Origin of the sequence: Streptomyces sp. KL109B, assembly GCF_030766935.1 — a bacterium.
Taxonomy (GTDB): Bacteria; Actinomycetota; Actinomycetes; order Streptomycetales; family Streptomycetaceae; genus Streptomyces.
Genome location: NZ_JASERL010000003.1, coordinates 675588 through 728471 on the forward strand (window position 1 = coordinate 675588; position 52884 = coordinate 728471).

Sequence of the window (52884 nt, forward strand, 5' to 3'; positions counted from 1 at the left end):
GGACTTCGTGACGAGCGGCCTGACCGATGCCTGGCGGACGGTGCTGCTGGCGAGCGCGGTCCTGTGTGCGGGGCTCTCGGTGCTGATCTACGTACTCCTGGGCAGGAGTTCGGCCCCACGCCCGACACGCCCCGCGGCCGACAGCGCCTAGCGGATCGTGCCGTCCGTCGTGACCAGGGCGACCTGGAGGAGCACGGCGGCCACGCCGAGCGCCAGGCCCATCCAGGCGCGGGCCTGCCGGGAGGTGTCCTGGCGCAGGGCGGCCAGGGCGAGGACGGCGGCGGTCGGGCCGAGCAGTACGTTGCCCACCATCAGCCCCACCAGGCCGAGGAGGAAGGCGGCCGCGGCCATGCCGTCGGCGCCCCGGATGCCGACGTGTGCGACGTACCCGCCCGCCGCGGGCGCCGCCGTCCCGGTTTCGAGGATGCGCTCGCGCACCAGGAAGACGGCCAGCCAGAGGGCGACTCCGGCACCGGCCAGCGCGCCGGTCGAGGCCGGCAGGTGGGTGAGCGGACCCACGATGATCTCGATGAGCGCGAACTTCACGAAAAGTATCAGCATGGCTGCCTCGTCATTTCCTTCTCTGCCGGCACCGTCACGACCGTGGTCACGCCCCGAACTCCCCGTTGTGCGTGGCGAGTCGGCGCAGCGCGTGCCGCTCCCGAGGCCCCGCGACGAGATCGTCGACCCGCTCCGGCAGCGGCGCGTGCGCAGGTGCGTACGGTCGTGAATTCCATGCGGCGGGACTCCGTGGCCCCGGCCACCCAGGGCCGCTCCTGGGGGAGGAGTTCGGCGCGCGGGTCGTCCTCGAACGCCTCGGCCATGGCGGCCCGTTCGGGGAGGAGACCGGCGAGCGGGCTGCCCGCCGCCCTCATCGGGCGGTCACGCCGCATCGCTGACATCCGTGGGGAACCGCTCCCGTACGCGGCTCAGGACGCGGTCCAACTGCCGTACGAAGTAGAAGTGCCCGCCGTCGAAGGCGTGCTCGCGCACGGGGAAGGTGGTCAACCCGGCCCAGCCCCGCAGCCGGTCGCCCCCGGTGTGGTGGTCCTGGCGGCCCCGGAGCACGGTGAACGGGACGTTCAGCGGTGGCCGGTGGCGCGGGCGCCGCAGGCGCAGGGTGTCGACGAGGCGGTAGTCGTTGTGGAGCACCCGCAGGACGAGCGCCCGAATGTCGGGGTCGTCGAGCAGGCGCATCGGGGTGCCGCCGTCGCGCTCCAGGGCGGCGAGGAGGTCGGCGTCCGTACGAGGGGTCGCCGGGGTGGCGGTCCCCGGTGCCGGGCAGCCGGACACGATCAGCCCGGCGGGCGCGGTGCCGGCGCCTTCGGCGGTGAGCGCCGCGGCGGTCTCGTAGGCGAGGAGTGCGCCCATGCTGTGGCCGAGCAGGACCGTCGAGGTCCAGGGGCGACCGGTCGCGGCGGTGGCGGACAGCGCCGAACGCACCTCGTCGACGAGCGCGTCCGGGTCGCTGACCAGGGGGTCCCTGATGCGGTTCTCGCGGCCGGGGTACTGGACCGTCTGCACCTCGATCCGCGGGCCGAGGGCGCGGCCCCACGCGCGGTAGAAGGCCGCGCCGCTGCCCGCGTGGGGGAAGACGACGAGGCGGTGGTCCGCGGTGGGGCGCGGGTGGTGGATCGTCAGGGTGGGGGACGCCGTGGTCACTCGGTGCCGCCGGAGTCCGTCTTCTGGCCGTCGGCGGCGTTCTCGTCGGCAGCGGCGTTCTGGCTGTCGGCCGCGACGAGTTGGCGGGACTCGTCCCACAGCTCGCGCGCCAGCCGGTCGTCGTGGGAGAGACGGGAGCTCTCGCGCCTGCGGCGGCCCGAGTAGTAGGCGCCGCTGACCTCGGCGAGTTCGGGGGCCGTGACCATCCAGGCCAGGTCGGTCCCGGACCGCGTCACGGAGCGGGCGCCGGGCAGCACGCGGACCAGGAGCGGAGCCGTCGCGTGGTAGATCCGCTGGATGGCGCGCGGCCAGTCGCGGTCGAGTCCGGTCTGCGGCATCAGGCCGGGGTCGAAGGCGTTGACGGTGACGCCGCTGCCGCGTTCGGACAGGCGCCGGGACAGTTCGTACGTCATGTAGAGGTTGGCCAGCTTGGACGTGGCGTAGCGGACGCGGCCGGCGCGCGGGGACTCGTCGAGCGCGGACCGCTCGGGGTGTGCGAGGGCCTGCGGGTGCTCCCAGCGGGGGGCGGGGAAGCCCATGGACTTGCTGGGGCCCTGGTGCACTTCGCTGGAGACGAGCACGACGCGGCCCGGCTCCTCGATGTGGTCGAGGAGCAGGTCGACGAGGAGGAAGTGGCCCAAGTGGTTGGTGGCGAAGGTGAGTTCGTAGCCGTCGGCCGAGCGGCGTACGCCGTTGACGACCTGGATGCCCGCGTTGCAGACGAGGCCGCGCAGCGGCGGCCGGTCGGCGGCGTCGGACAGCAGGGACTTCACGGCGGTGCGCACCGACTCCAGGTCGGCCATGTCGATCTCCAGGACCTCCAGCGCGGCGTCCGGCGTCACGGCGCGGATCCGCTGGGCCGTGGCCTCGCCGCGTTCGACGCTGCGGCAGGCGAGCACCACGTGCAGGCCCGCTGCCGCGAGGGCACCGGCGGCGACCTCGCCGAGCCCGGCGGAGGCGCCGGTGACGACGACCGTGGAGGAGGGAGAGGGGGAGGGGGAGGGCATGGGAACTTCCTTAGCGTGGAGGGGGGATGACGTCATGATGCGGGAGCGTTCGGTGCCCGGTGCGACGTGTCGGCCGGCCCTTCACCGGTCGCCCCCTCACCATTCGGCGCCTCTTCACCGGTCCGCTCCCCGCGCGCGCTGACGTGCAGGTCCCGGGAGCGGATGCACAGGAATCCGATGACCGCGCCGATCGCGGCGAGCGTCCCGCTGGCGAGGAGCACGTCGTCGAGGCCGTCGACGAAGGCGGCGCGGACGGCGGCCGCGGCCTGGCCCGCCTGGCCGGGAGGCAGCGCGTGCGCGAGTTCGGCGGTCGCGCCGGAGGCGGCGGCGTGGCCCGCCTCCTCGGCGTGCGAGCCGAGTCGGTGGCCGAGCGGGGAGTCCGTGAACGAGGCGGTGACCCGGGACTGGAACAGGGCGCCGAACGCGGCGATGCCCACGGCGACGCCCACCTGCTGGAAGGTCTCGCCGATGCCGGAGGCCATCCCGGCCTTGGCGGGTTCCGCGACGCCGATGGAGAGCGAGGCGCGCGGCGGGTTGAACATCCCCATGCCGATGCCGCTGACGACCATGCTGGGCAGCAGCGCCGTCCAGTCGCTCCCGGCGTCGACCCGGGTCACGAGGAACAGTCCGGCGCTGATGAAGGTGAGGGAGAGGCCGACGAGCAGGCGCGGCGGCACCGACGTCGTGAGGAACCCGGTCACGGCCGCCGCGAGGAACAGCGTCAGCGTCAGCGGCAGGAACCGTACGCCCGTGGACCAGGGGGAGTGCCCGAGCACGTTCTGCATGTACGAGCCCTGGAGGAAGATCGCGGACAGCACCGTGGCGTTGGCGATGAACGCCGCGATGGACGTGCCGTTGAACGTGCTGATCCGCAGCAGCGACATGTCGAGCATCGCCGCGTCGCCGCGCCGGCGTTCGAGGAGGGAGAAGACCTCCAGGAGGACGACTCCGAGGACGAACATGCCGATGATGCGGGGGCTGGTCCAGCCGTCCGACTCGCCGCGCAGGAACGCCAGGATGATCAGGGTCAGCGCGGCGCTGAACGTCGCGAAGCCCGGCCAGTCGATCCCGTACGGCCGCGGGTCGCGGGACTCGCGCAGCCGCCACGCGCCGAGGAGCAGCGCCGCCACCCCGATCGGCACGTTGACCAGGAAGATCCAGCGCCAGCTGAACGCGCTGGTCAGGGCACCGCCGATGAGCGGTCCGAAGGCGACGGCAAGGCCGGTGACGCCGCCGAAGACGCCGAAGGCCATGCCGCGGTCGCGGCCCCGGTAGGCGTGGCCGATCATGGCCGGTCCGACGGCGAAGAGCACGGCGGCGCCCGCGCCCTGCACGCCCCGCGCGATGTTGAGGGCGAGCACGTCCTGGGCGAGTCCGCAGCCGAGCGAGGCCAGCGTGAAGACGGCGAAGCCCCACTGGAAGATCCGTTTGCGGCCGAGCCGGTCGGCCAGGGAGCCGCTGGTCAGCAGGAAGACGGCGAGGGTGAGGGCGTAGGCGTCCATCACCCACTGGAGTTCGGAGAAGTCCGCCGACAGTTCCGTACGGAGCTGGGGGAGCGCGACGTTCACGACCGTCAGGTCGAGCATCAGCATGAAGACCGCGATCGAGGCGATGGCCAGCGTCCATGCGCGGTCGCGGCCGGGCGGCGGCGGGTCGGGGTCGGGACCGGCCGTCGCGTCGGCATGGTCGCTGTTGTTCGCCTCGCTCAGGGCCGCCTCGTCCGAGCTGGCCGTCTGTACCGGTGACACCTGCACCCTCCGCTGGGGCTTCGTCGACTGTCGTGGGCGGCTGTAGTTACAGGGACCGCATCCGCCCGAGGGCGGTCGTCACGGTCCGGTCCGCGAGGGCGGTCGTGGTCAGGGCGGGCGGCACGGCGCCGCTGGAGCCGGGCAGCAGCGAACTGTCCACGACGAACAGGCCGGGGTGGCCCGCCAGTTGACCGGAGTCGTCGGCGGCCTCGCCGAGCACCACGCCGCCCATGGAGTGCGAGGTCATGATGGAGAGGGGCGCGTCGAGGCCCGGCCCGGTCGCCAGGTTCATGCGGCCCGCGGTCGACGCGACGGCGGCGGTGACGCGCAGCAGTCGCGGGTCGGCGGCGGGCCAGGTCAGTTCGGCGCTGTCGGTGGCCTTCCGGTAGCGGAAGCGGCCCAGTGGCGGCACGACCGACATGCCGAGGGCCGTGCTGCTGACGGGGCCGAGCGCCGGGTAGCCGAGCGGGAAGCTGAGCAGGCTCACCGGGGCCTTCGGGTTGTCCCAGTCGGTGGCCAGGATGTGCGAGGGGCCGCCCTGCGCCTTGCCGGTGAGCGGGAGCCCGGCGCGGACCACGACGTGGTCGCCGCCGCTGCCCCAGTTCTCGCCGATGCGCGGCGACAGCGCGGGGAGGCTGCCGCGTTCCCGGGCGCGTACGAGAAGCCGGGTCGTGCCCAGGGAGCCGGCCGCCAGGAAGACGTGGCGGGCGGCGAAGCTCGGCGTGGACAGCGGGCGGCCGTCCTCGTCGATGCGCCGGCACTCCACCAGGTACCGGTCCCCGACCCGCTTCAGGTCCTCGACCTGGTGCAGCGGCAGCACCTCGGCGCGCCCCGTCGCCTCGGCCGCGGCCAGGATCGTGCGGTCGACGCTGCGCTTGGCGCCGCTGTTGACGCCCCACATCGCCTCGCCGACGCTCGCCGACGGCACGGCGGTGCCCGCCAGTTCGGCGCGGACCGTGTCCCAGTTCATGGCCATGTCGACGCGGCGCGTGTGCAGCCCGGCGCGCTCGGCGGCGCGGCGGAAGTCACGGGCGTTGGCGTACGAGGGCGAGTCGAGTACGTCGTCGGGGATCGGGGCGACGCCGATGAGGCGGCGGGCCCGCGGGTACCAGGTCTCGGTCATCTCCCGGTGGTCGAGCCGGTCGCCGAAGCTGGCCCGGAACAACGCCTCCGAAGGCTCTTCCATGACCGCGTAGTTGACGAGGGAGCCGCCGCCGACGCCTGCGCCCGCGAGGCACAGCAGCCCGGCTCCCGCGTAGGCCTCAAGCACACCTGTGGACAGGTTGAGCCGCGCGTCGCTGAACGGTGAGCCGGTGGCGAGCCAGGCCGCGCGCCCGTCGGGGCGGGTCGGCGTGGCGAACGTGTCGCCTGCCGGGGTGATGGTCCACCGCCGCCCCCGTTCGAGGACCACGCAGCGCAGTCCGGCCGAGGCCAGGCGCAGCGCCGCGACCGAGCCCGCGTAGCCGCTGCCGACGACGACCGCGTCCACGGGCTCGGCCGCGCGTGCCGCCTCGCCGCTCAGCAGCGCGGTGGGCAGCGCCGACAGGCCCGCGACCGCCGCGCCGCGCTTGAGGATCGCTCGTCGTGTCTGCACTGGTCGTTTCACGGTCGCCCATGTTTCCGATCGCGACGATCAAGGGCAGCCCCCTACTCCCCCCTACTGGGGCCCTGACTTGGGCTCTAGGGGGCGTCCGACCCGCCGTCGGGGGCCGAACCCACAACCCGCATATGTGAGTTCCGCCCTTCACGGCTGCTCCACGAACCGTGGGCGGATCGGTGCAATTCCACTCCGCGCCGCCCGCGATGTCACGGCCACTCACCTTCCCCGTGGGCTACTCGGGAGTAGATGAGCGGTCCCGTTCCGATCGGTCCGGTTCCTTCTGGTCGGGGCGGCTTGCCGGAATTTCACGAGCGGGTGTGCGCCGCGAGTTTGCACCCGTGCGCCCCCCTGGACGTTCTGGCAATCTGGCGATCAAGCAGTCGACGCGACGAGGCGGCGACGCGCGCCAGGTGTGTGGGGCAGCTGCGTTGACCACCGTCGCAACTGCCCCTGTGCCAATTGGTCATGGGGGAACACTGCACATGGATCTGTGCGAACGACGGGCCGAACTGGATCAACTTTCGAGGATGTTGGCGGCGAGCGCGACGGGCCGCGGCCAGGTCGCCGTGGTGGACGCGGCTCCCGGAATGGGCAAGACCGCGTTACTCCACGCCTTCTGGGACTCGCTGAGCGACAGCGACGCGCTCGTCCTCAGCGCCGGCTGCGTACCGACGGACCACGACCTGCCGCTCGGCCTGCTGTGGGAGCTGCTGCAGAGCCCGGGCCTCGACCCGGCGGAGGTCGCCGACGGAAGGCGCCAACTCGACGCGTACGCCGCGACATTGGAGGACCCGTCCCCGGCGGGCGAACGGTCCGCGTGGGTCGAGCGCACCTTCGCGCGGATGGTGCGCCAGTGGTCGGAGCGGCGCCACGTCGTCATCTGCGTCGACGACGTGCACCACGCCGACCCGGCGTCGCTCGTGCAACTGTCGCACCTCATACGCAAGGTGCGACATTCCAGAATCCTGGTGGTGCTGACCAGCCGTACGCAGTCCACCAAGACGTTCTCGCCGCTGCACACGCTGCTCAGCCAGCCCCGGGTCAGCTTCGTCCGGCTGTGCCCGCTGTCCCCGCAGGGCGTACGGGAGTTGGCCGACGACCTCGACGCGGGCCCGCCCGGCGAGGAGGACCCCGCGGCCGACTGCCACGCGTCGACGGGCGGCAGCCCGCTGCTGGTCCAGGCGCTGCTCCAGGACCGCGCGCGGGCCCGGCAGACCGGCCGGCAGGGCATCGCGAGCGTCGCCTCGGCCCTCGGCTACGCCGTGCTCAGCCTGCTGCACTCCGCGGGCCCCGAGACGCTCGCCGTGGCCCGGGCCATGGTCCTCCTCGCGGAGCCGGCCGACATTTCCCTGATCAGCGTGCTGCTCGCGCTGCCGCAGGACACCGTCCGCGGGGCCGTCTCCGAGCTGTACGACATGGGTCTCGCGCGGGGCTGCCGACTGCGGTACGCCCCGGCGCGGCAGGTGGTCCTCGACGACATCCCGAGAGACGAACGGGGGTCCTGGCACCGGCGCTCCGCACGGCTGCTGTTCACCTCGGGCGCACCCGCCGTCGCCGTCGCCCCGCATCTGGCGCACACCGACGACGCGCCCGAGCCGTGGATGGCGAAGGTCCTGGTCGACGCGGCGGACACGGTGCTCGACCACGACCCGGCGCAGGCGAAGGCCTGGCTGGAGCTCGCCCGGCGGCTCGCCGCCACCGACCCGCACCAGCAGACCCGGATCACCGCGTCCCTGATCCTCGCCGAGATGCGTCTGTCGCCTTCGGCCGCCCTGCGGCTGCTGCCCCGGCTGTTCGACGCGCGCGGCGAGGACAGCATCGCCGGCCGGCTGCCCGCCGAACTCGCCTGGCGGCTCTGCCTGTTCGGCGGCGCCGCGTACAACCAGCGGCTCTACGACAACGTTGTGCGCCTCGCCGACACCGATGATCCGCGCGTGACCATCGAGCTGGGGGCGTGCAGGCTCGGCATGGTCGCCGCGTTCCCCCAGCTCGCCAAGACGCTGCGGGACCCGCTGGAGTCGACCGACGACGTGGCCCTCGCCATGGCGCCGTTCACGACGACGAGCCAACTGCAGCTCTACGCCGATCTGAACTCGCTGCTCTGGTTCGGCATCAGCGCCGACGCCATCGAGAACGCCGAGAAGGTGCTGAGCCTCACCCGGCTCACGGACGGCACCGTCCGGCTCCTCGCCGACGCGATACGCGTCCTGCTCGGCGCCGAACGCACGAATCTCGCGAAGGGCTGGGCCGACCGGCTCCTCCAGGAGGCATCCCGGCGCGGCGTCGCCGACTGGGAGGCGCCGATGGCCGCCCTGCGCGCCCAGGCTGCGCTGCTCCAGGGGAATCTGCCGGACGCGGAACGCTACGCGCGTTTCGCCCTCGACCGGCTGCCCGCCGAGACGTGGGGGGTGTCGATAGGGGCCCCGTACGCGACGCTGCTGCACGCCCTCACCGGCATGGGGAAGCACGCGGAGGCCGCGGACCTGCTGAGCCGTCCCGTCCCTGAAGCCCTCTTCGACTGCGTGTACGGCCTTGAGTACCTGTGCGCCAAGGGTCACCACTACCTGGCGACCCACCAGTACAAGGAGGGGCTGCGCACCTTCAGGGCCTGCGGTCAACTCATGGCGCAGTGGGGGCTGCGGCACAGCGTCGTCCTGCCGTGGCGCACCGGCGCCGCCGCGTGCCTGGTGGCGCTCGGCTCCCCGGGCGAGGCACGGAAGCTGGCGCGGGAGCAGCTCGCCCTCGTCGGCCGGCACTCCCCCTCGCGGCTGCGCGGCCAGGCGCTGAGGGCCCTCGCCGCGACCCAGACGTACAGGACCCGCCTGGCGCTGCTCGGCGAATCCGCCGAGATCTTCCAGCACAACGGCAACGACCTGGAGTTGGCGAGGACGCTCTTCCAGCTCAGCAGGGCGCGCCACCGCGTCGGCGACACGGCGAAGGCCCGTATGGCGGCGCGGCAGGCGCTGTTCAAGGCCACCGAGTGCCAGGCGTCTCCGCTGGCCCTGCGCGCGTCCACCATCGCGGGCGCGACGGCGGACCGGCAGCGGGAGACGGTTCCCGCGCAGGTGCAGCGGGAGCCGGAGCGGGAGCGGGAGCGGGACGGGGAGCGGGATCGGGAGCGGCTTCGCGGGCTCTCCGGCGCCGAACGCCGGGTCTTCGACCTGGTCGGCCAGCGGCTGACCAACCGGCAGATCGCCCACCGGCTGTTCATCACCTCCAGCACCGTGGAACAGCATCTGACCCGCATCTACCGCAAGTTGCACGTGAAGGGGCGCGAGGGACTGCTCGCCTGGCAGCGCTCGCCCGCGGTGGACCCCGCTCCCGGAACAACCGCAGGTCAGGCCGCTGTAGGAGCCCCCTAACTTCCGGCTAAGGGTTGTCCAAGGGCTCGTGGATCGAAAATTCTTCATGGGTACTTGATCGCACCCGGTGGCACGTCGCCGCGCGCACCAATGCGCGGTGACGTGCCTTTCTGCTGGAGGAAGCATGCCTGCGCATGGGGGAAACACCGAGCCGATCGCGGTGGTGGGGGTGGGCTGCCGGTTCCCGGGTGGTGGGGACGGTGCGGCTGCCTTTTGGGATGCGCTGGTCGAGGGCCGGTCAGGCATTGGTGAAGTGCCGTCGGGGCGTTGGTCGTTGGAGCGGTTCTTCGATGCGGATCCGGAGGTGCCGGGGGCGACGTACAGCCGGCATGGCGGGTTTGTGGAGGGGGTCGCGGAGTTTGATGCGGCGTTGTTCGGGATCGCGCCGCGGGAGGCGGCGGCGGTGGATCCGCAGCATCGGTTGGTGTTGGAGGTGGCGTGGGAGGCGTTGGAGCATGCGGGGATCGCGCCGGATTCGTTGCGGGGGTCGGCGACGGGTGTGTTCGTGGGGATGGGTGGCAGTGACTATGAGCGGTTGACGGCTGCGGGGAATGATCCGGCGTTGTTGGACGCGTATACGGCGGTGGGGGGTTCGCAGAATTTCGCGGCGAACCGGCTCTCGTACAGCTTGGGGTTGCAGGGTCCGAGTCTGGTGACGGACACGGCGTGTTCGTCGTCGCTGGTGGCGCTGCATTTGGCGGTGCAGGCGCTGCGTGGTGGTGAGTGCTCGTCCGCGTTGGTGGGCGGGGTGAATCTGCTGCTCGCGCCGGGGACGACGGTGGCGTTGTCGAAGGCGCGGATGTTGTCGCCGAGTGGTCAGTGCCGGACCTTCGACGCGGGTGCGGACGGGTATGTGCGGGGTGAGGGTTGCGGGGTTGTGGTGTTGCAGCCGTTGTCCCGGGCGCGGGCGGAGGGGCGTGAGGTCCTGGCCGTCATCCGGGGCACCGCCGTCAACCAGGACGGGCGCAGCAATGGCCTCACGGCGCCGCGCGGACCGGCCCAAACGGAGGTCATCCAGCGGGCGTTGGAGGTCGCCGGGGTCGACCCGACGGCGGTCGGTTACGTGGAGGCGCACGGGACGGGGACGCCGCTGGGGGATCCGATCGAGGTGCGGGCGCTTGCGCAGGTGCTTGCGGCAGGGCGGTCGGACGAGCAGCCGTTGCGGCTGGGGTCGGTGAAGACGAACATCGGGCATCTGGAGGCCGCGGCGGGCATCGCCGGGCTGATCAAGACGGTGCTCACGCTGCACCACGGCACGATCCCGCCGCACCTGAACCTGGATTCCCTCAACCCGCACATCGACTGGGACCGGCTTCCGGTGTCGATTCCTACGCAGGCCGTCGAGTGGGCGGATCCGGAGCGGGCGGCGGGGGTCTCGTCGTTCGGGTTCGGCGGCACCAACGCGCACGTGGTGCTGACCGCGCCCGAGCCTGCCGGCGAGCCGGACACCGCTCCCGCCTTCGAGGGGCCGGTCGTCGTGAAGGTCGCCGGGCACACCCCCGCCGCGCTGCGGGCCGGAGCCGAGCAACTGGCAGACGCGGCGCAGCGCCACACCCCGCACGAGATCGCCTACGCGGCCAACACCGCCCGCGCCGACCTCGCGCACCGGGCCACCGCCGTCGCCGCCACCCCCGGCCAACTCACGGAGCAGCTCGGTCGTATCGCGGCCGGCACCCCCGACACGCACGCGCCCACCCCGTCCAACCTGCCCCGCGTCGCCTTCCTCGTGCCGGGGCAGGGCGCCCAGCTCGCCGGGGCGCTCCGGGGGCTGTACCCGGAGGTGGAGGCGGTGGCCGCGGCCGTCGACGCGATCGTCGCGGAGACCGGTCAACACCCCGCCGTCACGCGGGCGTTGGGCGTGCTCACCGAGCCCGGGGCCGAGGCGGAGGAGGCGCTCGCCCACACCGGGACCGCGCAGCTCGCGACGTACCTCACCGCGATCGCGCTCGGCGCGTACTGGGAGTCCCTCGGGGTGCGGCCCGACATCGTGACCGGGCACAGCGTCGGCGCCTATGCGGCCGCCGCGCTCGCCGGTGTCTTCAGCCCCGCCGACGGCGCGCGCCTCGTCGCCGCCAGGGCCGAGCTGATGGCCACGCTGCCGGAGGGCGCCGGGGGCATGGCCGCCGTGCTGTGCGAGCCGGGCCGGCTGTCCGGGATCGCGGAGGTCGACGAGGGAACGGTCGAGATCGCCGCCCTCAACGGGCCCCGGGAGACCGTCCTTTCGGGGCCGAAGCCGGAGCTCACGCGGGTGCTGGAACAACTCTCCGGGAACGGCGTCCGCGCGATTCCGCTCCGGGTCTCGCACGCCTTCCACTCCGCGCAGCTGGAGCCGGTGCTCGCGCCGCTGGCGGAGGCACTGGGGCAGCTCCAACTGCGGGAGCCGGAGGTCGAGTTCGTATCCGACCGTACGGGGGCGCTCGCGGGGCCCGAAGTGACCACGGCCGAGTACTGGGTGCGGCACACCCGTGAGGCCGTGCGGTTCGCGGACGCGGCCCGCACCCTGCTGGAGGACGGCACCCGCGTCGTCGTGGAGCTGGGTCCCGGCGGGCTGCTGCGGCACGTCGGCTCCGCCGCGGGTAACCGGCCGGTGGTGGCTCTGCCGTCGGTGTCCCCGGGGGCCGACTCCTCGTACGGGCGTCTGCTGGAGTCCGTCGCGCGGCTGTGGCGCGAGGGCGTTCCGGTGGACTGGTCCCGGGTGAACGGGCCCCGCCCCGCCCGGCTGCCGAGCCTTCCCACGTACCCCTTCCAGCGCCAGACGTTCTGGCTGCCCGAGGGCGGTCCCGAGGCGGCGGCGCCCCTGCCGCGCGCGGCGACGCCCAAGGCCGCGCGCCCGGCCCCGGCCCCGGCGTCCCCGGCTCCCGTACGTGCCGCCCGCGCTGCGAGCAGCGGTGACCGGGACGCGCAGGTCGCCGAGCTGGTGGCCTGGTTGCGCCGTGAGCTGACCGCGCTGATGGCGAGCGAGCAGGTCGTCGCGGCCGGTGAACTCGACTCGGACACCGGCCTGTTCGAGCTCGGCCTCACCTCCGCCATGGTCGTCGACCTCCGGGTCCGGCTCGAACGCGAGCTGGGCCGCGAGGTCCCGACCACGGCCGTCTTCGAGCACCCCACGCTCCAGCGGCTCGCCACCTACCTCGCCGACCTGGAGCCGGGAGCGGCCCCCGCCGCCGAGGCGCCCACGGCACCGAGGGACGCCACGGAACCCCTCGCCATCGTCGGGATGGGCTGCCGGTTCCCCGGCGGCGCCGACGACCTGGACGCGTACTGGAAGCTGCTGAGCGAGGGCCGCGACGGCACGTCCGCCGTTCCCGAGGACCGGTGGGACCGCGAGGCGTTCTACGATCCGGACCCGGCCGCGCCCGGCAAGGCGTACACCTACCGGGGCGGCTTCCTGAACGGGCCCGTGGACGAGTTCGACGCCGACGCCTTCGGCATCTCGCACCGCGAGGCCCGCGCCATGGACCCGCAGCAGCGGCTGCTCCTCGAAGTCGCCTCCGAGGCCCTTGCGGACGCCGGCTGCACCAGCGCGCGGCTCTCCGGCTCCACCACCGCGGTGTACGTGGGCATCAACACCTCCGACTACATGCAGTTGTTGACGGCGGGCGGCACCGCCGCCATCGACCCCTACCAGGCCACCGGCAACACCTTCAGCGTCGCCGCGGGCCGGCTGTCCTACCTGCTCGGCGCCCAGGGCCCCAGCATGGCCGTGGACACCGCGTGCTCCTCCTCGCTCGTCGCCGCGCACCTCGCCGCCCGCAGCCTGCGGTCGGGGGAGTCGGACCTGGCGGTCGTCGCCGGGGTGAACCTGATGCTGGCGCCCGGCACCACCATCAGCCTCGCCAAGCTCGGCGCCCTGTCGCCCGACGGCCGCTGCAAGACCTTCGACGCCACCGCCGACGGCTACGGACGCGGCGAGGGCTGCGGCGCCGTCGTCCTCAAGCGGCTGTCCGACGCGCAGGCCGACGGTGACCGGATCTGGGCCGTGCTGCACGGCTCCGCCGTCAACCAGGACGGCCGCAGCGCGGGCCTGACCGTGCCCAACGGGCAGGCCCAGCAGGACGTCATCCGCGCGGCGCTGCGCGACGGCCTGATCGACGCCGGGTCCGTCGACTACGTCGAGGCGCACGGCACCGGTACTCCGCTCGGTGATCCGATGGAACTGCGGGCCCTGGCCGAGGTGTTCCGCCCGGAGAGCGGTGGCGGCGCGCAGGCCGCGGCCACGGCCCCGGCTCCGGCTCCGGCTCCGGCTCCGGCTCCGCTGAGCGTGGGCTCGGTCAAGACGAACATCGGGCACCTGGAGGCCGCCGCCGGCATCTCCGGCCTGATCAAGGTGGCGCTCTCCCTGCACCACCAGCAGATCCCCGCCCACCTGCACTTCAACGAGCCCAACCCGCACCTGAAGTGGGACACCCTCCCGGTCGAGGTCCCCACCGGGCTCACCGACTGGAAGCGGTCGGCCGACGACCGGCGGGTCGCGGGCGTCTCGTCCTTCGGGTTCAGTGGCACCAACGCCCATGTCGTCCTCGGCGAGGCGCCGGCCCCCGCCACGGGTCCGGCCCCCGCGGACACCCCGGCCCCGCGTGCCGAACTGCTCGTGCTCTCCGGCCGTACGCAACAGACCCGTGACGCCAACGACACGGCGTACCGCGCCTTCCTGAACGCGGCCACGGACGACGGCGACGGCCCGGTGGTGTGGGCCGGGATCGCCCGGAGCGCGGCGCTCGGCCGTGACCATCTGCCGTGGCGTACGGCCGTGGTCGCCCCGTCCGCGCGGGACGCGGCGCAGGCGTTGGGACGCGAGCGGGCCACCGGCCTGCACCGGGGCAGCGTGGTCCCCGCGGACCGCAGGCGGCTCGTCTTCGCGTACAGCGGGCAGGGCTGCCAGTGGTCGGGCATGGGGCGCGCGCTGCTCGCCGACCCGGTCGCCGAACCCGTGCTGCGGCACTGCGACGCGCTGGTGCGGCGGCTCGCCGGCTGGTCGCTCCTCGACCAGCTCACCGCCGACGACACCGACTCCCGGCTCTCGGACACCGCCGTCGCCCAGCCCGCCGTACTGGCCGTGCAGGCGGCGCTGACCGAGGTGTGGCGGACGTGGGGCGTGCGGCCGGACGCGGTGGTCGGGCACAGCGTCGGCGAGGTCGCCGCCGCGTACGCCGCGGGCGCCCTCGACCTGGACACCGCCGTCGAGATCGCGGTGCGCCGCGGCGAGGTGATGGCCGCGACCCGGGGGCGTGGCGCGATGGCCGCCGCGGGCCTCTCCGCCGAACAGGCCGCCGAGCTGATCGCCCCGTACGGGACCGACCTGTGCGTCGCCGCCGTCAACTCGCCGGTCGGCACGGTGCTCGCCGGGGACCGCGCGGCCCTGGACGAGGTCGGGGCGAAGGTCCGCGAGCGCCGGGCGCCGTGGGCGGTCATCCAGACCGAGTACGCCTTCCACAGCCCGTGGATGAATTCCGTACGGGACGACCTCGCGCGGGCCCTCGACCACCTGCCCGCGCCGCACCCCACGGCCGTGCCGGTCTACTCGACGGTCACCGGCGAACTCGCCGAGCCGGACGCGTTCGACGTCGACTACTGGTGCGCCAACCTGGTGCGGCCCGTACGGTTCCGCGACGCGATCCGCGCCGCCGCCCGCGCGGACGCGCACACCACCGTGGTCGAGATCGGCCCGCACGCCGTGCTGCGCTCCGCCGCCGCCCAGTCCCTGGACGGGCGCACGGAGGGCCTGACCGTGCTCGGTTCGATGCGCGCCGGAGCCGACAGCCGTACGACCCTCCTCGACGCGGCCGGCGCCCTGCACGTCCAGGGCTACGACCTCGTGCACGAGTCCGTGCAGCCGCAGTACGCGGCACACGCCGCGCTGCCCGGACCCGTGTGGCAGCGGCAGCGGCACTGGCTGCCCGCCGCGCCCACGGCGGAGCCGGTGGCGAAGGGCGCCGATGCGGCCGGGGCGAAGGGCGCCGACGACATGACGGCCGCGCTCGCCGAGAACACGTACGACATCGACTGGCATCCGGCCGAACTCCCGCCCGCCGCAGGGCAGTCCGCGGAGGGCGACTGGGTGCTCGTGGCGGACGGGCGCGGTGTCGCGGAGCGGGCGGCGGCCCAGCTGACGGCCGCCGGTGGCGACTGCCACCTGCTCACGCCCGAGCAGGCGAGCGATCCGGCCACGTTGGAGCGGCTGCTCGACGGCCGCGCCGTGCGGGGCCTCGTGCACTGCGGGACGCTCGACGCGCCCGACGTACGCACACCGGGTCCTGAACTGGACGCCGCGATCGCCCTCTCCACCGAACCGCTGCTGGCCGCCGCCCGCTCCCTCACCGCGCCCGATGGCGGGGCCGCCGCTCCCCAGCTGTGGCTGGTGACGCGCGGCGCGACCGGTGCGGCCGGGGCGCGCGTCGTGCCCACGCACACGCCCGTATGGGGACTCGGCCGCGTCGTCGCCCTGGAGCACCCGGAGGTGTGGGGCGGCATGATCGACCTCGACGCGGACGCACCTGACGACGCGGGCTCGGACGGCCTGGACGCGGAGGCCGCCGCCGTCGTCGCCGAGGTGCTGCGCGCCGACGGCGAGGACCAGATCGCCTGGCGGGCCGGAACCCGCCGGGTCGCCCGGCTGCGCGCGGCCGAGCGGCTGGAGCCGCGCGATTCGCTGCCGATCGGCGCGGACGGCACGTACGTCGTCACCGGCGGCCGGGGCGCGCTCGGCCTGCGGATCGCGCGGTGGCTCGTCGACCACGGCGCCCGGCACCTGGTCCTCACCGGGCGGCGCCCGCTCCCGGACGACCCCGACGACCCGGCGGTGACCGCCGTCGAGGCGCTGCGCGCGGCGGGCGCCACGGTGCACTGCCCGGCCGTCGACGTCGCGGACGCGGACGGCATGGCGGCCGTCTTCGACGCCCCCGACGTCGCCTGGCCGCAGGTGCGCGGCGTCGTGCACGCAGCCGGCGTCTTCGAACCGTGCGCCGTACGCGACATGGACCAGGAGCGGCTACGTGCCGTGCTGCGCGCCAAGGTCGAGGGCACGCTCGTCCTCGACGCGCTGACGAGCCTCGCGGAACTGGACTTCCTCCTGATGTTCTCCTCCGCGTCCTCGGTGTGGGGCTCGGCGCTCGCCGGGCACTACGCCGCCGCCAACTACTTCCTCGACGCGATGGCCCACGACCGGGCCCGCCGCGGACTGCCGGGCCTCGCGGTCAACTGGGGCTGGTGGTCGGGCAGCGACCTGGTCTCCGCCGAGCACGTCGGCTACTTCGAGTCGATGGGCCTGCACGTACTGCCCGACGACATCGCCTTCGCGGCACTCGACCGCCTCGTGGGCGGCGACCACCGCCAGATGACGGTCGCCCCCGTCGACTGGGGCAGGTTCCGGCCGGTGCTCGAGGCCAAGCGCCGCCGCCCGCTCCTGGAACTCCTGGACACGGCGGCGCGGACCTCGGCATCGGCCGGGGACGGAGTGGACCGGGCGTTCCTGGAGGAACTGGCCGGGGCACCCGGGCCGGTCCGCAGGCAGCTGGTCGAGGACCTCGTCCAGCGCGAGACGGCCGCGGCGCTCGGCCGCGACGACGGTGCCCAACTGGGCCGCGACTTCGGCTTCTTCGAGTCCGGCATGGACTCGATCACCAGCGTGGAACTGAAGGTCCGCCTGGAGTCGGTCCTCGGCGTCCGGCTGCCCGCCACGGCGGCGTTCGAGCACCCGACGGTCGCGGCGCTCGCGGGCTATCTGCTCGACGAGGTCGTTCCCGTGCCGGACGGCGGGGCGACAGAAGCCGAGGCCGAGGCCGAGGCCGACGGGATGGACGACGAGATGTCGGAGGAGGAGCTTCTTCGGCTCCTCGGCGAAGAGTTGGAGAAGTAGAGCCCGTGAGTGGTCCCAAGAGGTCAGCCACCAGTACGCCCCGCGCAGGAGAGAGCATGACGACCGCCACTTCGAGCAACTCCGATGACACCAACGATCGTTCCGGCATCCTCCGGCGCGCCCTGGTCGAGCTGAAGGCCGCCCGCGCCGAGGCCGCCGAGGCCAACGAGGCCAGGGAGGCGATGACCGAGCCGATCGCGGTGGTGGGGGTGGGCTGCCGGTTCCCGGGTGGTGGGGACGGTGCGGCTGCCTTTTGGGATGCGCTGGTCGAGGGCCGGTCAGGCATTGGTGAAGTGCCGTCGGGGCGTTGGTCGTTGGAGCGGTTCTTCGATGCGGATCCGGAGGTGCCGGGGGCGACGTACAGCCGGCATGGCGGGTTTGTGGAGGGGGTCGCGGAGTTTGATGCGGCGTTGTTCGGGATCGCGCCGCGGGAGGCGGCGGCGGTGGATCCGCAGCATCGGTTGGTGTTGGAGGTGGCGTGGGAGGCGTTGGAGCATGCGGGGATCGCGCCGGATTCGTTGCGGGGGTCGGCGACGGGTGTGTTCGTGGGGATGGGTGGCAGTGACTATGAGCGGTTGACGGCTGCGGGGAATGATCCGGCGTTGTTGGACGCGTATACGGCGGTGGGGGGTTCGCAGAATTTCGCGGCGAACCGGCTCTCGTACAGCTTGGGGTTGCAGGGTCCGAGTCTGGTGACGGACACGGCGTGTTCGTCGTCGCTGGTGGCGCTGCATTTGGCGGTGCAGGCGCTGCGTGGTGGTGAGTGCTCGTCTGCGTTGGTGGGTGGGGTGAATCTGCTGCTCGCGCCGGGGACGACGGTGGCGTTGTCGAAGGCGCGGATGTTGTCGCCGAGTGGTCAGTGCCGGACCTTCGACGCGGGTGCGGACGGGTATGTGCGGGGTGAGGGTTGCGGTGTTGTGGTGTTGCAGCCGCTGTCCCGGGCGCGGGCGGAGGGGCGTGAGGTCCTGGCCGTCATCCGGGGGACGGCGGTCAATCAGGACGGCAAGAGTTCAGGGCTGACCGTTCCTCATGCCGCTGCCCAACAGGACGTGATCCGGCGGGCGTTGGAGGCCGGGGGAGTCGACCCGGCGGCGGTCGGTTACGTCGAGGCGCACGGGACGGGGACTCCGCTGGGGGATCCGATCGAGGTGCGGGCGCTTGCGCAGGTGCTGGCCGCCGGGCGGTCGGAGGACCAGCCGTTGCGGCTGGGGTCGGTGAAGACGAACATCGGGCATCTGGAGGCGGCGGCGGGGATCGCCGGGCTGATCAAGACGGTGTTGACGCTGCACCACGGCACGATCCCGCCGCAACTGAACCTGGACTCGCCCAACCCGCACATCGACTGGGACGAGCTTCCGGTGTCGATTCCTACGCAGGCCGTCGAGTGGGCGGATCCGGAGCGGGCGGCAGGGGTGTCGTCGTTCGGGTTCGGCGGCACCAACGCGCACGTGGTGCTGACCGCGCCCGAACCTGCCGGCGAGCCGGACACCGCACCCGCTTCCGAGGGGCCGGTCGTCGTGAAGGTCGCCGGGCACACCCCCGCCGCGCTGCGGGCAGTTGCCGCGCAATTGGCCTCCGTAGCGAATGAAGGGGCGTGTTCTGTACGGGAGTTGGCCTACGTCGCGAACACCGCCCGCGCCGACCTGGCGCACCGGGCCACCGCCGTCGCCGCCACGCCGGGCGAACTCGCCGAGCAGCTCGCGCACATCGCCGCCACGGTCGCCGACACGCACGTTCCGGCCCCGTCCAATCCGCCCCGGCTCGCCTTCCTCGTGCCGGGGCAGGGCAGCCGGCTCGCCGGGGCGCTCCGGGGGCTGTACCCGGAGGTGGAGGCGGTGGCCGCCGCTGTGGATGCCGTCGTGCGGGAGACCGACGGTCACCCCGTGGTGGCGCGGGCCCTGATCGCGCTCACGGGGGCCGGCCCCGAGGCGGAGGAGGCGGAGGAGGCGGAGGCCGATGTCGCGGCCGCCGAGTTCGCGACGTATCTCGCCGCCGTCGGTCTCGGTGCCTACTGGGAGTCCCTCGGGGTGCGGCCCGACATCGTGACCGGCCACGGCGTCGGTGCCTGCGCCGCCGCCGCGCTCGCCGGTGTCTTCAGCCCCGCCGACGGCGCACGCCTCGCTCTCGCGGGAACCGACTCCGCAGCGCGCGCGAAGGTGCTGGACGGCATCGAACTGCGCCTGCCAAGCGCCGGGTTCATGCCGGACTCCGACGGCAGGCTCATCGCCAAGGAGCTGGCCACCGCCGACTACTGGTTGCGGGAGGACGGCGGGACCGCGCCCGTGCCCACGGCCGCTGCGATGCGCGCGGCGCTGAGTGAACGGGCGGACCTCGTAGTCGAGTTGGGGGCCGGTGCCGGTTCTGGTTACGGGAGGCCGCTCGCGACCGTGGCCCGACTCTGGCGTGCGGGCGCCCCCGTGGACTGGGCGCGCGTCAGCGGTCCGCGCCCCGCCCGGCTGCCCGCCCTGCCCGCCTACCCCTTCCAGCGCCGCACCCACTGGGCCCTCCCCGGCTCCGCCGACGGGACCGCGACGGCGGCGCGCCGCGCGGTCGTCGGTGACGACGGGGTCGCGCTGCGGCCCAGGATCCTGCGGTCGGCCACCGGCGACACCATCGGTGAGACCCGGCTGTCCCTCGCCGACCTGCCCTTCCTCGCGGAACACCGGGTGCACGGGCGGCTCGTCGTGCCCGGTGTCGTACATCTGGAACTGGTCCTGCGGTGTGCGGCGGAGGCGTTCGGCGGGCGGCCGGTCCGGATCGAGCGGCTGGCCCTGTCGCGGCCGTTGACGGTCGGCGACCACGACGAGGCGTCCGTCCAGGTCGTCATCGGGCCACCCACGTCCGAAGGCGCCGAGGCCCGCGTCTTCAGTGCCGACGCCGAGGGCGGGTGGCAGCTGCACCTCACCACGCGGGTCGTCGCCGAGACGGATACGGATACGGCACCGGGTGAAGGTGGCGGTGTCGACGTAGTTCGAGAGCAGTGCCAACAGCCCATCGCCGACGGTGACTTCTACCGGCAGGCCTGGCACCCGTCCTTCGAGCTCGGCCCCAGCTTCCGCCTCGTCACCGGCGCCCGCCGAGGGCCCGGCGCGGCCGTGGCGAGCCTCGTACCGCCCGCCGCCGACGCGGCCGGCGTCGTGGCGGGCGTACGGCCCGAACTGCTGCTGCTCGACGCCTGCGTACAGCTCGTCGCGGTAGCGGCCGGATACGGGGAGGCGGACGGCTGGGACGGCCGTCCGGTGCGGCTCGGCACCGGGTACGAGTCGATGACCGTGCACCGCCCCGACGCCCTGGAGACGCTGGAGAAACTGGAGTGCGCGGCCGTCCTGCGCGAGGCGCAGCGGGACACGTTGTCCGGTGACATCACGCTCGCCGCTGCCGACGGGACCGTGGTGGCGGAGCTGCGTGGCGTGTCGTTCCGGCCCGTGTCGCCGGAGCTGCTGGCCCGGCTCGGTACGCCGCCGCGGCCCGCGGGCGAGCGGTCGCCGAGCGGTGCGCCGGACGTTGCCGCCCTCGCGGCGGCTCCCGCCGAGGAGCGCGAGCGGGCCGTGCTCGCGCACCTCACGGGGTTGCTGGCCCGGGTTCTGGGGGCCGTGCCCGGCGAGGTGCGGCAGGACGTGCCCGTGATCGACCTCGCCGATTCTCTGATGATGGCGGAGTTGAAGACGGACGTGGAGCGGGACCTGGGGGTTTCCATTCCGCTGGAGGCACTGTTCGAGGCGGAGGGGCTGCGCGAGCTGGCGGGGTGGGTTGCGGACGAGGTCGTGGGCGGCGGGATCCCGGTGAAGCCCGAGCCGGGGTTGGCGACTCGGGGCTCCGCCCCGGACCCCGCTGCTCAATCGCCGCAGGGGCTTGAAATGCGGCCATCGGCGCCGGGGCTTGAAATGCGGTCATCGGCGTCGGGGCCTGAAATGCGGCCATCGCCGCAGGGGCTTGAAAGGCAGCGGCGGCCGAAGACCATGGCGGTCGGCGACATGGTGAGGCTGGCGGAGCTGGACGAGGGCATCAAGGCAACCGCCACACGCGAACCGGACGGTGCCGCGCCCGACGCCACCCTCCTCACCGGAGCCACCGGGTTCGTCGGGGCGTTCCTCCTCGCCGAACTGCTCGAACGCCGCACCGGAGACGTCCTGTGCCTGGTGCGCGCCGAGGACGAGGCGCACGGGCTGCGGCGGATCCTGGACAATCTCGCGGCGCACGGCCTCGACGTGGCGCGGCGGCACCACGACCGCGTCGTCCCGGTCGTCGGGGATCTGGTGAGCCCGAAGCTCGGGCTCGACGACGAGGACTTCGCCGCGCTGCACGCCCGCGTCGGCTCGATCCTGCACTGCGGCGGCATGGTCAAGTGGACGTATCCGTACGGGAAGTTGGCGCCCGCCAACGTCGACGGCACCCGTGAGGTGCTGCGGCTCGCGACCGTCGGAGCGGTGCGGCCCGTGCACTTCATCTCGACCGTCGGGGTGTTCTCCTCGACCGAGTACACCGCCGATCTCGTACGGGAGTCGGACGAGCTGCTCGACAGCGGGCCGCTCGCCGTCGGGTACGCGCAGAGCAAGTGGGTCGCGGAGCACATGATCCGCACCGCCCACGAGCGCGGCGTGCCCGTCACCATCCACCGGATCAACACCGGCGGGCACAGCCGCACCGGCACCTTCAACCGCCTCGACCACCTGTGCATGATGCTCAAGGGCTGCATAGAGGCGGGCATCGCGCCGGACGAGGTGCGGATGCCGGTGCAGCCGGCGCCGATCGACTACGTGGCGGCGGCCGTCGTGGAACTGTCGGCGCGCCCCGAACTCGACGGCCGGACCTTCCACCTGGTCAACGGCGCGCCGCTGGCCTGGTCCGAGTTCTTCGACCACGTCGAGGAGTTCGGCTACCCGCTGCGGCGGATGCCGTTCGAGGAGTGGAAGGCGCAGGTCACGGGGCGCAGCTCCGGGACCATGGCGCTGCTCGGCCTCGCCCCCTTCCTCAACGACACGGTCGACCATGTGCGGCTCCCGCTGTCCGACGCGGCCCGCACCGAGGAAGCCCTCGCCGGGACCGGAGTGCACTGCCCGCCGCTGGACGGCGAGCTGATCGCCACGTATCTGCGCGGATTCATCGCGGAGGGCTTCGTCGACCCACCCGCGGCACCCGCCGCCTGACGAACCGCCCCACCCCACACAGGAGTTCACCCATGACCACCGCCCCCCTCGACATCGACCTCACCAGCACCGAGTACCGGCTCAACCCGTGGCCGCTGTACGCGCAGCTGCGCGACGAGGCGCCCGTCCACCACGTCCGCCAGGGCAGCTGGGACGGCAGCGACTTCTACATGCTGAGCCGGTACGAGGACGTATCGCTCGCCCTGCGCGACAAGAAGCAGTTCTCCTCGCAGATCCGGCAGGAGGACTACCTCAACCTCCCGATGCTGGTGAACCGGGACGCCCCCGAGCACACCCGGCTGCGGCACATGGCCAACCGGGCGTTCAACGCCCGTCTGGTGCGCACGCTCGGCGACTGGGTGCAGAGCATCGTCGACGAGATCATGGACGACGTCCTCAAGCAGGACCGCGTGGAGTTCGTGGAGACGTTCACGACGGCCCTGCCGCTGCGCATCGTCGGAGGCATGCTCGGCATCCCCCTCGACCGCAAGGCGGACCTGCGCCGCTGGTCGCAGGCGGTGATGAACGCCTTCGCGGTCGCCGCCGGCATGGACCCGGAGGAGGCGCCCGGCTTCTTCGAGGACCTGATGGAGTTCGGCGGCTACATGGAGCAGCTGGCCCGCGCCCGCAAGGGGCAGCCCAACAAGGAGGACATCCTCGGCGAGCTGGTCGCCCAGCACGAGGAGGGCGACCTGACCCGTGACGAACTGGTCACCATGGCCTGGTCGTTCGTCGCCGCCGGGCACGAGACCACCATGAACCTGCTCGGCGGCGGCATGCACATGCTGCTGAGCGACCCGGACCTGGCGCGTCGGCTGCGCCAGGAGCCCGAGCTCACCGGCGCGTTCATCGAGGAGTACCTGCGCCTCTACAGCCCCACGCAGTGGCTGCTGCGCCGTGCGAAGACCGACGTCGAACTGCACGGAACCACCATCCCCGAGGGCGAGTTGGTGCACGTCCTGATCGGCTCCGCCAACCGCGACCCGCGCCAGTTCGAGAACCCCGACGTCTTCGACCTCGACAGGCCCAACAAGGGCAGCCACATGGGCTTCGGCGCGGGACCGCACTTCTGCCCGGGCGCCGCGCTGTCCCGGCTGCTCGCCGAGACCGCGTTCCGCACCTACTACACCCACCTCGACCGGTTCCGCCTCGACCCCGCCGAGGCGCCCCAGTTCCGCACCTGGCAGGGCTCGTACGGCATCGCGCGCATGCCCCTCCTCGTCTCGCACTGAGCCTTCGAGCCGAGTCCTCGCCCTGAGCCTTCGCGCCGACCACACCACTTGGGGGACCTTCATGACCACCACGACCTCTTCGCCCACGGTGCTGCTCGACCGGTTCGAGCGGCATGCCGAACGGCAGCCGTCCGCTCCCGCCTACACCTTCATCGCCGACGACGGCAGCAAGCAGGCCACCCTCTCGTACGGCGATGTGCACGCCGAGATCCACCGTGTCGCCACCGGGCTCCGCACCCGGCTGCGGCCGGGGCAGCGGGCGCTGCTGCTCCTGCCGGAGGGCGCCGACTTCATCCCCGCGTTCCTTGGCTGTCTGCGGGCCGGAGTCATCGCCGTACCCGCGTACCCGCCGATGCCCGGCGACTCCCAGCAGCGGATGCGGACGCTGCGGTCGATCGCCGCGGACTGCGAACCGGCCGCGGTGATCACCCCGCTCGGCCCCGACGAGGCGGCGGCCGTCCGCGGCATGGTGCCGGAGCTGGCGGACGCCTGGTGGACCTCGGTGGCCGGGCTGCGGGAGGCCGGAGACGGCGGCGGGCCGCTCGCGCACCGCCCGGAGGCCGACGACATCGCGTTCCTCCAGTACACCTCCGGCTCCACCTCGCTGCCGAAGGGCGTGACCGTCCCGCACCGGGCGCTCGCCCACAACGAGGAGTCGATCCGGGAGGCGTTCGGGCACGAGGAGGGGCTCGTCGGGGTCGGCTGGCTGCCGATGTTCCACGACATGGGCCTCATCGGGAACGTCCTCCAGCCGCTGTGGGTGGGCGGCCACTCCGTGATGATGTCGCCGATGACGTTCATCAAGCGGCCGGTGCGCTGGCTGCGCGCCATCTCCGACTTCCGCGCCGCGTCCAGCGGCGGCCCCAACTTCGGGTTCGAGATGTGCGTGAACCGGATCCGCGAGGCCGACTGCGAGGGCCTCGACCTGAGCAGCTGGCGGGTGGCGTACAACGGCGCGGAGCCCGTACGGGAGCGCACGCTGCGCGAGTTCGCCGACCGCTTCGCCCCCTACGGCTTCGACCCGGCCGCCGCCTACCCCTGCTACGGGCTCGCCGAGGCGACGCTCCTGGTGACCGGCGGCAGCCCCTGGGACACCCCGACGCGGCTCACCGTCGACGAGGAGGCGCTGCGCGCGGGCCGCGCCGAGCCGACGGAGTCGTCCGATACCGCTCGGACCCTCGTCAGCAGCGGGTTCACCTGGCAGGACCGCGAGGTCCTGATCGTGGACCCGGACACCGCCGAGCCCCTGGAGCAGGGCCGGGTCGGCGAGATCTGGATCGGCGGCCCCGACCTCCCCTCCGGCTACTGGAACAAGCCCGACCTGACGGCGGAGACCTTCGCCGCGAAGCCCGTCAGCGGAGGCGGCGGCCCCTACCTGCGCTCCGGCGACCTCGGCTTCCTGCACAACGGCGAGCTGTACGTCACCGGGCGCCGCAAGGACCTGATCATCGTCGGCGGCCGCAACCACTACCCGCAGGACCTGGAGCTGACGGCCGAGGAGGCGCACCCGGCGATGCGCTCCGGCTATGTCGCCGCCTTCGCCGTGGAGGACGCCGACGGCGGCGCCGAACGGCTCGTCGTCGTGGCCGCCGCCCGCAAGGCGACCGGCGACGCCGACGCGGTGGCCGCCAAGGAGGCCGAGGTCGGCCGCGCGGTGCGCTCCGCGATCGCGGCCGAGCACGGCATCACCGTGGACGACGTGGTCCTCGTCGGCCCGCACGCCGTGCCCAAGACCTCCAGCGGAAAGGTGCAGCGGCACGCCTGCCGCGCCGCGTACCTGCGCGGCGCGTACGCCACGGACACCCCCGCCCCGACCCTCGACACAAAGGACGCGCAGCGATGAGCACACCCACCACGACCCCCGCCGCCATCAAGCAGACCGAACGCCGGCTGCGTACCTTCATGACGACGCGGGTCGCCGAACTCCTCAAGGTCGCCCCCGACGAGGTGTCCCAGGACGCCGTCTTCCGCGACCTGGGCCTGTCCTCCGTCCAGGTCGTCGAACTGGCCGCGGAACTGGAGGACTTCAGCGGCCGGCAGATACCGGCGACCATGGTCTACGAGTACCCGACGATCGCGGACGCGGCGGCGTACGTCGCCCGCCAGTGACGCCCCCGACGCCGGACCCGGCCCCGGACATGGCCCCGGACATGGCCCCGGATCCGCGCCCCGCCCCCGGCAGCCGCATCGTCGCCCTCGGCCACCACCTGCCGGACACGGTGCTGACCAGCGAGGAAGTCGCCGAACGGCTCGCCGTGGACGCCGAGTGGATCGCCACCAGGACCGGCATCCGGGAGCGCAGGATCGCGGGCCCCGACGAGACGGTCGCCGACATGGCGACCGCCGCCGCCCGGCACGCGCTCGACCACCTGCGCGCGGACCCCCGCTACGAGGGCGCGGCCGGGGCCGTCGACACGGTGATCGTGGCGACCGCGAGCGCCGAGTCCACCATGCCGACCGTCGCCTCGCGGGTGGCGGCCCGGCTCGGACTCGACCGGCCCGCCGCCTTCGACCTCAACAACGCCTGCGCGGGCTTCTGTCACGCGCTGGCCGTGGCGGACGCCCTGATCCGCGCGGGCACCAGCGGCGGCGTGCTCGTCGTCGGCGCCGACAAGTCCAGCGACTGGCTCGACAGGACCGACCGGGACACCGCGGTGCTGTTCGCGGACGGCGCGGGCGCGGCCGTGGTGCTGCCGCACGAGCGCAGGGCCGTCGGCCCGGTGGTGTGGGGCAGCATCGGGGAGCGCGGCGACCTCATCACCATCGACCCGGAGCTGCGGGTGCTGCGCCAGGAGGGGCGCGCCGTCTACCGCTGGGCCGTGGGCCTCGGCGGCGTCGCCGCGGAGATCTGCGACAACGCGGGCGTCAAACCGGGGGACTTGGCGGCCTTCGTGCCGCACCAGGCCAACCTGCGGATCGTCACGGCGATCGCCGACCGGCTGCAACTCGACGCCGCCGCGCCCGTCGCCCGCGACGTCACGCACACCGGCAACACCATGGCCGCGTCCATCCCGCTGGCCCTCTCCCGCATGTCGGAACGCGGCGAACTACGAGAAGGCGGCGACGTCCTCCTCTTCGGCTTCGGCGCCGGACTCGCCTACGCCGGCCAGGTCGTGAACCTCGCCCCCACCCACCCCTAGGACCGGACCCCGCCCCGCCCCGCCTCCCGCGCGCTCGGGAGCCGGGGCCGGTCCGGCGGTGCCGGGGTCTCGCGGAGGCCCGGCCGCGCGCGGTGGCCCGTTCCCGACCGGCGCAACAGATCCTGCGCCACCGTCCCGTGGGCGTCAGGCTGCCAGTGATCCGACCGGAGGTGTGGGCATGGCAGGCGGCGCACGGACGCGACGTGTACTTCTGGGGGGCCTCGTCCCCCTGCTGATGGTGGCCGCGACCGCGTGCGGCGCCGCCACCCGGACCGACGCCGACGTCGGCGCCCACCCCGAACACCGCCCCTCCGGCGCCCCCTTCACCCACCCCGGCGTCCTCGTCGGCAAGGCCCAACTGGCCGCCGCCCGCGACCACGTGACCCGTAAACAGCAGCCGTGGCTCTCCGCGTACAAGGAGATGAGCGGCAGCAAGTACGCCGACCCCGACTACGAGGCCAAGCCGTACGCGACCGTGGAGTGCCCCTTCGACGCCAAGGCGGGCCAGGGCTGCGTGGAGGAGCGCGAGGACGCCATCGCCGCGTACACCCAGGCCCTCCTGTGGAACCTCACCCACGACAAGGCGCACGCCGCCAAGGCCGTCGAGATCATGGACGCCTGGGCCGACAAGGTCACAGGCCACACCGCCGACAACGCCGGACTCCAGGCCGCCTGGGCCGGCACCTCCTGGGCCAAGGCCGCCGAGCTGATGCAGTACACGTACAAGGACTGGCCCGACGGCCAGGAGCTGAAGTTCCAGCGGATGCTGCGCGAGGCGTACCTCCCCGAAGTGCGCGGCGGCTCCGCCGACTTCAACGGCAACTGGGACCTGGTGATGGCCGACGCCACCATGAGCATGGGCGTCTACCTCAACGACCAGTCCGCCTTCGACCAGGCCGTCCGGCACTTCCGCGCCCGCGTCCCCGCGTACTTCTACCTGTCGTCCGACGGGAAGCTGCCGGTGAAGCCGAAGGGCGGCGGCATCGACAGCCCGGAGGAACTGCGGACGTACTGGTTCGGGCAGAAGACCTTCAAGGACGGGCTCGCCCAGGAGACCTGCCGCAACTTCAAGCACGCCAGCTACTCCCTCGCCGCCACCTCCCACATGGCCGAGACCGCCTGGCACCAGGGCGTCGACCTGTACGGCGAGGTGAAGGACCGGCTCGCCGCCGCCCTCGAATTCCACTCCAAGTACCAGCTCGGCGCGAAGGCCCCGGCATGGCTGTGCGGCGGGAAGGTGCGAAGGGACATGGGGCCCGACACGGAGGTGGGGCTCCAGCACCTCCAGGGGCGGCTGAAGATGGACCTCCCGCAGACCGAGAAGCTCACGCGCGCGCAGCGTCCGGAGGGCACCGACGACCTCTTCGTGGCGTGGGAGACGCTCACGCACGCCACGTCCGCATGAGGCCCGTGGCAGGGGCCGCGTAAAGCGATTCGCGTTCACTCCCCCTGATGGCGTACAGTTGTGAACACAACGGCGCGGGGTGGAGCAGCTCGGTAGCTCGCTGGGCTCATAACCCAGAGGTCGCAGGTTCAAATCCTGTCCCCGCTACTAACGGCAGAGGCCGGAATCTCATCGAGATTCCGGCCTCTGCTTATTTGTGTGTCCACCCGTACGGCCCACCCCTGCTCGCCCCCGCGCCCCCGTGCGGGAACTCTTGGTGAGACGCCGGAAGCGGGCAGGGACGCGGCAGGAGACGAGTGGTGGGGCAGCGAGAAGGAGGAAGCAGGGGCAGACGGCGGCGGCAGCCGTCCGAGGCGCCGAGCACCCGGCTCTTCCTCCGGGCCCTGCCCCTGCTGCTCGTCGTCGGCGGCGCGATCTACGAGTACGCCACCCCGAGCGGCTTCCCCGGCGCCCCCCTGTTCAGCGCGGCGCCGCTGGTGGCCGCCCCCTTCTTCTCGCTCGGCGCGACGGTCCTGGTCGGCGTCGTGTCGATCGCCGCGATCGTCGCCGTGCACCTGCGCTTCACCAGCAGCCTCGACTCCGTGTTCGTCACCGAGATCGTCACCGTGGCCACCGTCTGCCTGCTGGCCTGCCTGCTCAACCGGATCGTGCGCCGCGGCTACGAGCAGCTGGCATCGGCCCGCGAGATCGCCCAGGCCGCGCAGTTGGCGGTGCTGCCGGTGCCGGCCGGGCGGCTCGGCGGATGCGTGATCGCGGCGCGCTACGAGGCCGCGCAGGCCGACGCGTTCATCGGGGGTGATCTGTACGCGGTGCAGGACACCCCGCACGGCGTCCGGATCATCGTCGGCGACGTACGCGGAAAGGGCATGGGCGCGGTCGCCGCGGTCGCCGTCGTCATCGGCGCGTTCCGGGAGGCCGCCGAGCAGGAGGGCTCCCTGGAGGCGGTCGCCCAGCGCCTGGAGCGGGCGCTGGCCCGTGAGGGCAACCGGCGCAGCGGCATCGACGACTTCGAGGGCTTCACCACCGCGGTGCTCGCCGAGATCCCGCACGGCGTCGAGCGCGTCCGCGTCCTCAACCGCGGCCACCCCGCGCCGCTGCTGCTGCTCGGCGACGGCACCGTACGCGAACTCGGCCCGTGCGAGGCGGCGCTGCCGCTCGGCATGGGCGAACTCGGCAGCTGGCCCGACCGGGCCACCGAGGCGGAGTTCCCGGCCGCGGCGACGCTGCTGCTCTACACCGACGGGCTCTCCGAGGCGCGCGACGCCGGTGGCCGTTTCTACGATCCGGCGGTCCGGCTCTCCGGGCGCGTCTTCCCGGGGCCCGAGGAACTCCTCGCGGCGCTCGCGGAAGAGGTGCGCGCGCACACCGGGGGCGGGTCGAGGGACGACATGGCGCTGCTCGCCGTACGACGGTCGTCACTCTCCGCATAACAATTGACGAACCGTCAGGGAGGGGGTCTCCTCCGGCCGTCAACCAAGTCGACCCGTTCTGCCCGTTCTTGGATGGTTAAGTCCAGGCCAAAGTCGTGAACGATCAGTGGGAAGCGCTTGGAATTACTGTCTGCTGTCTATTAACGTTCGATAACGCAGCGCGGTCGTCCCAGCCGTCACAAGAGTCGGCTCCGTGCGCACACGCTCAATCCCGCAAGGGAACCGGGGAACCACCAACTTGGGGTGAATCGGGCACTCTTCCTGTCTCAGGATTCCTGTCTCAGGATTCCTGTCTCAGGGGTGCTCGTAGGAGACCTTCCTGCTCCGAACCCGTCAGCTAACCCGGTCGGCGAAGGAAGGAAAGGAGAGCGCCCCAGTGGCGTCGAACCGGCCTGCCCCCGAGTTCTTCTACGGCCCCGAGGATCACATCGGAGCCGAGCAGGAGACCTGGGAGGAGTGGAACCCCACCGAGGAATCCGTCTCCCCCGTCCGCGGCAGGCACCGCGTCGCGCGTCAGCGCGGCGGACTCGCACGCAGCTCCACGGTTCTGGGCGTCGGCGTGATCGCCGCCGTCGGCGCGGGTGGCATCGCCACCGCGCAGGGCGGCAAGCCGCCGGTCCACATCTCCATGCCCGATCTGTCGGCGGTCAAGGACTCGCTGCCCGAGGCCAAGTCGCTGCCGGGCGTGGGCTCCCTGATATCCGACGGCTCGGACTCCGACTCTGGCTCCGGCGCCACGGCCTCCCCGCTGAGCGGCGCCGGTGTCACCCAGGCCGAGGCCGCCGAAGGGCAGTCCGGCGCCGGTGAGGCGCTGCGGGCCCGCATCATGCAGCAGGCCGAGACCCAGCAGGACGCGGCCGACGCCACCGCGAAGCAGGCCGCGGAGGAGGCAGCCGCGAAGGCCGCCGCCGAAGAGGCCGCCGCCAAGCAGGACGCCGCCAAGGCCAAGGCGCTCGCCGAGAAGAAGAAGGCCGAGGCGGAGGCCCGCCGCAAGGCGGAGGCCGAGCGGCTGCGCAAGCTCGCCGCCAGCTTCAAGCTCCCCGTCGCCTCGTACACGATTTCCGGCACCTTCGGTCAGCCCGGCTCCATGTGGTCCTCCGGCTACCACACGGGCCTCGACTTCGCGGCCTCCACCGGTACGCCGATCCGCGCCATCCACTCCGGCACGATCACGGAGGCCGGCTGGGCGGGCGCGTACGGGTACCGCACGGTGCTCACCCTCGACGACGGCACCGAGCTGTGGTTCTGCCACCAGTCCTCGCTCAATGTCAGCGCGGGCCAGAAGGTCACGACGGGTGACGTCATCGGCCGCGTGGGCGCCACCGGCAATGTCACCGGACCGCACCTGCACCTGGAGGTGCACCCCGACGGGCAGTCCACCGGCGTCGACCCGGCGTCCTGGCTGCGCGGCAAGGGGCTCTCGTTCTGAGTTCCGCGGGTTCCGCGGGTTCCGCGGGGTTCCGCGGGATTTCGCGAGGTTCCGCGTAGGGAGGCGGGGGACGGAATACCGTATTCCGTACGGGTGTTGAGGTGAAGCATGACTTCCTCCTCCCCCTCTCTGCGCAAGCTCGGCGGCTCCGACCTCGAGGTCTTCCCGCTCTCCCTCGGCGGCAACGTGTTCGGCTGGACCGCCGACGAGGCCACCTCCTTCGAGGTGCTCGACGCGTACGTCGCCGCGGGCGGCAACTTCATCGACACCGCCGATGTGTACTCGGCGTGGGTGGACGGCAACAAGGGCGGTGAGTCGGAGACCGTCATCGGCAAGTGGCTCGCGGGGCGCGGCCGCCGCGACGACGTCCTCATCGCCACCAAGGTCAGCCAGCACCCCGAGTACCAGGGCCTGTCCGCCGCCAACATCAAGGCCGCGGCCGACGCCTCCCTGAAGCGCCTCGGCACCGACCACATCGACCTGTACTACACGCACTACGACCACACAGAGACGCCGGTCGAGGAGATCATCGGCGCCCTCGACGAGCTGGTGAAGGCGGGCAAGGTGCGGCACATCGCCGCGTCCAACATCTCCGCCGCGCGCCTCCAGGAGTCCCTCGACCTCTCCGACCGCGAGGGCCTCGCCCGCTACGTCGCGCTGCAGCCGCACTACAACCTCGTCTCGCGCGACACGTACGAGGGCGAACTCCAGGACGTCGCCGCCCGCGCGGGCCTCGCCGCCGTGCCCTACTACGCGCTCGCCTCCGGCTTCCTGACCGGCAAGTACCGGGCCGGTCGGCGGGTGGACAGCGCCCGCGCCGAGAAGGCCGGCGCGTACGGGGAGACGGAGCGCGGCCGACGCGTCCTCACCGCCCTCGACGAGATCGCCCAGGCCCACGACGCCGAGATCGCCACGATCGCCCTCGCCTGGCTCGCCGCGCAGCCCACGGTGGCGGCGCCGATCGCGTCCGCGCGCGTGGTCGAGCAGCTTCCGGCGCTGCTCGCGGTGGCGGACGTGGAGCTGACGGAGGCGGAGCTGGACCGGCTGACGGCGGCGTCCCGGTAGCGGTGTCTTCAGTAGTGGCGTCTCAGTAGCGGTACGGGTTGTAGTGCGGGGCGTTGTACGGGGAGGTGCTGTACGGGGAGGTGCTGTACGAGGAGGTGCGGTACGACGAGGTGTTGTACGCGGGCCCCTGCGGCAGCGGGCCGGCGTACATCGGCAGCCCCCCGTACATCGGCGGCAGCCACATCGGCGCCGCGATCTGGGAGCCGTACGCGAGCGCGGGGCGCGCGTGGCCGCGGCGCGCCCACAGCGCGTCGAGCAGCTCCCGCTCCCGTACGACGAAGTCCGCGCCCGCCTTGCCCCTGCGGCCGCGGTGGCGGAGCAGCGCGAGGGACGTCGCGTACGCCTCGTACTCGGCGACCGCCGTCGCGGCCGGTCTGCCGCCGTAGTGCGCGGCGAACTCGCGGGCCAGGCGCCGCGCCTTCAGCGAGCCCAGCGCGAACGGGTCCGGCGGCGCGAGCCAGCCCGCGGCGACGTACGCGGGCAGCTCCCGGCGGACGGTGCGCAGCTCGCGCTGGCGGATGTACACCGCGAGCCAGGTGATGAGGCCGAACACCGGCACCATGAACGCGGCGTACACCGCGAAGAAGCCGTACTCGCCCAGCGACGACGAGCCGTTCCAGAACGCGTGCATGCCCATCGCGGCGAGCAGCCCGGCGAGCGGGAGCGGCATCCGCCGCAGCCGCCCGTGCCGGGGAGCCATCGCCGCGGCGATCCCGAAGCCGATGCCGGTGAGCACCGTGAACAGGGGATGCGCGAACGGCGACATCACGATGCGTACGAAGAAGGTGGCGGCGGTGACCGAGGTGAGCCCGGGTCCGGTCCCCGACAGCTGGTCGGTGCCGAAGGCATTGCCGAGGTAGAGGATGTTCTCGGTGAACGCGAAGCCGGTCGCGGTGATCCCGGCGATGACGACGCCGTCGACGATCCCCGTGAAGTCCCGTCTGCGGAACAGGAAGACGAGCAGCACGGCCGCCGCCTTCGCGGACTCCTCGACGATCGGGGCTATGACGGTGGCGCCGAGGGTGTCGGCGCTGGACGGATCGGCGGTCGCGGTCTCTATCCACCGGGTCGCGAAGCTGTTGGCGACGATCGCTATCAGCGCGGCGGCGCAGGCCCCCCACGCGAACGAGAAGATCAGATTCCGCCAGGGCCCCGGCTGCACGCGGTCCAGCCACCGGAACGCGGATATCAGCAGCGGCACCGGCAGCACGGCGAGCCCGAGCCCGACCAGGAACCCCTCGGTCCCGGTCTGCTCCCGCACCAGCGCGAGGATGACCGCTCCGGAGACCGCGAGCAGCATCGCCAACGCGGTCGCCCGCACCCCTTTCCGCTCCCACCACCGCGGATGCGGGACCGCGCCGCTCGGGTGTGCGCCGAGGACGTGGTCCTGCCGATGCGGATAGGCGGGAAACGAGGCCACGGATTGACCCTAACGAGGGACGCGGCCCGCCGCGACGGGGCGCCGGGGGCTCGATCAAGCCCCGCCGGCGATTGAGGCGCGGGGTCCGGGGCAGCGCCCCGAGTCCGCAACACCGATGCCGGTGCGGGGCCGGAGGCCTACCGGCGGCGGAACAGCAGGTCGTGCACCACGTGGCTCTTGTCGAGGCCCTTGCCCTCGAAGCGGGTGAGCGGCCGGAAGGCGGGCCGCGGCGCGAACCCGCCGCCCTCGACCGTGTTCTCGTAGTCGGGGTGCGCCGTGAGGACCTCGAGCATCTGCTCGGCGTAGTCCTCCCAGTCCGTCGCACAGTGCAGGACGGCCCCCGGCTTCAGCGGCCCGGCCGCGAGCGACAGGAACCCGGCCTGGATCAGCCGCCGCTTGTTGTGCCGCTTCTTCGGCCACGGATCGGGGAAGTACACGCGCAGCCCGTCGAGGCAGTCGGCCGGCAGCATGTCGCGCAGCAGCACGATCGCGTCGCCGTTCGCGACCCGTACGTTGTCGATCCCGGCGCGGTCCGCCAGGTTCAGCAGGTTGCCCTGGCCGGGCGTGTGCACGTCGATCGCGAGGATGCCCGTCGTCGGGTCGTCCTGCGCCATCTGCGCCGTGGCCTCGCCCATGCCGAAGCCGATCTCCAGGACGACGCGGTCGACCCCGGGGAACAGCTCCGCCAGGTCGAGCTCGCGCTTCCCGTCGATGTCCAGCCCCCACTTGGGCCACAGCCGCTGCAGCGCCTCCCCCTGCGCGGTGGTGACCCGGCTACGGCGCGGCGTGAACGTCCGGATCCGGTGATCGTTGTGCAGCCCTCCCGAGGGATCGGGCCGGGGCCCATCGGGAAACCGGGGCTCGCTCTTGGAGCCCGGGGAAGGGGCGGCGGGCGCGGGCACGGGCACGGATACGGGGTTCTCAGGCGACTCAGACACAGTGCCCCCGATTTTACGTTCGCCCGCGACCAGACCACCTCCGGCCGACCACACATCAAGCCTCGGCGGCGAATGACCACATTCAAGCTTCGGCGGCGATTGACCACATTCAAGCCTCGCCGGCGATTGAGGCGCGGGGTCCGGGGCAGAGCCCCGATCTTTCAAGCCTCGGCGGCGAATGACCACATTCAAGCCCCGCCGGCGATTGAGGCGCGGGGTCCGGGGCAGCGCCCCGCGACGCCACCGCCGGTCCGGGCCGAACTCACAGCAGGCCCAACACCCGCCCCGCAATCTCCCGCCCAATCGGCAAGGACGCCGTCGCCGCAGGCGAAGGCGCGTTCAACACGTGAACCGCCCGCTCACCCTCCCGTATCAAAAAGTCGTCCGCCAACGCCCCGTCCCGCAACACCGCCTGCGCCCGCACCCCGGCCGCCACCGGCACCAGGTCCCCCGACTCGACCCCCGGCACCAACCTCCGCACCGCCTTCGTGAACGCCGACCTCGACAGCGACCGGTGAATCTCACCCGCCCCGTACCGCCAGTGCCGCCGCGCCATCCGCCACGCCCCCGGCCACGCCACCGTCCCGCCCAGCTCCCTCGGCCGCACGACCCCCCACCCGTACCCCTCACGCGCGAGCGCCGGCACGGCATTGGGCCCCACATGCACCCCACCGTCGATCCCGCGCGTGAGATGCACCCCGAGGAACGGAAACGCCGGATCCGGCACGGGATACACCAGGCCGCGCACCAGGTCCGGCCGCCCGAGCTCGAAGTACTCGCCCCGGAACGGCACGATCCGTATCCCCGGGTCGTCCCCGGTCAGCCGCGCCACCTCGTCGCAGCGCAGCCCGGCGCAATTGACCAGCACCCGCCCGCGCACCACGTCCCCGCCGCGCGTCCGCACTGCGACGCCCCGGTCCGCGCGCCGGTCGATCCGCACGACGTCCGCCCCGTACCGGATCTCGGCCCCGGACTCCTCGCCGAGCCGCTCCGCGACGGCCCGGTAGTCGACGATCCCGGTGGTCCCCACGTGGATGGCGGCGAGCCCGCGCACGTGCGGCTCGTACTCCTGGATCTGGGCGGGCCCCAGCTCGCGCACCGGAATCCCGTTCTCCCGCCCGCGCTGTACGAGAGCGTGCAGCCGAGGCAGCTCGTCCCGCTCGGTCGCGACGATCAGCTTCCCGGTGACCTCGTGCGGAATCCCGTACTCCGCGCAGAACTTGACCATTTCCGCGGCGCCGCGCACCGCGAACCGCGCCTTGAGCGAGCCGGGCCGGTAGTAGACCCCGCTGTGGATGACCCCGCTGTTGCGCCCCGTCTGATGCCGGGCGGGCCCCGCCTCCTTCTCCAGCACGACAACGCGCGTCCCCGGCGCCGCGCGCGACACGGCATACGCGGTGGAAAGCCCAACAATCCCCCCACCGACCACCAATACGTCCCCGTCATACTCGGCCGCCCCCACGGGCCTCACCTCCACTCCCGACACATCCAGCATCCTGCCCGACCCCACTGACATCCGAACCGCCGTTACGGCCTCGGGGCTCCGCCCCGGCCCCCGCTGCTCAATCGCCGCAGGGGCTTGATCTTGCCCACCCGTGGCTGATGCGCCCAATCGCCGCAGGAGCTTGACGGGCCCGATCGCTGCCCGTCCCGACCCATCTCCCACCCACCCGCCCCCTCCGGGGACGCCGACCCCACGGGCCACCACACCCGCCTTGGGCACCTGCCGCCTGCCACGGCTCCCCTCCCATTGCGGCGGGCCGCACCCGCCTTGGGCAGTCTGCCGCCACCCCTGCTCCCCTCCCGTTGCGGTCGGCGCCCGCGCCTTGGGCAATCTGCCGCCTTGGGCGGCAGGGTGGGCAAGGCGGCCCCCGGTGCCGCGCAACGGAATCGACGGGGCCCGGCCACGGTTGCTGCACGGTGCCGCGCAACGGAAACGACGGGGCCCGGCCACGGCTGCTGCACGGTGCCGCGCAACGGAATCGAGGGCCCCCGGCCACGGTTGCCGCACGGTGCCGCGCAACGGAATCGACGGCCCCGGCCACGGCCGGTGCGGCACAGCGGCAGCGCCAGGCCACGCCTACGCCGGCGCCATCAACAACGGCCGCGCCCGCTCCCGCAGCTCCACCACCCGCGGCTCGTCCCCGTACGGCTCAAGCCGGTGCAACAGGTCCTTCACGTACTCCGTCGTCCGCGCCGACGAAATCCGCCCCGCCACCTCAAGCGCCCGCGTCCCCTGCTCACACGCCGCGTCCAAGTTCCCGGACTCCAGCTCGGCGACGGCCGACACCACGAGACGTAAGCCGTGCGACCGCACGAACTCCTCCGTCGGCTTCGACAGCGCCTGCTCCGTGAACCGCCGCACCTGCCGCGGCGCCTTCAAGTCCCGGTAGCACTCCGCCGCGTCCGCCGCGAACCTGTCGTACGAGTAGAAGCCGAGCCACGACGGATCGGTGTCCCCGTCCCGCGCCCGCTCCAGCCACCCCTCGGCGGCCCGCAACGCACCCCCCGCCGCATGCCCGTCACCGGCGCGCGCGTGCGCGCGTGCCTCGATGAGCCGGAAGAAGCTCATGGTGCGGGCCGTGGCAAGACCCCGGTTGCGCTCGATCGCCGCCTGGGCGAGATCGACGCCCTCGTCCCCGAACCCCCGGTACGTCGCCTGCAACGACATGGAGGCGAGCACGTACCCGCCCAGCGGCACGTCCGCTGCCGCCCGCGCCAGCCGCAACGCCTGGATGTAGTACCGCTGCGCCGCCTCCTGCTGCCCGGTGTCGAACGCCATCCACCCGGCAAGACGCGTCAGTTCGGCCGCCGCGCCGAACAGCGAACGCCCCACCTCGTCCGAGTACGAGCCGAGCAGCAGCGGCGCCGCGTCCACCCGCAGACACTCCGGCACCATCGACGAACGCCAGTCCCCGCCGCCGTACTTGGAGTCCCAGCGCCGCGCGTCCTCGGCGGCCTCCCGCAGCTTCTGTACGTCGCTGTGGCCGACCTTCTGCGGCGAGCCCTCCTCCACGTGATGGGCCTCGCGCGCCACCGAGGAGTCGGCCGGGGTTATCAGCCACCGCGAAGCGGGCGTCGCGTACGCGCTCACGGCGAAGGAGCCCGCCAGGGACTGCCAGATTCCGCCGCTGCCCGCCCGCCGCCCGGCGAGGTCGAGCCGGTACAGCTCCGTCGCCGATTTCACCGCCGCCCGTACGTCGCGCGGGAACGCGAGACCCACTTCGGGCGCGGGATCCGCGTCCGCCAGGCCGATCTCGTGCAGCGGCACGGGCCGGCCGAGCTTCTGGCCGATCGCGGCGGCGATGAGGTGCGGCGCGGCGCCCTGCGGCACCATGCCCTTCGACACCCAGCGCGCCACCGAGGTCTTGTCGTAGCGAAGCGTCAAACCCCGTTGTGAACCAAGGTCGTTGACGCGCCGCGCGAGTCCCGCGTTGCTGATTCCCGCGAGGGCGAGAACGGCGCCGAGCTTTTCGTTCGGCCCGCGTTGCTCCCTGGACATGAGCCACCCCTCGACACAGACGGCTGCCGCGCCGGGCACCGCCGACCGTTTCGGTCTGGCATAACCGCGCGGCATTCGTACACCCAGCGTAGTTCGCCGCATCCCAAGCGTTAAGGGTCGGCATTCCGGATGGCGGGATTGTTGTCCGTACTGAAGTACGGCGCAGGCCACGCCGTGTGACCGTGTGCTCCGGGCGTGGCGCTGTGCGCCCGTGTGTGCGCTCTTACTTGGGCGGTCGGCCGGGAGTTGCATGGGACCTGCGTGGGTCGGCCCGCTGTACTGGATCCAGTGGGCTGGGGGACACCGCCGCCTACATCCCCGCGGGCGGCGGACCGGTCCGGGAGGCGATGCGCGCCTCCCGGACTGTGCGCCCACGCGCTGTGGCCGAAGTGGGATGTTCAGCTCCGGCCATCAACGGCCGATTTGGCCGAATCTCGCCCCTGTCATCCGCACTGGTCTGGGTAGTGCCACGGTTCAACCACGGCTCAAATGGGGCGCATTAGGGGGAGCGTACGCCATTTCCCGCTCCTCACTTGCACCCTCTTCGGCGCCACCTTCGTGGCAGCATGGGGACCCCTTGTGTTGTCCACAGGCTGTGGAGGCGGCGATGCGCTGGTTGGTGGGGTGGAGCAGTGCCGCCACCGGTCCCGTTGCCCTCGGCTCCGCGGGCGCCATGGGAACGGAAGGCGAAACGGTACACCCGGTGGGCTCCCAACTCCTGTGGGGCGACCCGGATCCGCTGTGGGCGGTCGGCGACTGGCGCGCCGACGAAGTACGCATCGTGAAGGCCGACGACCAGACCCGGATCGCGGTCCTCGGAGTGTGCGGAGCCACCGACGAGCAACTACGGGTGGGCCTGTTCGCCGCGCGCGGCGGCGCCCTGCGCCATCTCACGGCCTGGCCCGGCAGCTACACCGCCGTCGTCCAAGTCGGCCGCCGCCTCACGGTGGTGGGCGATCTCGCGGGCGCGCGCCCGGTGTTCCACACCCCGTGGGCGGGCGGCACCGCGTACGCGACGGCGGCGCTCCCGCTCGCCGACCTCATCGAAGCCAACCTGGACGTGGGGCACTTGGCCGCGCTGCTCGCCGCGCCCGACGTCCCGGAGGCGCTGCACGACTCGACGCCGTACCAGGGCGTGCACCGCATACCGCCGGGCCACGCGCTGATCCTGCGCGCCGGATCCCGCGAGATCGCCGGCTACGAGCCCGTGGCCTCGCTCGCGGTGGGCGCGGGCCCCGTCGACCCGGACCGCGCCGTGGACGACGTCAGGGACGCCCTCGTGGACGCCGTACGCACCCGCCTCGCCGCGCCCCGGCACGTGCCCGGCACCGACCTGGACCCGGGACCCGTGCCCGGCATGGGCCCCGCCGAGCGGCGGGCCGCGCGCGGCATGCCCGTGCCCGGCATCGGCGCCGACGTCTCAGGTGGCCCGGCCTCCGGCACCCTCGCGCTCCTCGCGGCGGGCCTTCCCGGCATGCCCGGCACCGTCCTCGGCCACGGCACGGGCGCGGGCGAACGGCTTCTGGCGGTCACCTTCAACGACCGCTCGTCCAGGGCCGATCAGCACGAGGCGGAGCTGGAGAGAGCCGGGGCGCTCGCCGCCAACCCACGCCTCCACCACGTAGTGGTGGCGGCGGGCGAAGAGGCCCTCCCGTACGCCGAGTTGGACGGCCCGCTCACCGACGAGCCGAGCCCGTCCCTCGTCACCGCCGCCCGGCACCGCGCCCGCCTCGCCTCCGGCAGCGCCGACCACTTCACCGGCTACGGCGCCCGCCAGGTCCTCGACGCCCATCCGGCGCGCCTTGCCGACCTGTTGATGGACCGGCGCCGCCGCCACATGGTGCGCCCCGTGGCGGCGCTCACGAAGGCGGACGGTTCGCTGACGGTGCCCGCGCGCGTCTACGGAGCGGCCAGAAAACTCGCTCGTACGCCCTACAAGGCGGGCCTCGAAGGGCTCTCCAGCCGACTCCTGCAACAGAACTTCGAGGAGCCGGGCGGCGCCGTCGGGGCCTCGCTCGCCGCCCTCGCGTGGGCGAGACCGGGGCCCGCCGCGCGCTGGCTGACCGGGGAGGCGCTCGCTGAAGTATCGGTTCGCCTCCACGACGGCTCGACCCGTCCGGGCCCCGGCCCCGGCCAGCGCCCCGGAGAGTTCCGGGCCCGCGCGGGCCTCGCCCGGCACGCCGCGGACCTGCGGATCCTCGAACAGGCCGCGGAGGTCCGCTTCCAGCGGCTGCACGCCCCCTTCCTCGACAACCAGGTCGTCCGCGCCTGCCGCGCCCTGCCCGAAGCGCTGCGCGTCCAGCCCGGGGCCCGCGCCGACATCCTGCGCCGGGTCCTCGAAGGCGCGGGCGTCAGCGAACTCCCGACCGGCTGGGGCGCGCCCTCCCACGCCTCGTCGGCGGCGGCGACCCGCGCCGGGCTCCGCCTCGCCGCCGACCACCTCATCGGCCTCTTCGACACGCCCCTGCTCGCGCAGACCGGCCTGATCGAGGCCCGCGTCGTACGCAAGGCACTGCGCGCCGCCGCCGACGGCGAACCGCTGCCGCTCGACGGCCTCGCCGACCTCGTCGCCCTCGAACTGTGGCTGCGCCGCCTCCTCTCCCGCCGCGGCACCTGCTGGACCGGCACCCCGGCACGCGCGCGTGCGGTGCCGACGGGGAGCGTCGTCCCGGAGCGGGCCCTGGGAGCGGGGCCGAGGTAAGCGGGGCCGAGGCGAGCTGGGCCCGAGGCGAGCTGGGCCCGAGGCGAGCTGGGCCCGAGGCAGCGGCCGCGCCCGCGCCGGGAAAAGACTGGGCCCTCGCGGCGCCGGGCGGCGACAATGCATCAGTGCGGTACAAGATCCTGGGAACCACCCAGGCATACGACGACGAGGGCGCCCTCACCACCGTGGGCGGCCCGCGCCTGCGCGCCCTGCTGACGTCGCTGGCCCTGCACACCCCGCACACCGCGCCCACGGACGCGCTCATCGACGACGTCTGGGCCGCCGACCCGCCCGCCGACGCCCCGGCCGCCCTGCAAGCGCTGGTCGGGCGGCTGCGCCGGGCGCTCGGCAAGGAGACGGTCACCTCCCAGGCAGGCGGCTACCGCCTCACCGCGAGCCGCGAGGACATCGACCTGTACGTCTTCGAGCGCCTGGCCCGCGAGGGCGTCGCGGCCCTCGCGGCGGACGACCCGGAGACCGCGGCCCGCACCCTGCGCGAAGCGCTCGCCCTGTGGCGCGGCCCCGCCCTCGCCGACCTCCCCGACCACCCGGCCGCCACGCGCTACGAGGCCCGCCGCCAGGACGCCACCCGTGCGCGCGTGGAGGCGGACCTGCGCCTTGGCCGCGCCCCCGACCTCGTACCGGAACTCCGCGAACTCACCGCAGCGCATCCGTACGACGAGCCGCTGCACGGTCTTTTGATCCGTGCGTTGCGGGATGTGGGTCGGGGTGCGGATGCCCTCGCGGCGTACGAGGTGGCGCGCCGCACGCTCGCGGAGGGCCTCGGCACGGACCCGGGACCGGAACTCGCCGCCCTGTACGTGGAGTTGCTGGCACCTGCTGGTTCTGCCGGTCACCCGGGGGTGACGTCTCGGGGCTCTGCCCCGGGCCCCGCTGGCTCTCGTCCGACGGCGGGGCTTGAATTGGCCGCACCGGACATGGGCCCAGCGGTTTCGCGGCCCCCGGCCAGGGCCGGAAATATCCGGCCGCGGCTGGATTCGTTCGTTGGGCGGGAACCTGAACTCGACGCCATCCGTTCCCACTTGCGAGGAGCGCGGCTGGTCACCCTCACGGGGCCCGGTGGCTCCGGCAAGACCCGCCTGGCGGAGGAGGCCGCGGCGCCTCTCTCTCCCGCATGGCTGGTCGAGCTGGCGCCGCTCGACGACCCGAGAGCCGTCCCGGGCGCGGTCGTCAGCGCACTGGACCTGCGCGAGACGGTCCTGATGACGAACGAGTTGTCGGGCCCCCAGACCGACCCGACCAGCCTCCTCGTAGAGCACTGCGCACACCGCAGCCTGCTCCTGGTCCTTGACAACTGCGAACACGTCATCGGCGCCGCCGCCCAGCTCGCCGAGACCCTCCTCACGCGCTGCCCCGGCCTCACGATCCTCGCCACCAGCCGCGAACCCCTCGGCGTACCGGGGGAGTCCGTGCGCCCCGTCGAGCCGCTGCTCCCGGACCCCGCCCACCGCCTGTTCACCGAACGGGCCGCCGCGGTCCGCCCCGGCTTCGACCCCAGCCAGGATCCGGAGGCCATCGCCGAGATCTGCCGCCGCCTCGACGGGCTGCCGCTCGCCATCGAACTGGCCGCGGCCCGCCTCCGCCTGCTCACGCCCCGCCAGATCGCGGACCGCCTAGACGACCGCTTCCGCCTGCTCACCGGCGGCAGCCGCACCGTCCTGCCCCGCCAGCAGACCCTCCGCGCGGTCGTCGACTGGTCCTGGGACCTGCTCGACAAGAAGGAGCGCGGCACCCTGTGCGAGCTCTCGGTCTTCGCCGGCGGCTGGGACCTGGAGGCCGCCGAGGCGGTGTGCTCCGCCGACGGGGTCGCCGATGTCATCGGCTCCCTCCTGGACAAGTCCCTCCTCGTCGCCGCCCCACAACAGGAGCAGCGCGGCACCGGAATGCGCTACCGGATGCTGGAGACCATCCACGAGTACGCCACGGAGCGCGCCGCCGAGTCCCCTGACCTCCTCGCGTCGGCCGAGCACCGGCACATCGCGTACGTACGCGCGCTGGTCGAGAAGGCCGATCCCAAGCTGCGCTCCGCCGAGCAACTCCCGTGGATCCAGCGCCTGGAGGCGGACCTCGACAACATCCGGGCGGCGATGACCCGCGCCACCTCCGCCCCGGACACGGCCGACGAGGAGACGGCGATCGCGCTGGCCCTGCACATGGGCTGGTTCTGGTGGCTGCGCAACTACCGCGCGGAGGGCACGGGTTGGGTCGAAGAGACCGTGAAGCTGCTGCCGGACCGCACGGTCCCCGACGACCCGGACGACCCGCTGTACTGGCCCCGGATGAACCTGCGGCTGCTCGCCCTGTTCCTGTGCTCGGAGATCTACCCGCACAACACGGTCGCGTCCGAGGACGACCGCGCGTACGCGCGGCGGGTGCGGGCCGCCTTCGCGCCGCCCAGCCCCCAGGGCGCCCGCTTTCCCGGCATCATCTGGCCCTTCATGCTGTTCCACCTGGGCGACCAGGACGGCAGGGAGGTACGAGCCGCCCTGGACGCGGCCGTCGTCAACTGCCGCCGCTACGGCGGTGATTGGGAGCTGGGCGTCACCCTCATGTTCCGCGCCCACATGGCGGTCGACATGCCGGGCAACATGAGCGGCGTCGACGACGACCTGGCGGAGCTGCGCGGCCTGAGCCGTCGGGTGGGCGACCGCTGGATGCGGGCCCAGGTGTGCAGTGCGGCGGGCGAGGCCGCCATGGGGCGCGGTCAATTCGAGGAGGCGAAGGCCGAGTACGAGGAGGCGCTGCTGCTCGCCTACGAAGTGGGGGCGTATGCCGAGTCGCCGTTCCTCATGGCGCGGCTCGCCGAGATCGCCTTCCGCGCGGGCGACCGCGACACCGCCCACAAGACGCTCGACATGGCGACCGAGGAGGCGGAGCGGTACGGCGTCGTGGACACGGCCGCCTTCGCCCGGCTGCTGTGGGCCTACCTCACGCTCTCGGACGGGGACGTGGCGGGCGCGCGCGAGCACTGCGACGCCGCACGCGCGGTCGCGGAGGGCGGCACCCCGCCCCCGCAGTTCACGGCGGCCCTCGGCAATGTCGAGGCGCGCATCACGGCGGCCGAGTCGGGCCCCGAGGCGGCCCTCGCCCACCTGGTCGAGGTGTTGCGCGACGACGTCCTGGGGCAGACCGCCGAGTCGGTGACCGCGGGCCTCGTCGACGTGGGAGCCGAACTGCACGCGCGCATGGGCGACATGGCGCGCGCGGTGCGCCTGCTCGCAGCCGCCGACGCGATGCGCTCCGGCATGCCCAGGGCGATGTCGGAGCGCGAGGAGTACGAGGCCACGGATGCCCGCGCGCGGGCCGAGCTCGGCGACGTACGGTACGAGGCCGCCCGCGCGGCGGGCGGCACGCTCACGTACGAGCAGCTCCTGGCCGAGCTGGCGGACGGCGTCGACCACGGCTGACCGGCTGACCCACTGACCGGCTGACCCGCTGACCGGCGGCCCGCGCCGCCCCGGGGTCACTCGCAGGTGAAGCGGGACTCCGCCCAGTCGGCGAGCGCCACGGAGTCGACCGGGCTGTCCGGTTCGGCCACGAGCCGGATCGTCTTCGCCCCGGCCAGGTTCACATGCACCGGCACCGCCGGGGCATCGCCCTTGACCACGGGAGAGCGCCAGGCCTGCGCCCCGTCTACGTAGACGGAGAACCGGACGGCGCCGAGGCCGAGCGTCATGTCGTCGACGCCCACGGAGGCGTCGTACGCCGTGCAGCTTCGGTTGAGGTCGATGGTGACGGAGGAGCGGGCGTGCACCGTGACGCCGTGCCCGTACTTCTTGTCGTCGATCGACAGGCCGTAGCGCTGCCACACCCAACTGCTCTCGCCGAGCCGCATCTCCGGCTCCGTGCCGTCCCCGAGGGCGCCGTACTTCAGCTGGCTCCACTGGTAGACGGCCGGGGCGGGCGGGGGAGGCGGCTTCGGGGTCGGCTTGGGCGGTGTGGGCTTGGGGGCCGGCGGCTTCGGCTTCGGAGGCGTCGGCTTGGGCGTCGGGGTCGGTGTGGGGGAGGGCTTCGGCTTCGGCGGGGCCGGCTCGGGCGCCGGGGGCTTCGGCTTGGGCTTCGGCGGCTTGGGCTCGGGCTTCGGCTTCTTCGGCTCGATCGGCTGCGAGGCGGGCGGCGGCGACGTCTTGTGCGCCTCCGGCTTCGGCTTCGGGTCTCCGGCCAGCGCGATCGCCACCGCGACTGCGGTACCGGCCGCCACCACACCAGCCGCGATCCCGGCCTTCGCGGGCGCCCCGAGCCCCTCGGAGGCCGCGCCACCGGCGGCGCCGCCGCTCGTGGAGCCGCCGCCCGACGCGGCGGCCGCACCGGCCCCGGCCGCGCCCGCGGCTCCGGCCGCGCCCCCGCCGATGAACGCGGCGGCCTTCGCGTACCCGGCGGCGCCGAACCAGCCGATGACCGCGATCGGTACGACACCGGGGATGCCGCTGGCGACTTCCTTGAGCTGACCGGCCGCGAGCCGGCACTTGGCGCACTCCTCCATGTGCTTGCGCAGGCCGCGCTCCGCCCGCGTACGCAGGCTGCCGCGCGCGTACGCGCCGAGCCGGTCCGCGTAACGGGCGCACTCCTCGGACTCGGTGAGCGTGGCCGAGACGTGCGCCTGGAGGTAGGCCTCCTTCAGGCCCTCGCGGGCGCGCTTGGCGAGCACGCGCGTGCCGTTGGCGTCGAGCCCGAAGAGCGTCGCGACCTCGCTGGGCGACTCCTCCTCGACCTCCGTGTGCCACAGCACGGCCTGCCAGCGCTCGGGCAGCGAGCGGAAGGCGCGCATGGCCATCGTCTGCTCGGCCTCGTGCATCGCGCGGACGTCGGCGCCCAGGTCGAGGGTGTCGTCGTCACTGGCCTCCCGCGAGCGGGCGTCCTGCGTGGCGAACACGGCGAAGTCCTCGACGAGGTGCTCGCGCTTCGCCGACTTCGTCCAGCCCGCGGCGACCCGGCGCACCGTGGTCAGCAGGTAGGCGCGTACCGCGTGGTCGGGCCCGCTGCCGCTGCGTACGGCCTGGAGGGTGCGGGCGAAGACCTCGGCCGTCAGGTCGTCGGCGGTGTGCCCGTCGCGGCAGCAGGTGCGCGCGTAGCGGCGCACGGCGCCTGAGTGGCGCCGGTACAGCTCCTCGTAGGCACTGTCGTCGCCCCCGCGCATCCGGCCGATCAGGTCGGCGTCGGAGGCGGGCGGCGCGTCGTCGGTGCCGGTGAGGGAGCCGCTCTCGCGCTGGGACGGCACGGATGTCTGGAGTTCTGCCTGCTCGGCGGGCGCCCGGCCCGGACCGCCCTGGCTCGGCACCTGCCGCGCGGGAGGGTTCCCGGCGCTCGTCCCGCCGCCCTCCGGCCGCTGCTCGTCCCGCCCGTCAACGCTCATTGCGGAATGCCCCCGACCGCCCACTCTGACCCGATCACCGGGAAAGAGTGCCACACGGGAAGGCCCCCGCAGCGGTTGCTGCACGGCAACCACTCATCCGTGGAGATTTCGCGTGCGCGAACCCTATGGATCACCCATTCGGGGAAGCCTCAAGGGCCCTTCCGTGCCCCCGAGTTGACCGCGAGTGACGAAGCTGTCGACTCGCGGTCAACTCCCTCGGTTCGATGAGCTCGCGACGGTCTCGGACCGGCCGCTCACGCGGGCCGCGACCGCAGCCCCTCCAACAGGATGTCGAGCAGCCGTGCCGACGCCGCCGCCTGCTGCGCGGCGTCCGGAAGCGACGGGGCCGCCGTCGCGATGACCAGCAGCACGTCCGACACCGTCACGTCGGGGCGCAGTTCACCGGCCTCCCTGGCCCGGTCCACGAGCCGGCCCACGACGTCGAGGAGCGTGGCGGCGCCCGCGTCGTCCACGGGCCCGCTCTCCTCGGCGACCGCCGGCCGCTGCTCCACGAGCCGCAACTCCGGCGTCGCGGCGCGCTGCTCCGGGACGCGCGCCGTGTCGTGCGCGCCCTCCTCGGAGTCCGCGACCCCGACCCGCAGCACCTGCGGGGGCAGCAGCCGGCCCGCGCCGGAGGCGACCGAGGTCCGCAGGAAGCGCGAGAGCGCCGACCACGGCTCGTCCTCCTGACCGAGCGCCGTGCGCGCCTGGTCGGTGAGGCGCGCGGTCTCCTCCTCGGCTATCCGCCGCACCAGTACGTCCTTGCTGGGAAAGCGCCGGTACACCGTCCCCACCCCGACGCGGGCGCGCCGCGCCACGTCCTCCATGGGTGCCCCGTACCCCAGCTCGCCGAAGACCTCCCTGGCCGCGCGCAGCACATGCTCGAGATTGCGCTGTGCGTCCACACGCAGCGGTGTGGAGCGCGAACTGTCGCCCGCTCCGCGCCCGTTCGCCCCCGCCCCGGCGCCCGAGGGCGCTACGGCTGAGGCTGAGGTCCAATGAGAGTCCTGAATGTGCATATGTGATCCCCCGGTAATGACGTCTCCCCCCGGAGACACTCCCCGCCATTGTCTGTCGGACCCAGAGGAACAGACAGCGTTTTCCAGGACCGCTTCCCGATCCCGTCCGCGTATCCCCCCAGACACTCCGACAGGAGACGAACATAGTTGAGCCGGGGGCAATTCAGAAGAGGCAGGTTCCACACCGGATGCTGACCTGCGCGCCTCCCATGCACACGGGTTGACTCCTGGACCGGCAAAGGCACTTCGGCTCGTCATACAAATGGCCGGGACTGTGGACAAACGCATGCGCCCGATGCGTCATGGGAGGGTGAGGGAACCTGCGCGCATTCTTGTAGTCGGCGGCGGTTACGTCGGGTTGTACACGGCTCTGCGGCTCCAGAAGAAGCTCAAACCGGAGCTCAAGAGCGGCGCCGTGGAGATCGTCGTGGTCACCCCCGACCCGTACATGACGTATCAGCCTTTTCTGCCGGAGGCCGCCGCCGGATCCATCTCGCCGCGCCATGTCGTCGTCTCGCTGCGCCGCGCGCTCGACCGGTGCCAGGTGATCGTCGGCGAGGTGCGGTCCATCGACCACGCCAAGCGCACCGCCACGTACACGACGCTGGCCAGCGACGAAGAGGGCACGGGCGCGGCCACCCTCACGTACGACGAACTGGTCCTGGCGCCGGGCTCGATCTCCCGTACGCTCCCGGTCCCCGGGCTCGCCGACTACGGCATCGGGTTCAAGACGGTCGAGGAGGCCATCGGCCTGCGCAACCACGTCATCGAGCAGCTCGACATCGCCTCCTCCACGCGCGACCCGGCGATCCGCGACGCGGCACTGACCTTCGTCTTCGTAGGAGGCGGGTACGCGGGGGTGGAGGCGCTCGGCGAGCTGGAGGACATGGCCCGGTACGCGGCGAAGTACTACCACAACGTCAAGCCCGAGGACCTGAAGTGGATCCTCGTGGAGGCGTCGAGCCGGATCCTGCCCGAAGTGGGCCCGGAGATGGGCCAGTACACGATCCGCGAACTGCGCGGCCGGAACATCGACGTACGCCTGGAGACCCGCCTCGAGTCCTGCGAGCACCGCGTAGCGGTGCTCAGCGACGGCTCCCGCTTTCCCACGCGTACGGTCGTGTGGACGGCCGGCGTCAAGCCGAGTCCGCTGCTCGCCGCCACGGACCTGCCGCTGAACGAACGCGGCCGCCTCAAGTGCGCCGCCACGCTCGCCGTCGACGGCGCCCCGCACGCGTGGGGAGCGGGCGACGCCGCGGCCGTCCCCGACGTCACGGCCGACGAGCCCGGCAAGGAGTGCGCGCCCAACGCCCAGCACGCGGTGCGCCAGGCCAGGACCCTCGGCGACAACATCGCGGCCTCCGTACGCGGCGAACCGCTCACCGACTACACGCACGCGTACGCGGGTTCGGTGGCGTCGCTCGGCCTCCACAAGGGTGTCGCGCACGTCTACGGGCGCAAGTTGAAGGGCTACCCTGCCTGGTTCATGCACCGCGTCTACCACCTCAGCAGGGTGCCCACCGTGAACCGAAAGGCCCGCGTCCTGACCGAGTGGACGCTCTCCGGACTGTTCAAACGGGAGATCGTCTCGCTGGGTTCGCTGGAACAGCCCCGTGCCGAGTTCGAACTCGCGGCCGGAGCGGTCCCTCCTACGGACCCTTCTGGCGGAGCCTCACGCGATACACCACCAGGGCCGCCGGAGCACCCGAAGGGGTCGCCCTGAGCGTCCCGTTGACGCCCCGAGGACACACTGCCGACCGGAGCGTGGAACTCCCGCGCGCGGACCGGCGTCTGACGTTTGTCAGTACGGTCGGCCAGACTGGTCCACGACCCTGGGCGGGCTCCTCGCCCGCCCTCGACCCCACGAGGCTTTTCCCCTGTGAACTTCACGCGCTGGAGCGCCCGGCTCCCCGGAACGCAGCGCCGCGCCGCGGCGCGGGCCGACCACGGCGGACCCCAGCGGGGCGACGGCGCGGTCCCCGCGGCCCGCGCCGAGCACCTGACCGAAGAGGAACGCGCCGATGACGGCCCCGTCGGCGTCGGAGGCGTCGGCGGCGTCGACGAGCTGCCCGTACGCGAGGTCCTCGACCGCATCCCCGCCCTCGTCGCGGTGGTGCACGGGCCCGAGCACCGCATCGCGTACGTCAACGACGCCTACGTGGCGGCCTTCGGCGAACGCTCCGCGGGCGAACCGGCCCGCGATGCCCTGCCCGAGCTCGACGAGCTCAGCCTGCGCCCCCTGCTCGACCAGGTGCTGCGCAGCTCCAAGCCGCGCACGGTCAAGTCCCGCAAGACGTCCGGCGGTCGCTCGTACACCGTCACCTGCACCCCACTGGAGACCGCCGAAGGACCCGGCGTACTGATCTTCGCGGCCGATGTCACGGACCACGCGGAGGCCGCCGAGCGCCTGCGCACGAGCGAGCGCGAACAGCGCGAAACGGCGGTCACTCTCCAACGCTCGCTGCTGCCCCAGGAGTTGGAGGAACCCGACGACCTGCGCATCGCCGCGACCTACCAGCCGGGCGGCACGGAGGCCGCGGTCGGCGGCGACTGGTACGACGTCATCACCCTCGGCGGCGGCCGTACGGCGTTGGTGATCGGCGACGTCATGGGCCGCGGCGTGCGAGCGGCCGCGGTCATGGGCCAACTCCGCACGGCGGTCCGCGCCTACGCCCGCCTCGACCTGCCCCCGCACGAGGTACTGCAACTCCTGGACGGCCTGGCTACGGAGATCGACCCACACCAGATCGCCACGTGCGTCTACGCCGTCCACGACCCGAACGAGGGCCGTCTCGTCTACGCGTCCGCGGGCCATCTGCCGATCCTCGTACGCGACGAGAACGGCACGATCCACCGCGCCGACGAGCCCACGGGCCCGCCGCTCGGCACCGGCGGCTGGCTGCACGCCTCGGGCGCGGTGCCGCTGGGGCCCGGCTCCACGGCGGTCATGTACACCGACGGCCTGGTGGAGCGGCGCGACGAGGACATCGACGAGGGGGTGGCCGCGCTCGAAAACGCCCTGGCGGGCGCCACCGGCACGCCTCAGGTGATCTGCGACCGCCTGATCCGCGCGGCCGGCGTCACGGCGGACCACGACGACGACGTGGCGGTCCTGGTCCTCCAGCACCCGGCCCGCAAGGGCACGGACGGCGAACGCTTCCGCAACGCGGCGCTCGAACTCCTCGGCGGCGTGGAGGCGGCGCCACGCGCGCGTGCCTTCGCGTCCGGCGTCCTCAGCAGCTGGCGCTTCGCCGACGAACTCCACGACCTGGGCGTCCTCGCGGCCAGCGAACTCGTCGCCAACTCCCTCCAGCACGGCACCCCGCCGATGCGCCTGCGCCTTCGCCGCACGGACCGCCGCCTGATCATCGAGGTGACCGACGGCGACGACCACCTGCCGCGCCGCCGCCGCGCGGAACCGGCGGACGAGACGGGCCGCGGCATCGCGATCGTCGCCACGATCGCCTCGAACTGGGGCTCACGCCGCACACCGGGCGGCGGCAAGGCCGTGTGGTGCGAGTTCGTCCTCCCGGAAGGCGTGGGCTGAGGGCCTACGCCTCCGCGGCGGCCGGCTCCGGCGCACTGCGCATGACCACGCGCGTACCGGCCAGCGACGGCTGATCCTGCACCGGAGTCAGCCGCTTCCCGAGCCGCAGCGCGAGCACGGTGATCCCCAGCGAGAACAGCACGAACGTCACGATGTACGGCCCGTGCAGCGCGGCCCCCATCGGCCCGCCCACGGCAGGCCCGACGGCCAGCGCGAGCTGCTTCACCAGCGCGAACGCCGAGTTGTACGAGCCGACCATGCCCGCCGGAGCGAGATCGGCGACGAGCGGCGCCACGGTCGGCGACAGCATCGACTCACCGAGCCCGAACAGCGCGTACGTGGAGATGAACGCGGCGGTCGCCATCGCCTGGCTCCCGTGCCCGAGCCCCGCGTACCCGGCGAACAGCCACGCGACGGTCCAGATGAGCCCGACCGCGGCGATCACCCGCGTCCGCTTCCGCCGCTCCACCAGCTTGAGCACGGCGAACTGGGCGATCACGATCATCGCCGTGTTGGCGGCGAGCGCGATCCCGAGCGTGGACGCCGATATCCCGGCCGCCTCCACGCCGTAGGCACTCAGCCCGGACTCGAACTGCCCGTAGCAGGCGAAGAACAGCACGAACCCGAGCACGCACAGCTGCACCATCGCCCGGTGCCCGAGCAGCGCCCGCATCCCCGTCCTGCCCTCGGCCTCGCCCTTGGGCACGGCCTCGTTGAGCGCGGGCGCCTGCGGCATCCGCACGGTCAGCACGATCCCGGCGAGCACCAGGAACATCACTGCCTCGATGGAGAACAGCAGCAGAAAGCTGTCCGGCCGGGTCTCGTCGACAATCTGGCCACCTATGAGGCCACCGATGCCGAGCCCCAGGTTCTGCAGAAAGAACTGCGTCGCGAACGACCGGGTCCGCGTCTCCGGCGCGGAGCACCACACGATCATCGTCGCGAGGGCGGGCTGCAGCACCGCGGTCCCGGCACCGAGCACGGCGGCGGCCACGATGGCGGCCGGCTCGTACGTCGCGAACCCCAGCCCGACGGCGCCCACAGACGCCACGACGGAGGCCGCGACGAGCACGGGCAGCGGACCGCGCCGGTCGATCGCGCGACCGGTGAAAGGCAGGACGACCAGGGCGGCCATGGCAAAGGCGGCAAGGACGATCCCCGCCGCACTGGCGCCAAGCCCCCGGACTTCCGCCACGTACACGTAGAGGAACGGAACCGTGAAGCCGATGCCGAACGCGCTCAGCGCGCTGCCCACCTGAATCCGGCGCATCGCGGCGCCCATCACCCTGGTCACTTTCACGTGCCCTTTCGCTGGTCGGGGCCTTAACCCTGAAGACTTCGAAGCTAAAGTTAGAAGGTAAAGAGTACACACCCAAGGACTTCAACGCCAACCGCCTCCGTGCCATACTGCGCGGCATGGCGGACACCCAAGGCGCGCCGGCGGCCGAGCCGACGATCGAAGAGCAGATCGCCGCGTACCAGCGCGAGTTCCAGGCCCTCGACCCCCAGGTCGAGCAGATCGTCTCGGCACTCGGCAGGCTCAACCGCCGTATGAACGTGGCGTACGGACGTCAGACCGCCGAGATAGGGATCAGCAACACCGACTGGGAGGTCCTCAAGGCCCTCGTGCTGTCCGGTGCCCCGTACCGCATGGGCCCCGGCGACCTCGCCAAGCGCCTCGGCCTGACCCCCGCCGCGATGACCCACCGCATCGACCGGATGGTCCAGGAAGGCCTGGTCACCCGCGACCGCGACGAGAACAACCGCGTCCGCGTCATCGTCGAGCTGACCGCGGAGGGCCGCGAGAAGTGGCTGGAGGCGATGCGCCTCGCCTCGGTCTTCGAGGAGGACCTCCTCCAGGACCTCACCCCGGTGGAGCGCGGCGTCCTCGGCGAGGTCCTCACCCGTCTCCTACGTCGCGTGGAAGACGCCCAGCCGGACGCCGGCGGCCGCCTCAACGACCTCGACTGAAGTCACCGAGGTGGAAGGTTGACACGGCCCCGGGTGATCCGTAAGGTTCTTCGGGTTGCCACGGGGCCGTAACGGTTCTGCGGCAGCGACTTTCGCCGCTTCAGCGGCACCCAACCTTCAGCACGACATCCCACCGGGATCGATTTCGGCATGCCCGAATTCAATTCCGAACCCCCGATTAGCTCGGGACCGGGAAATCCGCTAAAGTTTGGAACGTCGGAACGGCCCAACAGCCGCGAAGACAAACCCCTCTGACTGGGAATCAGGCCCGAAAGGATCTGATAGAGTCGGACTCGCCGGAAAGCCGAAAGGCCGGAAAGCGGAGCGGGA

29 protein-coding genes, 1 tRNA gene and 1 riboswitch (1 of these 31 cut by a window edge) are annotated in these 52884 nt (G+C 72.9%); of the genes, 18 read left to right on the forward strand and 12 right to left on the reverse strand.

All coding sequences use genetic code 11. The features are described 5' to 3' along the window. A protein-coding gene (locus RBJ65_RS14535) for an MFS transporter (RefSeq protein ID WP_306323709.1) crosses the window boundary here: on the forward strand, nucleotides 1–151 show its 3' end. It extends 1376 nt beyond the left edge of the window; 151 of the gene's 1527 nt are visible here — the last part of the coding sequence; its start codon lies off the left edge, out of view; its stop codon occupies nucleotides 149–151. Here the strand turns inward: RBJ65_RS14535 and RBJ65_RS14540 are convergent. The 5 genes from RBJ65_RS14540 to RBJ65_RS14560 form a co-directional block, all read right to left on the reverse strand. After that, nucleotides 148–561 (reverse strand): hypothetical protein, encoded by a 414-nt coding sequence (locus RBJ65_RS14540; RefSeq protein WP_306323708.1) that lies wholly within the window; start codon nucleotides 559–561, stop codon nucleotides 148–150. The two genes, RBJ65_RS14535 and RBJ65_RS14540, sit on opposite strands and share 4 nt — an antisense overlap. 321 nt (nucleotides 562–882) lie before the next feature. After that, nucleotides 883–1662 (reverse strand): thioesterase II family protein, encoded by a 780-nt coding sequence (locus tag RBJ65_RS14545; protein WP_306323707.1) that lies wholly within the window; start codon nucleotides 1660–1662, stop codon nucleotides 883–885. Then, the gene (locus RBJ65_RS14550) at nucleotides 1659–2669 is read right to left on the reverse strand and encodes an SDR family NAD(P)-dependent oxidoreductase (protein WP_306323706.1); all 1011 of its coding nucleotides are present in this window, start codon (nucleotides 2667–2669) and stop codon (nucleotides 1659–1661) included. Before RBJ65_RS14550 ends, RBJ65_RS14545 begins: the two co-directional genes overlap by 4 nt. A 32-nt stretch (nucleotides 2670–2701) precedes the next feature. Beyond that, nucleotides 2702–4417, reverse strand: a complete 1716-nt coding sequence (locus RBJ65_RS14555; RefSeq protein ID WP_306323705.1) for an MFS transporter — start codon at nucleotides 4415–4417, stop codon at nucleotides 2702–2704. Nucleotides 4418–4463: 46 nt separating this feature from the next. Next, entirely contained in the window at nucleotides 4464–6011 is a 1548-nt protein-coding gene (locus RBJ65_RS14560; RefSeq protein ID WP_306323704.1) for a GMC family oxidoreductase N-terminal domain-containing protein, read from the reverse strand. Nucleotides 6012–6499: 488 nt separating this feature from the next. Here RBJ65_RS14560 and RBJ65_RS14565 point away from each other — a divergent pair, with 488 nt between their 5' ends. The 12 genes from RBJ65_RS14565 (at nucleotide 6500) to RBJ65_RS14620 (ending at nucleotide 32082) form a co-directional block, all read left to right on the forward strand. Continuing rightward, entirely contained in the window at nucleotides 6500–9379 is a 2880-nt protein-coding gene (locus tag RBJ65_RS14565; RefSeq protein ID WP_306332138.1) for a LuxR family transcriptional regulator, read from the forward strand. A gap of 124 nt (nucleotides 9380–9503) precedes the next feature. Beyond that, nucleotides 9504–17234, forward strand: a complete 7731-nt coding sequence (locus tag RBJ65_RS14570) for an SDR family NAD(P)-dependent oxidoreductase (RefSeq protein WP_306323703.1) — start codon at nucleotides 9504–9506, stop codon at nucleotides 17232–17234. 56 nt (nucleotides 17235–17290) lie between these two features. Beyond that, nucleotides 17291–22381, forward strand: a complete 5091-nt coding sequence (locus tag RBJ65_RS14575; RefSeq protein WP_306323702.1) for a thioester reductase domain-containing protein — start codon at nucleotides 17291–17293, stop codon at nucleotides 22379–22381. 32 nt (nucleotides 22382–22413) lie between these two features. Continuing rightward, nucleotides 22414–23613: a cytochrome P450 gene (locus RBJ65_RS14580; RefSeq protein ID WP_306323701.1), complete on the forward strand. Its 1200-nt coding sequence runs from the start codon at nucleotides 22414–22416 to the stop codon at nucleotides 23611–23613. A 61-nt stretch (nucleotides 23614–23674) separates the two neighbouring features. Next, nucleotides 23675–25456, forward strand: coding sequence for a fatty acyl-AMP ligase (locus RBJ65_RS14585; protein WP_306323700.1), 1782 nt, complete (start codon nucleotides 23675–23677; stop codon nucleotides 25454–25456). Next, on the forward strand, nucleotides 25453–25722 hold the full coding sequence (locus tag RBJ65_RS14590) for an acyl carrier protein (protein ID WP_306323699.1): 270 nt from the start codon (nucleotides 25453–25455) through the stop codon (nucleotides 25720–25722). Before RBJ65_RS14585 ends, RBJ65_RS14590 begins: the two co-directional genes overlap by 4 nt. Next, nucleotides 25719–26753 carry a beta-ketoacyl-ACP synthase 3 gene (locus RBJ65_RS14595; protein ID WP_306323698.1) on the forward strand — a complete coding sequence of 345 codons (1035 nt, stop codon included), beginning with the start codon at nucleotides 25719–25721 and terminating at the stop codon, nucleotides 26751–26753. Before RBJ65_RS14590 ends, RBJ65_RS14595 begins: the two co-directional genes overlap by 4 nt. 178 nt (nucleotides 26754–26931) lie before the next feature. Next, on the forward strand, nucleotides 26932–28158 hold the full coding sequence (locus RBJ65_RS14600) for an alginate lyase family protein (RefSeq protein ID WP_306323697.1): 1227 nt from the start codon (nucleotides 26932–26934) through the stop codon (nucleotides 28156–28158). A 73-nt stretch (nucleotides 28159–28231) separates the two neighbouring features. Further along, nucleotides 28232–28305: transfer RNA gene (locus tag RBJ65_RS14605), tRNA-Met, on the forward strand. Nucleotides 28306–28457: 152 nt separating this feature from the next. Next, nucleotides 28458–29588 carry a PP2C family protein-serine/threonine phosphatase gene (locus RBJ65_RS14610; RefSeq protein ID WP_306323696.1) on the forward strand — a complete coding sequence of 377 codons (1131 nt, stop codon included), beginning with the start codon at nucleotides 28458–28460 and terminating at the stop codon, nucleotides 29586–29588. 192 nt (nucleotides 29589–29780) lie between these two features. After that, a riboswitch (cyclic di-AMP (ydaO/yuaA leader) is annotated at nucleotides 29781–29957 on the forward strand. Between the two features lie 7 nt (nucleotides 29958–29964). Next, nucleotides 29965–31017: a M23 family metallopeptidase gene (locus RBJ65_RS14615; RefSeq protein ID WP_372341457.1), complete on the forward strand. Its 1053-nt coding sequence runs from the start codon at nucleotides 29965–29967 to the stop codon at nucleotides 31015–31017. Nucleotides 31018–31125: 108 nt separating this feature from the next. Next, entirely contained in the window at nucleotides 31126–32082 is a 957-nt protein-coding gene (locus tag RBJ65_RS14620; protein WP_306323695.1) for an aldo/keto reductase, read from the forward strand. A 22-nt stretch (nucleotides 32083–32104) separates the two neighbouring features. Here RBJ65_RS14620 and RBJ65_RS14625 read toward each other — a convergent pair whose 3' ends face one another. The 4 genes from RBJ65_RS14625 to RBJ65_RS14640 all read right to left on the reverse strand — a co-directional run bounded on the left by RBJ65_RS14625 (nucleotide 32105) and on the right by RBJ65_RS14640 (nucleotide 37942). Next, entirely contained in the window at nucleotides 32105–33502 is a 1398-nt protein-coding gene (locus RBJ65_RS14625; RefSeq protein ID WP_306323694.1) for a PrsW family intramembrane metalloprotease, read from the reverse strand. 137 nt (nucleotides 33503–33639) lie between these two features. Further along, nucleotides 33640–34410: a tRNA (guanosine(46)-N7)-methyltransferase TrmB gene (gene trmB / locus RBJ65_RS14630; protein ID WP_306323736.1), complete on the reverse strand. Its 771-nt coding sequence runs from the start codon at nucleotides 34408–34410 to the stop codon at nucleotides 33640–33642. A 292-nt stretch (nucleotides 34411–34702) separates the two neighbouring features. Further along, nucleotides 34703–35935, reverse strand: a complete 1233-nt coding sequence (gene lhgO, locus RBJ65_RS14635; protein WP_306323693.1) for an L-2-hydroxyglutarate oxidase — start codon at nucleotides 35933–35935, stop codon at nucleotides 34703–34705. Nucleotides 35936–36520: 585 nt separating this feature from the next. Next, complete coding sequence (locus RBJ65_RS14640; protein WP_306323692.1) at nucleotides 36521–37942, reverse strand: MFS transporter; 1422 nt, start codon at nucleotides 37940–37942, stop codon at nucleotides 36521–36523. A 607-nt stretch (nucleotides 37943–38549) separates the two neighbouring features. Between RBJ65_RS14640 and RBJ65_RS14645 the strand changes: the two genes are divergently transcribed. After that, entirely contained in the window at nucleotides 38550–40643 is a 2094-nt protein-coding gene (locus RBJ65_RS14645; RefSeq protein ID WP_306323691.1) for an asparagine synthase-related protein, read from the forward strand. A gap of 125 nt (nucleotides 40644–40768) precedes the next feature. Then, entirely contained in the window at nucleotides 40769–44071 is a 3303-nt protein-coding gene (locus RBJ65_RS14650; protein WP_306323690.1) for a BTAD domain-containing putative transcriptional regulator, read from the forward strand. Nucleotides 44072–44127: 56 nt separating this feature from the next. Here RBJ65_RS14650 and RBJ65_RS14655 read toward each other — a convergent pair whose 3' ends face one another. Both RBJ65_RS14655 and RBJ65_RS14660 read right to left on the reverse strand, forming a co-directional pair. Beyond that, complete coding sequence (locus RBJ65_RS14655) at nucleotides 44128–46017, reverse strand: sigma-70 family RNA polymerase sigma factor (protein ID WP_306323689.1); 1890 nt, start codon at nucleotides 46015–46017, stop codon at nucleotides 44128–44130. A gap of 254 nt (nucleotides 46018–46271) precedes the next feature. Beyond that, nucleotides 46272–47036: a TetR/AcrR family transcriptional regulator gene (locus RBJ65_RS14660; protein WP_306323688.1), complete on the reverse strand. Its 765-nt coding sequence runs from the start codon at nucleotides 47034–47036 to the stop codon at nucleotides 46272–46274. A 295-nt stretch (nucleotides 47037–47331) separates the two neighbouring features. On the opposite strand from RBJ65_RS14660, the gene RBJ65_RS14665 reads away from it, so the two are divergent. Continuing rightward, entirely contained in the window at nucleotides 47332–48759 is a 1428-nt protein-coding gene (locus RBJ65_RS14665; protein WP_306323735.1) for an NAD(P)/FAD-dependent oxidoreductase, read from the forward strand. A 156-nt stretch (nucleotides 48760–48915) separates the two neighbouring features. Then, nucleotides 48916–50583 (forward strand): SpoIIE family protein phosphatase, encoded by a 1668-nt coding sequence (locus RBJ65_RS14670; RefSeq protein ID WP_306323687.1) that lies wholly within the window; start codon nucleotides 48916–48918, stop codon nucleotides 50581–50583. A gap of 4 nt (nucleotides 50584–50587) precedes the next feature. On the opposite strand, the gene RBJ65_RS14675 is transcribed toward RBJ65_RS14670, so the two are convergent. Continuing rightward, nucleotides 50588–51865, reverse strand: coding sequence for an MFS transporter (locus tag RBJ65_RS14675; RefSeq protein WP_306323734.1), 1278 nt, complete (start codon nucleotides 51863–51865; stop codon nucleotides 50588–50590). Between the two features lie 134 nt (nucleotides 51866–51999). Between RBJ65_RS14675 and RBJ65_RS14680 the strand changes: the two genes are divergently transcribed. Next, a complete protein-coding gene (locus RBJ65_RS14680; protein WP_306323686.1) occupies nucleotides 52000–52554 on the forward strand; it encodes a MarR family winged helix-turn-helix transcriptional regulator in 555 nt (184 codons plus the stop codon). Nucleotides 52555–52884 lie beyond the last annotated feature (330 nt).

What these genes read in the sequence shown, in the direction of transcription:
- RBJ65_RS14600 (WP_306323697.1), top strand. Translation starts at nt 26,932, where the DNA reads ATGGCAGGCGGCGCACGGACGCGACGTGTACTTCTGGGGGGCCTCGTC.
- RBJ65_RS14580 (WP_306323701.1), top strand. Translation starts at nt 22,414, where the DNA reads ATGACCACCGCCCCCCTCGACATCGACCTCACCAGCACCGAGTACCGG.
- lhgO (WP_306323693.1), bottom strand. Translation starts at nt 35,935, where the DNA reads ATGCTGGATGTGTCGGGAGTGGAGGTGAGGCCCGTGGGGGCGGCCGAG.
- RBJ65_RS14575 (WP_306323702.1), top strand. Translation starts at nt 17,291, where the DNA reads ATGACGACCGCCACTTCGAGCAACTCCGATGACACCAACGATCGTTCC.
- RBJ65_RS14550 (WP_306323706.1), bottom strand. Translation starts at nt 2,669, where the DNA reads ATGCCCTCCCCCTCCCCCTCTCCCTCCTCCACGGTCGTCGTCACCGGC.
- RBJ65_RS14620 (WP_306323695.1), top strand. Translation starts at nt 31,126, where the DNA reads ATGACTTCCTCCTCCCCCTCTCTGCGCAAGCTCGGCGGCTCCGACCTC.
- RBJ65_RS14680 (WP_306323686.1), top strand. Translation starts at nt 52,000, where the DNA reads ATGGCGGACACCCAAGGCGCGCCGGCGGCCGAGCCGACGATCGAAGAG.
- RBJ65_RS14565 (WP_306332138.1), top strand. Translation starts at nt 6,500, where the DNA reads ATGGATCTGTGCGAACGACGGGCCGAACTGGATCAACTTTCGAGGATG.
- RBJ65_RS14675 (WP_306323734.1), bottom strand. Translation starts at nt 51,865, where the DNA reads ATGGGCGCCGCGATGCGCCGGATTCAGGTGGGCAGCGCGCTGAGCGCG.
- RBJ65_RS14590 (WP_306323699.1), top strand. Translation starts at nt 25,453, where the DNA reads ATGAGCACACCCACCACGACCCCCGCCGCCATCAAGCAGACCGAACGC.
- RBJ65_RS14665 (WP_306323735.1), top strand. Translation starts at nt 47,332, where the DNA reads ATGCGTCATGGGAGGGTGAGGGAACCTGCGCGCATTCTTGTAGTCGGC.
- RBJ65_RS14540 (WP_306323708.1), bottom strand. Translation starts at nt 561, where the DNA reads ATGCTGATACTTTTCGTGAAGTTCGCGCTCATCGAGATCATCGTGGGT.
- RBJ65_RS14585 (WP_306323700.1), top strand. Translation starts at nt 23,675, where the DNA reads ATGACCACCACGACCTCTTCGCCCACGGTGCTGCTCGACCGGTTCGAG.
- RBJ65_RS14570 (WP_306323703.1), top strand. Translation starts at nt 9,504, where the DNA reads ATGCCTGCGCATGGGGGAAACACCGAGCCGATCGCGGTGGTGGGGGTG.
- RBJ65_RS14660 (WP_306323688.1), bottom strand. Translation starts at nt 47,036, where the DNA reads ATGCACATTCAGGACTCTCATTGGACCTCAGCCTCAGCCGTAGCGCCC.
- RBJ65_RS14645 (WP_306323691.1), top strand. Translation starts at nt 38,550, where the DNA reads ATGCGCTGGTTGGTGGGGTGGAGCAGTGCCGCCACCGGTCCCGTTGCC.
- RBJ65_RS14655 (WP_306323689.1), bottom strand. Translation starts at nt 46,017, where the DNA reads ATGAGCGTTGACGGGCGGGACGAGCAGCGGCCGGAGGGCGGCGGGACG.
- RBJ65_RS14640 (WP_306323692.1), bottom strand. Translation starts at nt 37,942, where the DNA reads ATGTCCAGGGAGCAACGCGGGCCGAACGAAAAGCTCGGCGCCGTTCTC.